Raw genomic sequence first — 57671 nt, forward strand, 5'->3', positions numbered from 1 at the left:
AAATCATCGATGCTACCTGTCCTGTGGTGCTCCAGTTGCAGCGCCGCATCAAGAAGCAGTATGTCAACAATCCGGAGGCACAGATTGTGATTTTCGGCAAGAACGGCCATGCTGAGGTGCTCGGACTGGTGGGGCAGACGGAGAGTCATGCCATCGTGGTAGAGAAGTTTGAGGATGTGAAGCAGCTGAAGGAAAGCGGTCAGTTGGATTTCTCTAAAGATATCTATCTTTACTCCCAGACAACCAAGAGTCTCGATGAGTTCCACCGCATCATCGAATACTGCCAGGAGCATATTGTTGAGGGCGCTGTCTTCAAGAGTTTCGATACTATCTGCCGTCAGGTGGCTAACCGCATGCCTAACATCGCTGCCTTTGCCAGCAAGCATGATGTCATCCTCTTTGTGAGTGGCAGAAAGAGCTCGAACGGTAAGGTGCTTTTCAAGGAATGCAAGAGCGTGAATGCCAACAGCTACCAGATAGAAAGTGCCGACGAGATAGATATGAACTGGTTCAAGGATGTGGAAACGGTAGGTATCTGTGGTGCTACCAGTACGCCGAAGTGGCTGATGGAAGAGTGCAAGGATAAGATTATCAACGATAGTTCGGTTCTCTTATAGTGAGAGTTAAGATGTTGACTATCAGTCACTTGATACCCTTGTTACGGCGTTTCGCCGTATCAAGGTTAGAGGATAGTTTTATTGTTGATTGAAAAACTTAATATGTTGGTTATTAATTAGTTAACCCATTTGACGCTGTGTTTTACAGCGTCAAATGGGTTTATCTTTTATAAACTGTCTGAAAATAAAACAGGTGATAAATCTTCTCCCGAAGACCTATCACCTTCAAAAAACAGTAATTAACTCAAAATTTATAATCTATATCATTACTACCTTGTTAATATGATTGCAAAGATACTAAATTGAAGTTTTTTTTCCAAATCTTTTTCATCGAATAAAATAAATTTATCGGTAAAAGTAGTATATTTAACGTATTTTCGCATAAATAACCCGGCAGTCTCTTTTCTGTAGCTTATTCTGCTATTGCCTTTTGATATTGTTCCATCAGCCATGCCTTCTGTTCAGGAATGGTCATGTTGCTGTTGTCGAGCGTGATGGCATCATCAGCCTTTCTGAGTGGGGAAGTCTCGCGGTGGGTATCGATATAGTCGCGCTCCTCTACATTCTTCAGAATCGCATCGAAGTCGGCTGGCATTCCTTTTTCCTTCAGTTCATCGAAACGGCGCTGTGCTCTCACCTGTGAGCTGGCTGTAACGAAAATCTTCAGTTCGGCATTAGGGAACACGGTGGTACCTATATCGCGACCATCCATCACGATACCCTTGTCTTCGCCCATCTTCTGCTGCTGTTCTACCAGCGCCTCTCTGACGAAAGGAACGGCGGCAATCGGACTAACGTGGTTGGAAACCTCTAACGAACGGATTTCCTTTTCTACCAGTTCGCCGTTCAGATAGCAGTCTGGGCGACCGATTGTTTCATTAAACTTGAATGAGATGCAGATGTTCTTCATCTCCTTCTGCAGTTCTTCAGTCTTTACGGCTCCATCTGCTTCGAAGAGCTGATGACGCAGCGCATAGAGAGTTACCGAGCGGTACATGGCGCCCGTATCTACATAAACATAACCTATTTCCTTGGCAAGATCCTTTGCCATCGTACTCTTACCGCAAGAAGAGTATCCGTCTATTGCTATTGTTATTTTCTTCATAATTTCGAACTAACTTTAATGTATAATTTATAATGTACAATTTATAATCTGTAACTTACGTTCAGCATGAGACTGCTGCTACTGACGTGATATTTGCCGTAGGCAACGTTCAGATGGAAGCGCTCCAGGTTGATACCGCCACCCACAGAAAAACCGGCTCCATGACTGCTTTCCTCATCTTCTGAGGTGCTGATTTTCATCTCGCTGGCTCTCCGGAAGTTGTAGCCGGCACCTATCCACAGGCTTTCTGAAAGCAGAATGTCGGCACCTACTACGGCATGATCACGAAGACTGCTGTCCCAATGGTTCAGGTTGACCAGTGTGGCTGATACCCTGAACGGTGCGTTGGCGAAGCGTTTCGTCACACCCAACTGCAGGTCGATCGGCATCTTCTCGTATTCATTATCGTAGGCTTTCAGCTGTCCACCCAGGTTCTTTGCCACGCAAGAAACCGACCATTCCGTTTCCGGGTCGTAATAGTTGATACCCAGATCCACTCCCACAGCGATAGAATTGTAATCGCCAATATACGAAGTGATGAATTTGGCGGCAATACCACCCGCAAACTTTTCACCGAGCATATAAGAGAAGTAACCCGCAACGGCAATATCCTTTGCCGAGAACTCACCCATTTGGATGTTGTTCTCATCCGTCTCTTTCATCTTGCCGTAGTCAACAAGCTGAGCCGAAACAGCCCACGAAGCCTTGTCGTTGACAGTACGGTTGAAACTAGCCGAGGCAGTGTTCACCCCCGACATATAGTTCATATAATTGAGATTGACCATCTTGTCGTTTACTGATGACAGAAGAGCCGGATTATGGAATATGAGTGCCTCATCATCTTCTATCAAGGTGATGTTGTCGCCACCCAGAGCAGCTGCATGAGCACTCACCGGCAAGCGAAGGAAATTATACCCCGTTTGGCTCTCTTGAGCATCAATAATTGTCGCAAAAAGCGTCAATATTGCGGAAATTACATATTTTTTCATTTAAATTTTCTAATTCTTTGGCAAAGATACTGCTTTTTTCAATAATAAGAAGTAATTTTGCAATGTTTTCGTAGGAAATAACGATTTTAAACGGTTTTTATTGTGGAAATTAAGAAATCAAATAGCGCACAACTGGAAGATAAGCGGGTTACATTTTTCCTGCTAGGTTTGCTGCTGGCTTTTACTTTCATCTTCGTAGGACTCCAATATCAGAGAGGTCCGCAGGGAGATGATGACTTGTCGGAATCGATGGAAGATCTCTCACAGGATCTGGAAATGTCGGCTCGTCCCGACCTGAAAGATATGGTGAGTGCAGAGGCTGTTTCGGCTCCTGCTTCTAAGTCAATTACCCAGGAAGTGAAGGCTGCCGAGCAACAGACTCAGAAGGCACCGCAGAAAATCAGTTCTACAACCAGCGAACTGGTTATCGGCGACGGATCGGGTGTAGTGGATGGAGCTGAGGTGAAGGAAGCGGTTCCTGAAACTCCCATTGAGAATCCGGGAGCTGAGGCTCCTATCAAACTGACCGTCGTGCAGAAGATACCGCAGTTTCCTGGTGGCTGGTCTGCCTTCATGCAGTGGCTTACCAAGAACCTGAAGTACCCTGTAGCTGCCCAGAAGAGTAGGATTCAGGGAACCGTAGTGGTATCCTTTATCGTAAACAAGGATGGAAGTGTTGCCAATATCAAGGTAAGCACTTCGGTAGATCCATTGCTCGACAACGAGGCTTTGAGGGTGATGAAGATGATGCCGAAGTGGAAACCGGGCATCGATAAAGGCAAGGTCTGTCGCACGATGATTGCCATCCCGGTAGTGTTCCAGCTATAAATAGTTCATTGTAAATAATACATTATAAATTATACATTATTATGAAGACAGCAGATGAAATTTTAAGCATGGTAAATGAGTTTCTGGCTAATTTGCCTTACGAAAGAAAGCCAAAGTCTCTTTATGAGCCTATCAGATACGTACTTTCTATGGGGGGCAAGCGTATTCGTCCTACGCTCATGCTTCTGGGCTACAATCTTTTCAAGGACAATCCTGAGAAGATTCTGATGAATGCCGTTGCCCTGGAAACTTATCATAACTATACTTTGCTGCATGATGACCTGATGGACAATGCTGATTTGCGTCGCGGTCATGAAACGGTTCATAAGAAATGGGATGCCAATACGGCAATCCTTTCGGGCGACAGCATGCTCGTTCTGGCTTATGAACGTATGGCTCAATGTGATGAAAAGCATCTTGCCAAGGTGTTGAAACTCTTTACGACCACTGCCCTGGAAATTGGTGAAGGTCAGCAGTTTGATATGGAGTTTGAAAACCGTAACGATGTGAAGGAGGAGGAATATATCGAGATGATCCGCCTCAAGACCAGCGTTCTCCTGGCTTGTGCCCTGAAGATGGGTGCTATCCTTGCCGATGCTTCTAATGAGGATGCAGAGAACCTGTATAAGTTTGGCGAGCAGATTGGATTGGCGTTCCAGTTGCAGGATGATTACCTCGATGTTTACGGCGATACCAAGGTGTTCGGTAAGGAGATTGGTGGCGATATCACATCCAACAAGAAGACTTACATGCTCATCAATGCCTTCAACCATGCCAACGACGCTCAGCGTGCAGAACTGCAGAAGTGGGTGGATGCCGAGGAGTTCGACCGCAAGGAGAAGGTGGCTGCCGTTACCCGTCTTTACAACGAGATAGGTATCGACAAACTGGCGCAGGATAAGATTGCTTATTATTTCGAGCAGAGCAAGAAGTATCTGGATGCCGTGAATGTGCCTGCTGAGCGTAAGGAGGAATTGGCAAAGTATGCTCAGAAAATGATGAAGCGACAGTACTAATCATAAAGTTCAAAGTTCAATGTTCAAAGTCATAGATACACATACGCATTTCGATGCGGAAGAGTTTGATGAGGATAGGGCGGAGGCTTTCGCCCGTGCCAAGGAAGCGGGGGTAGGCAAGGTGTTCTTGCCTGCCATCGATGTGAAGACCACACACGCGGTCCTGGCATTGAGCAAGGAATATCCGGGCTATGCTTATCCGATGATTGGTCTGCATCCTGAAGAGGTGAAGGCTGACTGGAAGGAACAGCTGGCTGAACTCCGGAAGATACTGGATGAGCATCGCATGACCGGTAATGCCTGTCAGGAGGGTGGTTCTCCTCAGTTTTCTGACTTGATCGCCATCGGAGAGGTAGGACTTGATTATTACTGGAGCCGTGAGTTCGAAAACGAGCAGCTCGAGGTTTTCGAGGAACAGGTAAAATGGTCGGTAGAAACCCAGCTCCCGCTGATGATTCATTGCCGCAAGGCTCAGAACGAGATGGTGCATCTGCTCAGAAAGTATGAGAAAGAACTGCCGGGTGGCGTCTTCCATTGCTTTACGGGCAACCAGAAGGAGGCAGAAGAACTGCTCTCCTTCGATAAGTTTGTATTGGGCGTCGGTGGCGTATCTACTTTCAAGAGCAGCCATCTCAGAGAAGACCTCCCTGCTGTAGTTCCTCTGGATCGCATCGTTCTGGAGACCGACAGTCCGTATATGGCTCCCGTTCCATACCGCGGAAAACGCAACGAAAGCGCTTTTGTGGTAGAAGTGATGAAGACGCTCGCCAAGGCTTATGGCATAAGCGAAGAGGAGTTTGCCCGACAGACCAACCTCAATGCAGAGCGGGTTTTTCCGCTATCCGTATCGCAAGTATAGGACGCAAGCGTTCAAAACTCCTTAAATAAACATAAAAAAACAATGAAAGTTATGGTATTTCGGAGGAAAAGCAATAATTTTGCACTTCGAAATTGTTGCAGCAGCATGTTGCGGCGATTAAGAAGAGTTCTTCGGAATATGGAAAGGTGCTCGAGTGGCTGAAGAGGCACGCCTGGAAAGCGTGTAACCGGCAAAACCGGTTCGGGGGTTCGAATCCCCCTCTTTCCGCTTTTATATATATAATAAGGTATATGAAGAAAAATACAGCTATTGCACGTTTTGCAATATTGGTTTTCACATGGATGTGTTCTCTGCCTATGATGGCTCAAGAAGAGAGCATGGGATTTCATCAAGCTCTTAAGACAAAGTTTATAGAGGGTAATGCGGGATTTATGTCTCTCGTTGCCATCGCCCTCATCGTGGGTATGGCTTTCTGTATCGAGCGCATCATCTATCTGAGTCTTTCTGAAATCAACGCCAAGAAGTTGATGCAGGATATCGACCAGAAGGTGTCGGCGGGAGATGTGGAAGGGGCTAAGACGCTCTGCCGGAATACTCGCGGACCGGTGGCTTCTATATGCTACCAGGGTTTGATGCATATCAGCGAGAGTCTTGATGACATCGAGCGCTCGGTAAGCGGATATGGTACCGTTCAGGCGGCTAACCTGGAGAAAGGCTGCTCTTGGATCAAACTCTTTATCGCTATGGCGCCATCGCTCGGATTCCTCGGAACCGTGATCGGTATGGTCATGTCGTTCGACCAGATTCAGCAGGCGGGCGATATCAGTCCTACTATCGTTGCTTCGGGTATGAAAGTGGCGCTCATCACTACCATCTTCGGTATCATCGTAGCCCTCATCCTTCAGGTTTTCTATAACTACATCCTTTCTAAGGTGGAGCACCTGACAAGCCAGATGGAGGAGTCGGCGGTTACTTTAATGGATATTATTGCCAAGAATAAATAAACGAAGAGAGAAATGGTTAAATTTCAATTTTCAAAGCAGAAGACGAAGTCGGCCGAAAAGATATCGCAGCAGGTGTTCTATATCATGATAGGACTGGCGGTGCTGGTTTTCGGTCTGTTCTTTTTGGTAGGCTACGATTTGCCTTTCGAAGAGAACCCCGACTTTAATGCGCCTCTCTTTACCGATGTGCTCATCCTGCTGATGTGGCTCTTCCTGATAGGAGGTACAGGTCTGGCAGTCTTTTCGATGATCAGAGATTATCACAGCAGCAAGTCGGAGGCTGTAGTGAATGGCATTCCCGTGCGTCGCATCTTCCGCATCACATGGATCGGAACTTTGGCAGTTTTGCTGCTTACCTTCTTTTTGGGCGGTTCTGCTCCGATGCTCATCAATGGCGAGAATTATGCCGACTGGCTCTGGCTCAAGCTTTCAGATATGTTTGTCATCACATCGCTCCTGATGCTGGTGGCAGGAATCGGTGCCGTCTGTTTCGGTGCCACACGTTATATTCGGAAGAAAAACTAAAGAGAGTGCTTTAGGCTCTCTATTCTATAAATAAGGATTAAATATGCTGATTAGAAGGAAGCAACACGAAACCCCGGGACTGAATACCACATCTACAGCCGACATCTCGTTCATGCTGTTGATATTCTTCCTTGTCACCACATCAATGGATGTGGATAAGGGACTGTTGCGCCAACTCCCTTCACCTGAACCGCAGAAGAAGGAACAGCAGCAGTCGGTGGTAGACAAGGCTAATCTGATGGCGCTGCGCCTGACAGCTGGCGATACGCTTTTGGTCAACGGTAAGCCGATGCAGGTGAGCCAGCTCAAGGAAGAAACCATCCGCTTTGTACACCGCCTGGGCAAGAAACATCTCATCTCTATCGAGAGTGACCGCGATGCCGACTATAATCTCTATTTCCAGATGCAGAATCAGCTGATGGAAGCATATAGCCAGCTACGCAACGAAACAGCCCAGAAGAAATATCACAGGGATTATGCCCTCTTGAACAATGACCAGAAAGAACAGGTGCGCACCATCTGTCCGCAGCGCATCACAGAGTCGTATGCCAACGCAATGACTCATGCCGACCAGCGTGTTGATGCCAATGCTGAAGAAAAGCAAGGGGAAGAAAATTCTATAGAAACAGCTACAGAACAGCAGAAAGGAGGTAAACAATGATGAATTTTCATAAGAAATCGCATGAAGTGCCAGGGTTGAATACATCTTCTCTGCCAGACCTCATTTTCTCCGTACTGTTCTTCTTTATGATTGTTACCCACATGCGCCAGGTTACCTTGAAGGTAGACTGCCGTTTGCCACAAGGCAAGGAACTCACCCGCCTGACCAAAAAATCGGCGGTGAGCCATATTTATATAGGTAAGCCAACCAAAGAGATGCAGGCAAAGTATGGTACCGGTACCCAGATTCAGTTGAATGATAAGTTTGCTTCGGCTCCCGAAGTGATGGATTACATTTCGGCAGAAAAGAAGCGTATGTCGCCGGAAGACCAGAAGCTGATGACCGTATCAATCAAAGCAGATCAGGAAACCAAGATGGGTGTGATAACCGACGTAAAGCAGGCTTTGCGCCAGGCAAAAGCACTAAAAATCAGTTATTCTGCCACAGAAAATGGAAAATAATATTAATTTATCATGTTTTTCTCTTAAAAAATTGCTTTTATTAATTTTTTGTATTATCTTTGCACGCAAATTATTAGTATTATGGCAAAACAAATTTTAGATTCATTAGATAGGCAGATTCTGAAGCTGATTTCTCAGGATGCCCGTATTCCATTTTTGGAAGTGGCACGCGCTTGCAATGTGAGCGGTGCTGCCATTCATCAGCGTGTTGCTAAACTTACAAATCTTGGTATCATCAAGGGTTCACAATTCATCATTGACCCAGAAAAGATAGGTTACGAAACTTGTGCTTATATGGGACTCTATCTGAAGGAGCCTGAGAAGTTTGACCAGGTTGTAGAGGAGTTGAAGAAGATTCCTGAGGTTGTGGAGTGTCACTATACTACAGGCGGTTTTGATATGTTTATCAAGATTTACGCGCTGAACAACCACCATCTCCTGGAAATCATCCACGACAAGTTGCAGCCACTGGGATTGTCTCGCAGCGAGACCATCATCTCTTTCAATGCATCTATCAATCGTCAGCTTTCTATGCAGGACCTCAAGACTTTCAACGATGATGAAGAGGAAACTGATGAGGAGGCTGCAGCAGAGAAATAAGATATAAAAAGAAAAAAAAGCAGTAGCTCCCTGCGGGATTACTGCTTTCTATAAAGGGTGAGGAATGTGAACGGTAAGCCGTTTTCATTCCTCATTTCTTTTTCTGTCACTTCCCATTCTGCCGGATTGATTTCCGGAAAGAAGGTATCGGCATGTTCAGGTTCCTTTTCTACGATTGTGAGATAAAGCTTGTCTGCAAAAGGCAAAGCCTGTTCATATATGCTGGCTCCTCCGATGATGAAACATTCATCTGAAGCTTCTTTGCTTCCAATCGCTTCTTTGCTTCCAACAGATTCTTTCCTTGCTACCAGCGCTTCTTCCAGAGAGGTGTATACTTCGCACCCTGTTATCTGCTCTCTTGTCTTCGAGACAACAATATTGCGGCGGTTGGGCAAGGCTCCGTTCGGCAGCGACTCAAATGTATTCCTGCCCATGATGATCGTATGTCCAGTTGTGAGCATACGAAATCGGGTCATGTCCGATGGGATGGCATAGAGCAACCGGTTCTTGTACCCGATAGCTCTATGCACTTTTGATATACAGGCGATGATGCTAAGCATTTTTTATTTTAATGTTGAATGTTGAGTGTTGAATGTTGAATTATTCATTCTTGCTATAAACTATTAACTATAAACAGCTCTCCCGTCCCATGGCTGCTCTTGATTTTCCACTCCTGCGGATAGAGGTTGTTGGCACGGTTGCCGATGTTCTTTTCCCAGCCTATCGGAACCTGTCTGTAGGTTACCAGTACATAACCCTTAGGCGTATCGGCAGGTAGATTCACAGCCTCCTTGCGAAGGTAGCGGATGGCATCTTCGTAGGATAACTCCACCTGTGGGAAGTGATCTTTGTTGAGCATCGTAGAGAGAGCGAGAGCCTGGTCGGGAATGAGACCCTTTCCCTTGTCAGTTCCCAGTTTCACACCTGCATGCAGCACCTTCAGGTTCTTTTCAGCCTGGTCGTAGATGTCTTTCCATCTGCCCGGAATGGCGTAAACCGTCTCGTTGCTTTCTGCAGGCATCCATTCCGTATCAGCCTTCAGCCAGCCGTCCGGAATCTCCGGTCCCTTTCCTTTAGCCACCTTCTTGTCTTTCTTCTTCTTATCCTTCCTGTTCTCCTTGGCTGGTGAGCCGGCTTCCCATTCGCCCTCTTTCTTCAGAATCGCCATAAACAGACCTTCGCCTCGCGAAACGCCAGGAATAAATCGGTAAACAGGGAAGTCGGTGCCCGTGAGGTTGCGGGTGATGTTCCATGCATTTTCTACACCCTCCAGTGCCATCACTTCTGCGCCAAGTTCTTCGCATATCCAGTCCACGTTCTCCTCATCTTCGTGTGCATTGAAGGTGCAGGTAGAATAAATCAGGATACCGCCTGGCTTCAGACAGTTCCAGATATCCGATACGATTTCGCGCTGCAGCTGCCAGCAGTTGTTCACATTCTGGGTACTCCATTCGTCGATAGCCCCTTCATCTTTGCGGAACATTCCTTCGCCGGAGCAGGGAACATCGGTAAGGATCACATCAAACTGCAATTTCGATTTCTTGTAATCGCGGGGATAGTTGTTGGTAACAATCATATCCGGATGACCGAACTTCTGTACGTTTTCGGCAAGAATCTGCGAGCGGGTGCGCATCGGTTCGTTGCTGAAGAGCAGACTCCCTTCCGGCAAGGCAGCCCTTACGGCAGTCGACTTTCCGCCAGGGGCAGCACAGAGATCCAGCATCATCACCGGTTCTTTTACGTACTGTCGGATAGCCATATCAACAAACATGGATGAGGCTTCCTGTACATAATATAAGCCGGCATGCAGCAGCGGATCGAAGGTGAATCCGGGACGCGTAGAGAGATAACGGCCGGTTTCCGGACACCAGGGAACCGGTTCGCCATCAGCATCCTTGCATTTAAAAGGATTGATGCGGATACTGGTTGGTGCCTCCTCTTCGAGGATAGCATGCTCCAGACGCTGATACAGCTTTTCGCCCATCAGCGCCTGCGTATATGTTCTGAAATCTTCAGGTAATGTCTTCATTCTGTCTCTTTTTCTTTAATTTGTTTGCAAAAATAAGAAATTTTTCGTTTCTTTGCAACTAAATCGCGAAGAGATGCGTCTAAGAAGCAGAAATTTTTCAAAATAACAAGGTAAAACAATAAAAAATAATGATATGAAGAAAGCAATATTGGCATTAGCGCTCGTTATGAGCATCGGAGCCACCCAAGTGTCTTTGGCGTCTTCTGCTCCAAAACATCGTTATCATCCAACTACCCAACAGGTAGATTCAAAGGCTGCTCCTGCATCTGCCGCACAGCCATCTGCTTCGAAGGATAAAGACGACGAGGCGTTGGAGGCTTATTCTGATACAACCAGTACAGATTCGGCTAACTATGATGATTATGATGAGAATGATAATAGATCTGTTCATTCTAGATACAGTTTAGACAACTATGATGATCCGTTCGATTTCATCGGTTCGGTATTTGGTGGCGGAGCGCTGGCTGTTATGATCATTTTCTGTATCATCTTCGGTCTGCTGTTTGTCTTTGCTCCGCTGATCATCGTATTTCTGGTTATCAGATATCTGATTCGCCGCCACAACGACCGGATGAAACTGGCGGAGATGGCGATGGAGAAGGGCATCAATGTTCCGGAAAGCGACCGGCCGATAGACAAGCAGAGCGATGAGTATCTCGTGAAACGGGGATTGAGAAATGCCTTCCTGGGAGCCGGCTTGTGCGCCATGTTTGCCTGGTGGGATGTTGATTTCCTGGCTGGCATCGGAGCCCTGGTCTTCTTCTATGGCATCGGTCAGACCGTTATCGGCTCGCTTCCTGCCATTAAGGACTGGTGGAAGAACCGTCATGGCGACCAGGGCACGGGATATAATGGTACTCCGGTCTAGCAGCCGACATTCAATATATCATGGCTTCTCAATAGGAGGGGAAGTCACAAGGAAAAGAACAACAATTATTAGTTAATATATATAAGGTGGAAAAGTTATCCGATATCTCTCTCGTCACGAAGGTGGTGATGCTTCATGACCGCAAGTCGTTCGACCTGCTGGTCAGGAAGTATCAGTCACCTATTCGTGGGTTCTTCCTGCGGCAGACGCTGGGGGATGCGCAGCTGAGTGACGACTTGGCTCAGGATACCTTTGTCAAGGCATATACCCATCTGTCCGGTTTCAGGGGTACAGCCTCTTTCTCCACCTGGCTCTACCGCATCGCCTATAATGTATGGTATGATTATACCCGCAGCCATAAGGAGACGCAGGACATCGATACGCCTGCCGTTTCCAGTAAGAATGCACAGGGCGCCCATGCCGGATTAAAGATGGATTTGCTCAAGGCATTACAGATATTGAATGAAAATGAACGTACATGCATCACGCTGCAGCTGATGGATGGACTCTCTATAGATAAGATTGCAGAGGTGACGGGAATGGTGCAAGGCACCATCAAGTCGCATCTCTCTCGTGGAAAACAGAAACTTGCAAGTTACTTAAAACAGAATGGTTATGACCGATAAGATAAATGATAAGAAGTTGGAGAGCATGAAAGGGGAACCGTTGAGTCCTCAGGATGAAGAACTCTTGCAGATGTTCTTTTCCGATTGCCAGATGTCTGAGATTCCTGATGACGGATTCTCCGATAGGGTGATGCAGGCATTGCCGGCTTTACCCGAAACTGATACTGCGATGTCGCTGGTTAAGCGCCAGCGTCTGGAACATTTATGGACGGCAGCCTGTGTGGCAGCAGGCATCATCATAGCGGTAGTCTGTCAGGGATGGGAACAGATTCAGGGATGGCTTTTCTCTATGAAGATAGATTTCCTCCTCTCCGGCTCCCGTGCCCTTACGCATGTGGCTGATTCCATCGCCCACTCTCAGAATCTCCTGATGGTGCTGGCTGGCATCGTTGTCCTCATCATGGTTTGGGGATATAATGAACTGGCTGATGCACGTCAGTAGGCTTCTTCCCTGATATCAATTGTATGAATGATCAACTCTTTCTATTAGCAGAATAGTTTTTAGTGCTAATAGAAAGAGTTTTTTATTACTATAAATATCATCTTTATGCTCTTGAAATCTCTGTTCAAAGCTTTTGAATGTCCGTTCAGTGTCTTTGAACGGACATTCAATGACTTTGAACGGACATTCAATGTCTTTGAACGAAGATTTAATATTGCTGAATATAGAAAAACAAATAGGTGCTGCTACTTTTTCAGTAGAGCACCTATGCTTATGATATCGGTTTCTAAAACAATTTATAGGTAGTGCGTAGCACTTTGAACTCGGTTCGGCGGTTCAGCTGGTTGCAGATTTCCTGATGCTCCTTGCTCTGCTTCAGGATAAATTCTTCGTTGAGCACATCGCCTTCCTTGAGCCAAGGATACTTCTCGGTAAGTTTCTTGCGCACATTCTTCGGCTTCTCCTTACCGTAGCCCACAGGGGTGAGGCGCTCTTTCTCTATGCCGTGTTTTATCAGATAGTCTACTACCGATTGGGCGCGGCGCTGAGACAGATGCTTGTTATATTCGCTGTTTCCCTTGTAGTCGCAATGGGCGCTGAGTTCGATGGTAACGTGCGGGTTCTCTTTCAGCAGCGTTACCAGCTGGTCGAGGGCTGTTGTACTGGCTTCGGTAAGGGTTGCCTTGTCGAAATCGTAGAAGATGTTGTCGATGAGTACAGGGGCTGTGATGGAAGCCAGCGGGAACTGGAGCACGTATTCCTTACTCTCTTTAGCCGAATCAACCCGAAGTTCTTCCTTGTGGTTGAGGTAGCCTTTGCAGGATGCCATCACCAGGTAGTCGACATGCGGATTGATAGGGAGGACAAACGAACCGTCGCCCTTGACGGATAGTTTCCTGTTCGTTCCGTCGTTGCCTACGATTCTCACCTCTGCGGCAGGCAGTTCATAACCGTCTTTCTCGTAGACCCATCCCTTCATCGTGGTAACAATCTCCGGATTCTCGAAGGAGTAGATATGATCGTAGCCTCTTCCGTCTTTTCTGTTAGAGCAGAAGAAACCCTGGTTGTGGAGACCCTCGAAAGTCATTCCGAAGTCATCGGCTTCTGTATTCAGCGGATAGCCGGGGTGGGTGAGTTCATATTTCCGGGTGATGGAATTTACTTTGGCGATATAGATGTCGAGTCCGCCCATTCCCACATGACCGTTGCTGCTGAAGTAGAAGTCGCCGTTAGGACGGAAGGTAGGGAACATCTCATCGCCTGGGGTGTTGATTGGTTCGCCCAGGTTCTCTACACCGCCCAGTCCGGCAGGAGTGATGCGCACTCGCCAGATGTCGAGACCGCCCTTTCCGCCCGGCATGTCTGATACGAAATAGAGCCATTCGCCATCAGGGGAGATGGCTGGATGGGCAAAACAACTGAGTGTATCTTTGCTGATTTCCAGATTTGTAGGCTTGCTCCAGGCTGCATCTGAGCGGTTGGAGGTTACTATCTGGGCTAAGCGGGGCGAAGTGGGATCGGTGGCACACTGGGTGAGGTACATCTGTTTGCCGTCTGGGGTAAAGCAGCATGCGCCCTCTTCGTAGTCGGTGTTGAGACCGGTTCCGATGGCTTCCGGCTTGCTCCATTTGCCTTTGTCGTTCTTTTCAGAGAAGAAGATGTCGGCAGATTTCGTTCCCGTCACTCCGTTCATATCGCTGCCCTGGGCTTCGTTGCGGGTTGAGGTGAAATAGAGCTGACTGTTGTCATCGCTGAGGAACATTGGCGAATAGTCGTCTCTTCGGGAGTTGAAAACATCCATCCGCTTTACCTTGTACCGGCTTCCTTCCTTCTTCCAGACTGGGGCTTTTCGCGCCGATTCGAGTCCGTTCTTTACCAGCATGTTGTCGGGCATGGAATCGAGCAGGAATTCGAATTCCTTGGCAGCCTGTCTGTAACTTCCGTTCTTCAGGAGAAGCCGGGCGTAAGCCAGGCGGTCGTTGAGGTCTGCCTGCTTGTATCGGATGGCATTGCTGTAGGCAGCCAGTGCCTTCGGCGTACTGTTGATTTTATCATAGCAGCGTGCCATCTTTAGAGCCACCTTGCCCCGGGCAGCCCGCTCTTTGGTAGGTGTCTTGGTGTACACCTTTTTATATTGGGTTGCCGCATCGTAGTATTCGCCTAAAGAAAGATGCTTGTCTGCTTTCTTCAGGTTCTGGTCAATGCCGCAACTTATCAGAAAGAGGCAGCTGATTGCTGTTATGATTTGATAAAATCTTATTTGTTTCATATTGATTTACATCTGCGAGAATGGCTGACGATATTGGCAACCTGCCTTCCAGTTGCTGCAGCCATAGGCGGTCTTGCCCTTGATGATGACGCCCTTGCCGCAAAGCGGGCATGGCTTGCCAACCATTGGGTCGGCAGCTGGAGCCGGCTGAGCAGGGGCATTCTGAGAATCAGTATTCTGTGCAGCAGCCTTATCGGCTTTCTTGGCAGGAGCCTTTCGGACTGCCGTTTTCTTGGCAGCCGGTTTCTTCTTGAGGTCTTCCTCTGTCATGATGGTCACTCTCCGGTTGCTGTTGTCTGACAACACATCGATGACAATCTTGTTGATCTGTTCTTTCAGTCCGTTGATGAAGTCGGCAGGATCGTAGGTCTTGTGCTCGATGTCGCGGAGTTTCTTCTCCCAGATACCGGTCAGCTCGCAACTCTTCAGCAGTTCCTCATGGATGGTGTCAATGAGTTCGATGCCTGTCGGGGTTGCCATCAGATTCTTGCGCTGGCGACGGATATAGTGGCGCTTGAAGAGGGTCTCGATGATGCCGGCACGGGAGGATGGTCGGCCGATTCCGTTCTCCTTCAATGCAGCACGAAGTTCTTCGTCTTCTACGAATTTGCCGGCTGTCTCCATCGCACGGAGCAGGGTTGCCTCGGTATAATACTTAGGTGGCGTGGTCCATTTCTCCGTCAGGGTAGGCTGATGTTCTCCCGATTCGCCTTTTGTGAAGGATGGGAGGGTTCTTTCTTCTACTACTTCCTTCTTGGCACCGTTTCCTGAGTCTGCATTTCCGTTGGCGTTATCTGAAGCATCATCGTCATCTGCATTCTTTACATCCTTGGCATAGACTACTCGCCAGCCTGGTTCGAGAATCTCCTTACCGCTTACCTTGAACTCTATCTTTTCCGGTTTTGGACCGTCTTCGTTGATTACCTCGCCCAATACGGTTGTGGTAGAGAATTTACAGTCCGGATAGAACACGCTGATAAAGCGCTTGGCGATGAGATCATACACGTTTGCCTCCATATCGGTGAGTCCGGTTGGCGGAACACCGGTTGGGATAATGGCGTGGTGGTCGGTTACCTTACTGTTGTCGAAAACCTTCTTGCTCTTCGGCAATTTCTTGCTGATTGTTGCGAGCTGCTGGATGAGCGGGAGGTATTTCTGCTGACTCATGATCTTTGCCTGACTCACTCCGTTCAGAATCTGCGGACATTTCGGATAGATATCGTCGGTCAGGAACTGGGTATCTACACGAGGATAAGTGGTATACTTCTTCTCGTAGAGACTCTGGATGAGCTTCAGCGTAATATCGGCTGAATAGGCAAACTTCTTGTTGCAATCCACCTGTAGCGAGGTGAGGTCGTAGAGATGAGGTGGCGCCTCGTTTCCCTTCTTCTTGCTTACATCGGTAACGGTGAAGGGCTTGCCGGCGATGGTACTGAAAGCCTTCTCGCCTTCCTCCTTGCTGGTAAACTTGCCGCTGGTAGCGGTAAACTGGGTGTCGCGGTAGATGGTGGCGAGTACCCAGTAAGGTTCGGAAACGAAGTTGTCGATTTCCTTCTGGCGGTTTACGATGAGGGCAAGGGTAGGGGTCTGCACCCGGCCGATGCTGAGCACCTGCCGGTTCTGACCGTATTTCAATGTGTAAAGTCGGGTGGCGTTCATACCGAGAATCCAGTCGCCGATGGCACGGGAAAGTCCGGCAAGATAGAGTGACTGATATTCCCCCTGGTCTTTCAGTTCCTGGAATCCCTGCTTGATGGCTTCATCGGTCATGGATGAAATCCACAGTCTCTTGACGGGGCATTTTGCCTGTGCCTTCTGCATCACCCATCTCTGGATGAGCTCTCCTTCCTGTCCGGCGTCACCGCAGTTGATGATGCTGTCGGCAGCCTGCATCAGTTTCTCGATGGTAGCAAACTGCTTCTTGATGCCTTCATCGTTGATGAGCTTGATACCGAAACGCTGTGGAATCATCGGCAACGCCGAAAGGCTCCAATGTTTCCACATCGGAGTATAATCATCTGGTTCCTTCAGCTCACAAAGGTGGCCGAAGGTCCATGTTACTTGGTAACCATTACCTTCCATATAACCGTCGCGTGCCGTGGTAGCCCCGATGATTCGTGCGATATCCTTAGCCACGCTCGGTTTCTCTGCTATACAAACTATCATTCTTTATTCTAATTTCTGTTTGCAAAGGTACAATAAAATAATGAGAAAGCCATCATTTCAGCTTCTTTTCTCATGGCAGGGAATAAAATATTCCACAAAAAAGGTCGCCCTGAAAGAGCAAAAGCTTCTTGCATTCAAAGCTTTTGCCCTTTCAGGGCGACCTTGCTGATTGTTATCTAACCCAGGGTGTTGCCCTGGGCTAGGAGCTTCTGCCCTTTCAGGGCGTGTTCGTATAAATCCGCGTGCGATTACTCGTACTCCTGCCAGCTCTTAATCTGAAGCTGGTCCTGGCTCAATGTGCAGAATGCCTCGATGAAGGCGGAAGCCAGACGGGCATTGGTGATCAGAGGAATGTTGTGGTCGATGGCGCCACGACGGATTCTGTAACCATTTGTCAACTCACGCTTGGTATGATTCTTAGGGATGTTGACGATGAGGTCGAACTTGTGGTCGGCAATCATCTGCATCACGTTAGGAAGATCCTTGTGGTCCTCATCAGGCCATCCTACGGCTGTAGCCTTCACGTTGTTCTCGTTCAGGAACTTCGCTGTTCCGGCTGTAGCATAGATGGTGTAACCATTCTTCACCAGCGCCTGGGCAGCATCGAGCAGAGAAGCCTTCTCCTTCGCACCACCGCTTGAAAGCATGATGCCCTTGTCCTTAGAAGGAATCTTGTAGCCGGTAGCAATCAAAGAGTTGAGCAATGCCTCCTCGAAAGTATCACCCATACAACCTACCTCACCGGTAGAACTCATATCTACACCCAAAACTGGGTCGGCGTTCTGCAAGCGGGCGAATGAGAACTGGGATGCCTTCACACCCATGCGGTCGATATCGAAAGCAGACTTATCCGGTTTCTGATATGGAGCATCGAGCATGATGCGTGTAGCAGTCTCGATGAAGTTGCGCTTCAATACCTTGCTCACGAATGGGAATGAGCGGGATGCACGGAGGTTACACTCGATCACCTTTACATCACGACCCTTAGCCAGGTACTGGATATTGAAAGGACCCGAGATGTTGAGCTCCTTGGCGATGGCACGTGAAATTTTCTTGATCTGACGGGCTGTAGCGAAGGAAATCTGCTGGGCAGGGAAGGTCATGGTTGCGTCACCAGAGTGAACACCTGCATACTCTACGTGCTCTGAAATACCATACTCTACAATCTCACCGTTCTGGGCAACACCATCGAACTCAATCTCGTTGGTCTCTGTCATGAACTGGGAGATAACCACTGGGTACTCCTTAGAAACCTCAGAAGCTGCCTCCAGGAAGCGACGCAACTCATCATCATCGTGGCAAACGTTCATGGCTGCACCGGAAAGAACGTAAGATGGACGAACGAGAACAGGATAGCCTACCTCGTCGATGAACTTCTGAACATCCTCCATTGATGTGAGGGCGCTCCATTTAGGCTGGTCGATACCCAACTTATCGAGCATGGCAGAGAACTTACCGCGGTTCTCGGCACGGTCGATGTTCACAGGAGATGTACCCAGAATTGGCACAGACTGGCGATGGAGTTTCATAGCCAGGTTGTTTGGAATCTGACCACCTACGGAAACAATCACGCCACGTGGTGACTCCAGGTCGATGACATCGAGTACACGCTCGAATGAAAGCTCATCGAAGTAGAGACGGTCGCACATATCGTAGTCGGTAGATACGGTCTCCGGGTTGTAGTTGATCATGATTGACTTGTAACCCAACTTGCGGGTTGTATTGATGGCGTTTACTGAACACCAGTCGAACTCTACAGAAGAACCGATGCGGTAAGCACCCGAACCGAGAACGATGACTGACTTCTCGTTCTTGTAGTAGTTGATGTCGTAACCCTCTACGTCGTAAGTCATGTAGAGATAGTTGGTGAGGTCAGGATGCTCGCTTGCCACAGTAGGGATGCGCTTCACGGCTGGCAGAATGTTCAGCTTCTTACGCTGGGCACGAACAGCCAGCACCTCCTTCTCCATGTTGGTGTTCTGAGTCTTCAATACGAAGCGGCCAATCTGGAAGTCAGAGAAGCCCAATACCTTAGCCTCGCGCAATACCTCGGCAGGAATCTCCTCCAGAGTATTATATTCAGAAAGCTTGTGCTTGTAATCTACGATATTCTTCATGCGCTCGATGAACCAAGGATCAATCTTGGTCAACTCCTCGATGCGCTCGATGGTGTAACCTTCCTCCAAAGCCTGAGCGATGGCGAAGATACGGAGGTCGGTAGGGTTAGAAAGCTCCTCATCCAGGTTATCAAACTTGGTGTGGTCGTTGCCAACGAAACCGTGCATTCCCTGACCAATCATACGGAGACCCTTCTGGAGCATCTCCTCGAAAGAACGGCCGATAGACATGATTTCGCCTACAGACTTCATGGAAGAACCAATCTTGCGGCTTACACCGGCAAACTTGGTAAGGTCCCAACGAGGAATCTTACAGATCATATAGTCGAGTGATGGAGCTACATAAGCTGAGTTAGAAGTACCCATCTCACCAATCTGGTCGAGCGTATAACCGAGGGCAATCTTGGCAGCAACGAAAGCGAGCGGATAACCGGTAGCCTTAGATGCGAGGGCAGAAGAACGGCTCAAGCGAGCATTGATCTCGATGATACGGTAGTCGTTGGTCTCAGCGTTGAAAGCATACTGGATGTTGCACTCACCCACGATGTTGAGGTGACGGACGCACTTCACGGCGATGTCCTGCAACATCTTCACCTGCTCATCGGTAAGAGAACAGGTTGGAGCCACAACGATAGATTCACCTGTATGGATTCCGAGTGGGTCGAAGTTTTCCATAGAGGCAACGGTGAAGCAACGGTCGTTAGCATCACGGATGCACTCAAACTCAATCTCCTTCCATCCCTTCAGGCTCTCCTCAACAAGCACCTGAGGTGCGAAAGTGAAGGCAGATTCAGCAATCTCCTTAAACTCCTCTTCGGTTTTGCAGACACCAGAACCGAGACCTCCCAGCGCATAGGCAGAACGGATCATGATAGGGTAGCCGATGTTGCGTGCCGCAGCCACAGCCTCCTCCATGTTCTCGCAAGCGTGGCTTACAGGAACCTTGAGGTCAACCTTGTTAAGCTCCTTTACGAAGAGGTCGCGGTCTTCTGTGTTCATGATAGCCTCTACCGAAGTACCCAACACATCTACACCGTACTCCTTGAGCACACCGTTGAGGTAAAGTTCTGTACCGACGTTCAAACCCGTCTGTCCACCCCAAGCCAGCATGATGCCGTCTGGGCGCTCCTTCTTGATAATTTCAGTTACAAAAAAAGGTGTCACCGGCAAGAAATAAACCTTGTCAGCAATACCTTCACTTGTCTGAATTGTAGCAACGTTTGGATTAATGAGGACGGAACTAATACCCTCCTCGCGCAAAGCCTTGAGAGCCTGCGAACCGGAATAGTCAAACTCACCTGCCTGGCCGATCTTCAAAGCACCGGAACCCAGAACGAGGACTTTCTTAAGCTGTTTCTTCATCATTAAATATAACTATAAGTTTGTTCTTTATATGTCTTGTTATTTATGTTTTTAGCAACTAAACTGTATTTGTGTTAGTTCACAAATGGTAGACACACTATTTCTAGATGCAAAGTTACGCTATTTATTTGATTATTCCAAATTTTCTGCAAATCTTTACAGTTAAATAACATCAATTATTATTATTTCTTCTCTAGAATGTCGTATTTTTGCAATTATTTTGTTACTTTTGCAGCGGCTTTTAGTCATGTAGAAAAAGAATAAAAAATAGCAAACAAGATAAATATAACAACAATGAAAGTCGGATTATTCGTCCCTTGTTATGTGGATGCCCTTTACCCTGAAGCGGGTGTGGCTACATACAAGTTGCTTAAGCATTACGGACTAGACGTGGGTTATCCCGAAAAACAGACTTGCTGCGGCCAGCCAATGGCTAATGCCGGTTTTCAGTACAAGTCGGAGAAGGTCATAGAGACATTTGATGAACTGTTCAAGGATTACGATTATATCGTAGCTCCTTCTGCCTCATGTGCCGCTTACGTAAAGGTGTATTATCCTAAAATCCTTGAGGGTAAGCACGAGTGTATTTCCTCAAAGAAAATCATGGATGTTGTGGAGTTCCTTCACGATGTGCTGAAGGTGGATCATGTGCCGGGCAAGTTCCCGCATGTGGTGAGTGTACACAACAGTTGTCACGGTGTGCGCGAACTGGGATTGTCATCTCCTTCTGAGCGCCACATCAAGCCTTTCAACAAGATTATCGACCTTTTAAATATGGTGGAAGGCATTACCATCCACGAACCGGAGCGCAAGGATGAGTGTTGCGGATTTGGCGGTATGTTCTCTATTGAGGAACCTGCCGTTTCTACCCGTATGGGCGAGGACAAGATCAAGCGCCACATGGCTACAGGCGCTGAGTTTGTTACCGGACCGGATTCTTCCTGTCTGATGCACATGGCTGGAATCGCCAAGAAAGAGAATATGCCGATCAAGTTTATTCATGTTGTTCAAATATTAGCTGCAGGACTATGAGTACAGAACATTCCAAGAGAGCTGCGAAGTTTACGCAGAACGTAGAGAAGACCACCTGGCACGACGCTACCTTCTGGTCTGTTCGTCAGAAGAGAGATAAAATGGCGCAGGAACTTCCTGAGTGGGAAGATCTCCGCGAGCATGCGTCTGAAATCAAGATGCATACGATTACCCATCTCGCCGATTACCTCGATATGTTTTCCAAGAATCTGGAGAGCCGTGGGGTGAAGGTTCACTGGGCAAAGGATGCACAGGAGTTTAATGAGATTGTGCTCGGTATCCTGAAGGATCATAACGTGAAGAAGATGGTGAAGTCGAAGTCGATGCTCACCGAGGAGTGCGAGATGAATCCTTATCTGGAGCAGCACGGCATTGACGTGGTGGAGACCGACCTGGGTGAGCGCATCATCCAGCTCTTGCATCAGAAGCCTAGCCATATCGTGATGCCTGCCATCCACCTGAAGCGTGAGGAGGTAGGTAAGATGTTCGAGGAGAAGGGTATCTCCAAGGAAATCGGCAACTATGATCCTACTTACCTGACCCGCTGTGCCCGTCATCATCTCCGCGACCAGTTTATGGAAGCCGGAGCAGGTATGACCGGATGTAACTTCGGTGTGGCTGCTACCGGCGATTGCGTGGTTTGCACCAACGAGGGTAATGCGGATATGACTACTTCCATGCCTAAGCTCCATATCGTAGCGATGGGTATTGAGAAACTGGTTCCTGATTATAAGTCATTGGCTGTGTTCCAGCGCCTGCTTTGCCGCTGCGGAACCGGTCAGCCTACCACCGCCTTCACTTCTCATTTCCGCCAGGCTCGTCCGGGTGCCGAGATGCATGTGGTATTAGTGGATAACGGCAGAAGCGACATCCTTGCTGATAAGGACCACTGGCAGACGTTGAAGTGTATGCGCTGCGGTGCCTGCATGAATACCTGTCCGGTTTATCGTCGTTCAGGCGGTTACAGCTACACCTATTTCATTCCGGGTCCTGTAGGTGTGAACCTGGGTATGCTGAAGAATCCTCAGAAGTACAGCGATAATGTTTCGGCATGTACTTTGTGCTTGTCATGCGATAATGTCTGTCCTTCCAAGGTAGGACCGGGTTCTCAGATTTATGTCTGGCGCCAGAGTCTGGAGAAGTTGGGTAAGGCTGATCCTGTCAAGAAGGCGATGTCGAATGGTATGAAGTATCTCTTCGACCGTCCTGTGCTCTACACCACAGCCCTGAAGTTTGCGCCACTCGCCAACCTGATTCCTGAATGCTGTACGCACTTCAGCAATTGGAATGCCTGGGGCATCGGCCACGCCATGCCTGAGTTTGCAAAGAAGAGTTTCCACCAGCTTTGGAAAGAAGGAAAGGTGAAGTAGTGGCTAATCATAAAGTTCAAAGTTCAAATTTCAAAGTTCAATGAAGAAAGAAGATTTCCTGAACAAGTTGCGTAAGAATACGCACGTTCAATTCGATATGCCTGCCGTAGATGTGAAAGGTATCCAGTATGAGGATACGCTGAAACAGTTTATTGAGATGACGGAATCGGTAGGTGGCCACGTGATAGAGGCGAAGGAGGGTGAGAGTCTGGATGAGCTGGTGAAGAAGGCTTATCCGGAAGCCAAGGTCTTTGCCTCTCATCTGCCAGAAATCACGATTGCCCAGAAGAATCCTGATACCGTGGCTGAGGCTAATGACCTGAATGGTACTGATGTGGGTATTGTTCGTGGTGAAGTAGGTGTTGCCGAGAATGGCTGCATCTGGATTCCTCAGACCATGAAGGAGAAAGCGGTGCTTTTCATCTCGGAATACCTTGTGATATTCCTCGAAAAAGAGAAGATTGTGAACAATATGCATGAGGCTTATGCCCGTATTGAGATGGATCCGAAGTACAATTTCGGTACTTTCATCAGTGGTCCTTCCAAGACTGCCGATATCGAGCAGGCTCTGGTTATGGGTGCGCAAGCTGCTCGTGGTGTGACAGTTATACTCTTGTAAAAGGCAGAAATCCCGAAGCTCACTATCGTGTGAACTTCGGGATTTCTCTTTATACTGTCCATTCATAGGTGTCGTAAACCACGCCTCTTCCTCCATAACCTTCCTTGTGGGCGATGAGGCCTTCGTTGATCCAGGCTCCCTGCTGTTCCGTAGAACTGCCGAAGTCCAGATAGGGATAATCGGGGTAATCATGATACATAATCTGTTCGTAGATAGCCTCCATGGCTCCGAATTCCTTTCCCTCATCGTTGGTAGAACTATATTGTCCGTGTACCACTTGCTGGGTAATATAAAAGGTGAGGCCTCCTATAATGTGCCCGTTGCGATAAGCATTGTATTGGATGATATTCTCGGGGAATCGGCTTTTCAGAAGTTCCATTTCCTGAAGCGTGTGTACCGGTTTGGCACCAAATCGCTTTTCCAGGTTCTCATTCAATACCTCCCAGAATTCCGACAGGCTTGCATCTCTCACTACGGTCACTCCATTCTGATGAGCCTTCTTCAGGCGGCGCAGGTGGTCTTTGCGCCAGCGCAATTTCTGCTGCATGAAGATGGTTGTGCCGATATTACGGAGCGAAAGATGAGCCTTGCATTTCCAGAAGATGGCATAGAGATCTTCTTCTGAAGGATGGAGATGATAGATCCAGGGAATAGGACGATACTGTACCTTCTCGAAACCCTGAAGGCGCAGATAGACATTCAATTCCTCAAAGAGTTGGCAGACATCTGAAATCGTGACGTGGATGTTCATGATCAGTCCGCCATAGGTGAGTCCGAAATGTGAGCAGAGGGTCTTGCCTACCTGATGGGCTGGCAGGATGGAATGAAGCTTTCCCTTCTTGAAGAATAGGAGAGAATAGTCCTTGAACCTATCGGAATGGTAATCCATATAGTTGCGGTAAAAGAGAAACGTAGCGTTTCGGGCTTTTGCCACATACTCATCCCATTGCTGGCGATATTCGGGGGTGTATTTGATGATTTCAAACATGATGTCTTGCATATCTGAGGTATTCGTCATATTCGCGTATGTAGTCTTCTTCCTTAAACTTTTGGGAAGCCAGAACCAGACACAATGAGCCGGAAGAGAAATCATCCAGTGTTCGCCAGATATTGACATCTACGAACAGTCCCTCCCAAGGGTGGTTGAGATGATAGGTCTTCTTCTGTTCTCCATTATCCAGTGTTACCGAAAAGGAACCGCTGGCTGCTATGATGAATTCCTGGCATTCCTTGTGAGCATGGCCACCGCGACTTTCTCCGCCCGGAACATCATAGGTCCAGTAGGTACGGGCAATGGCAAAGGGAATATGCGTCTCTCCCTCTGCCACTGTCAGGTTGCCTCTTGGGTCGAATATCTTGGGTAATGTGATAATTCTTCCTAATTCTTTCATGTCTATTTCTTCATGTATGGGTCGGTTCCCAATACAGTCTTTGCCAGACGCTTTGCCTTGTCGCGAAGCTGGTTGAGGTCATCGCCCTTCTCGCCGTAGCAGAGTACGACGCCCATGCGGCGGCCTACGTGAGCCTCTGGCTTGCCGAAGATACGGATGCGGGTATGGTCTTCCTTCAGCGCATCGAGCATATTGTAGTTTAATGGCTCGGTGCTTTCCTCTGGCGAGAGGATGACGGCAGAACAGCCGATGTGCTCCAGATGGATTCCGGCGATAGGCAAGCCCATCACGGCACGGAAGTGGAGCTCAAACTCGCTCAGGTTGGTGGTGTGACCGAGGGTTACCATACCTGTATCGTGTGGACGAGGACTCAATTCTGAGAAGATAACCTCGCCCTGCTTGCTCAGGAAGAACTCTACGCCCCAGAGACCGGCACCTGTCAATGCCTTGGTTACTTCGCCGGCAATGTGCTCAGCCTTCTTCAAAGCCTCCTCTGGAATCTGGAATGGCTGCCAGCTCTCGCGGTAGTCGCCGCCCTTCTGTACGTGGCCGATAGGTGGACAGAAGAGGGTAGGACCGTCTTTCTGGGTGACGGTGAGCAGGGTGAACTCAGAATCGAAGTCGATAAATTCCTCGATAATCACTTCCTTCACGTCGCCACGACCTTCTTCCATTGCTTCCTTGTAAGCCTCCTTCAGTTCATCATCGTTGTGAACATAGCTCTGACCATGTCCGCTTGAACTCATCAGAGGTTTCACTACGCATGGGAAACCGATTTCATCGGCAGCGTTCTTAAACTCCTCGAAGGTCTTGGCATAGAAATACTTGGCGGTGCGCAGACCCAGTTCCTTGGCGGCAAGATCGCGGATGGCACGGCGGTTCATGGTGTAGTTTACGGCACGTGCAGAAGGCACAATCTGGATGCCCTCCTTCTCGAAGTCGAAGAGTCGCTCGGTGCGGATAGCTTCAATCTCAGGCACGATGATGTCTGGGTGATGTTTCTCTACCACTGCGGTCAATGCGTCGCCATCGAGCATCGAGAACACTTCTCGCTCGTCGGCTACCTGCATGGCTGGTGCATTGTCATACTTGTCGCAAGCGATGACGTACTGTCCTGCTCGCTTTGCGGCGATGGTAAATTCTTTGCCCAGTTCGCCTGAGCCCAAAAGCATAATCTTCTTCATTTATATGATGTTTAATATTTTATGTCCCTAAAATTAATCCCTACTAATTAATCACTAAGTCCGAACTTCTTTCTGATAAATTCTGCGATAAACTTCTCTGTTTCTTCGATTCCCAGATGGCTGCTGTTGATGCAGAGGTCGTAGCTCTCGCTGTGTCCCCACTTCTTGCCTGTATAGTAATCGTAGTAAGAGGCGCGCTGTTCCTCGTGGCTTTCGATGAACTTGCGGGCGCTGGCTCTGTCGATGTTCTTTCGCTTGCATACTGCCTTGATGCGGTCGTCGATGTTGGCGGTGATGAAGATGTTGATCACGTTCTTGTAATCACGCAGCACATAGTCGGCGGTTCTGCCCACAAACACGCAGTTGCCCTCATCGGCAGCCTTTCTGATGGCATCGCTCTGGAACTTGTACAGACCTTCCTGCGAGAAGTCGTTGTGATAGAAATTATTATCGCTCAGGAAGGGCAGATGGGTATGGAAGAGAGACTTGAAGAATCCCTTCTGCTCATCGTTCTGCTCGAAGAATTTCTCAGAGAATCCACTCTCCTTGGCGGCAAGGTTCAGCAGCTCACGGTCGTAACATTTGCAACCGAAATCCTCCGCCAGCTTCTCGGCGATGATATGGCCGCCGCTACCTATCTGGCGACCCACGTTTATGATAATCTTTTCCATTTACTTTGAACTTTGAGATTTGAACATTGAACTTTATGAATAGTAAAACCGTTAATCATTAATCACTAATCACTAACTTTCATGTTTTCTTTATGTTGTCTTTTCAACTTGTTCATGTACCATGACATTACGATGGCAGCAATGACTGCTGCCGAGAAGTCGGAGATAGGCATACTGTACCATACTCCATCAATGTCCCATATCATCGGCAGGAAAGCCAGGAGCGGCAGAAGGATGAGCAACTGTCTCGACAAGGAGAGGAAGATACTGATCTTCACCTTTCCGATGCACTGGAAAAAGTTGGTAATGACCATCTGGAATCCGATGACCGGGAAGCAGAACATCACCACTCTGATCGCCTTAATACCCAAGTCTATCAGTTGCTTATCGGTTGTAAACAGTCGTGCGCAGTAGTAAGGCAGGAACATCGCTATCAGCCAGCCCGTTACCATGATGGCGGTGGCGGCAATGATGCTCAGATTCAGTACGCGCATCAGACGGTCCAGTTTCTGGGCTCCGTAATTGTAGCCGGCGATAGGCTGCATTCCCTGGTTTACGCCGAATACGAACATGATGAACACCATCGCAATACCGTTGGCTATTCCGTAGGCACCCACGGAGAGGTCGCCTCCGAAACGCACCAGCTGGTTGTTGATGAAGATGACGATGATGCAGGCGCACACGTTCATCAGAAAAGGCGAAATGCCGATGGCAAGGATATTATCCACGAGTTTCTTCTTCAGTCTGTAGATGCCTTTCTTGAAGTGGAGCAGCTCGCTCTTGTTGCTGAAGAGCTTAAACTGCCACATCAGCGCCATCAGCTGCGATAGGATGGTGGCGATGGCGGCACCCTGTATTCCCCATTTGAAAACGAGGATGAAGAGGGCATCCAGTATCACGTTCATCACCACCGTGAAGATGGTGGCGTACATCGCCTGTTTGGGTTTGCTCGCGGCTCGGAGCAGGGCATTCATACCGAAATACATGTGGCTCACCACATTGCCCAACAGGATGATGACCATATACTCATGGGCATAGATGAGCGTCTGGTCGCTGGCTCCGAAGAATCTCAGGATAGGGTCGAGGAAGAGCAGACAGATGATGCTCAGTCCGATACCGATGATGAGATTCAGAGAAATCGTGTTACCCAGAATGTTTTGCGCTGTGGCATAGTCTTTTTGTCCCAACTTCACGCTGATGGCAGTAGACGCTCCTACGCCCACACCGGCTCCGAAGGCAGCGGTGAGGTTCATGAAGGGGAAGGTGATGGCGAGACCTGAGATGGCCATGGCTCCCACACCCTGACCGATGAATACTCGGTCAACGATGTTGTAGAGTGAGGCGGCGGTCATCGCAATCATAGCTGGCAAGGCATACTGAACGAGCAGCTTGCCCACCGGCTTGGTTCCTAATTCTAATGTCGCTTGTTTATTTTCCATTTATATCTGTTTTTGCCTCATAGCCGCTCGCCCAGCTTCTTTCAGAATGCAATTGCAGCGGCTACTTGTCTGCAAAAGTACAAAAAATATCTGATACCTTATTATATATATGAGAAAAACTTGCATTTCATGATAAAAACTTCCCTTTTCCTTTGGTGTTTTCGTACAATTTCTGTACTTTTGCACTTCAGAATAAACAATTCAACTCATTAACAAATGCAATACAGAAATATTGCAGCAACAACAATAACAAACCGGACTACCGATATAATGATGAAAAAATTTTTGATGCTTTATGCATTTTTAATGACCGCTCTTTCTTTGTTTGCTCGCGAAGACAGGGTTAGCAATTTTGAGCAACTGATGCGGTTGCCCCGCATCGCCGAAACCGATATGGTGTCGTATCCGGGAGGCAAGTGTATGATGTATCGTCTTTATCTCAGAGACAAAGACCTCAGTCACACTCCCTTTTCGGTAAGTCGCCCGGCAGATTTTCTCTCTCCCCGTTCCATAGAGCGCAGAAAGAGACAGAATCTGCCCATCGATGTTACCGATTTGCCTGTGGCTCCTGCTTATGAGCAGGCTGTAAGCGAGGCTGGCATCGAGATTGTGGGCAAGAGCAAGTGGAACAATACCCTGCTGGTCCGTATTCATAAGGAGAAGGAACTACGGAAACTGGATGATCTCGATTTCATCACCCGGAAAATGAAGGTCTTCTCTGCTCCCGATTCTGTCAGTCAGCGCGTCAGAAGTAGCGTTCGCAGGGGATTGAACGATTGGACTGGTGGAGTAGGCGAATATGGTGCTGCCGATGCGCAGATCCAGTCGCTCAACGGCAAGCGGCTTCATGCTGCCGGACATCTGGGCAAGGGAATGATGATTGCTGTCTTCGACGGCGGATTCATGAATGTGGATAAGATTCCGGCGCTGCATAATATCAGATTGGCGGGCGTTAGGGACTTTGTGGTTCCTCAATCCAAGAATGTTTTCGCCGAGATGGAGCATGGAACGATGGTGCTTTCTACGATGGCTGCCAACGAACCCGAAAGATTCGTGGGAGTGGCGCCTGAGGCTCAATATCTGCTGGTGCGCTGTGAAGATGAGCGCACAGAGAGTCTGGCAGAAGAGGATTACTGGGCTTTTGCGGCTGAATATGCTGACAGTTGTGGCGTGGATGTCATCAACTCTTCGTTAGGCTATCATGGCTTCGATGATGCGTCTACCAACCATCATTATTATGAGCAGGACGGCAATTCTACCCTCATCTCCCGCACCGCTTCGATGTGTGCTGACAAGGGAATCATCTGTGTCAATTCTGCAGGAAACGACGGAATGGGAAGTTGGAAGAAAATCAATTTCCCTGCCGATGCACGCAATATCCTTACCGTGGGCAGCGTAAACGAAATGGGCGAGAATGCGGCTTTCAGTGCCGTGGGACCTACTGCTGACGGCAGAATCAAGCCTGATGTGATGGCTTACGGAAGTCCTACCTGTGTGATTACGGGCCGTGGAAATATCATCAATGATAACGGAACGTCTTTCTCATCTCCGCTCATCGCCGGAATGGTAGCGTGTCTCTGGCAGGCTTTGCCTCAGAAGACGGCTAAGCAGATTATGAAACTCGTGAGATTGGCTGGTAATAATCAGCATCATCCCGATAATGTATTCGGATATGGTGTGCCTGATTTCTGGAAGGCTTATCAGACGGGGAAAGCGATTAAGTAGTTAATAGTTGATAGTTTATAGTTAATAGGGCAAACTTGCTCTGCTAGCTATAAACTTTCAACTATAAACTGTAATCTTTAAACAGTAAACAGCATGGAACGACTTCGATTATCACTTTTTGAATTAAACTCCATGGTCCGTGACGTCATTTCGATGTCCTTGCCCGACAGCTATTGGGTGGAAGCGGAACTCTCCGAAGCTCGCGAGGGCTACGGCGGGCACTGCTATCTGGAACTCATCGAGAAGGATGAGCGGTCTAATACGCCCATTGCCAAGGCGCATGCCTCCTGCTGGCGAAACCGATGGATGTCCATCAAACCGAATTTTGAGCGCATCACCGGACAGCGCATTCATGCCGGAATGAAAGTGCTGCTCAAGGTACACGCGCAGTTTCATGAGAACTATGGCTTCTCCTGGATAGTAGATGATATTGACCCTAACTATACGATGGGCGATATGGCGCGCAAGCGGCTGGAAATCATCAATACGCTGAAAGCAGAGGGCGTCTTTGAACTGCAGAAGGAGTTGGCGCTCCCGATGTTCTGCCAGCGCATCGCCGTCATTTCCAGTGCAACGGCAGCAGGTTATGGTGATTTCTGCAACCAGCTTGCCGATAACGATTATGGTCTGCAGTTTCAAACCCGCCTCTTTCCGGCTACGATGCAGGGCGAGGGGGTAGAGCAGAGCGTGATTGCTGCTCTCGACAGTATCAATGCCGAATGGGAACAGTTTGACTGTGTAGTCATCATTCGAGGCGGTGGCGCTACGAGCGATCTCTCGGGTTTCGACACCCTGGCGCTTGCTGAGAATGTGGCGAACTTCCCGCTGCCTATCATCACGGGAATAGGACATGAAAGGGACGAGAGTGTGCTGGATATGATTTCTTTCCAGCGTGTAAAGACACCGACAGCCGCTGCCGCCTTCCTTGTCAATCATCTTACCGAGGTTTATGCCCGTGTGGTGAATGCGCAGGAGGCTATCGTGCAGAATGTGAAGCACCGTCTGCAGGTGGAGAAGATGAGGCTCGACAGATTGAGCAACACGATTCCTGTTCAGTTTTCGCTGGTGAAGACGAAGCAGGGAGCCTATCTCGACCGCTTGATGAGCCGTTTAAGCACAAATGTCCAGTCGAAACTATCGGAAGCCCAGCGCCATTTCGAGATTCTTTCTCAGAATATTCAGCCGATATTGGAAAGGAAGATGCTCAACGAGAGTCATCGTCTGCAGCTTCTTTCCCAGCGCATCCAGGCACAAGACCCCGAATTGTTGCTGAAACGTGGCTACAGCATCACGCTGAAAGATGGAAAAAGCATCCGCTCTGCCTCGCAACTGAAGTCTGGCGACATCATCGAAACGAGGTTGGCTGAGGGCAGCGTGAAGGCAAAAGTTGAATAATAGTTTATAATTTATAGTTAATAGTTTATAGCAATCTAGCTCCAGACGCCCTAACGTTGAGCTTCACACGCCCTGAAGGGGCAGAAGCTCCTAGCCCAGGGCATCGCCCTGGGTAATAAAGGACGCAATCTTGTCGCCCTGTAAGGGCAAAAGCTTTAAAATATCCACTGTTAACTCCAAAACAAAAATAAAAAATGGAAAAAGAAGAAATGAAATACGAACAAGCCGTAAGAGAGCTTGAAGAAATCGTAGAAAGAATGGAGAATGATGAACTCGATATTGATCAGCTCTCCGAGCAGTTGAAACGTGCCAAAACCTTGGTGAAACTCTGTAAAGACAAACTCACCAAGACCGATGAGGAAATCAAGAAACTCCTCAGCGAGGATTGATTTACGATAAGCAGAAACTTGAATTTTCGCACACGGATCTCACGGATCTTTTTTGTTGCAAGCAACGGGTATTCTTATTTTTGAGAACGAAAAAATCCCAACCTGTATTGCTACAAGCTGGGATGATTTTGAACACGAATAACTCGAATAGCACGAATCTCTGGAATCTGTTTGGGCTTTCTAGAGATGGAAGTCGATTTCCTTCAGCCATTCCTTGACATTGAAGCAAGGACAGCTCTTTCGAACCCAGGGGAGGTCGCGATGACCTAGGATCTCGGCATCGGGATAGTCGAGGACGAGACTGTAGAGGAGGTCTTCCAGAGATGCTTTTTGGGCTGGAGTGCGAGTGTCGGCAGGCTTGCCTTTCTCGTCGAGACCACCCTCGTAGCAGATACCGATGCTATGGGCGTTGTAGTGGCGGGCGTGAGCGCCCTCCTCGCTTTCTGGACGGCAGGGATAGACCACGCCATCCTTCGTAATGTAATAGTGGTAACCGATGGAATGGAAACCACGGGCCTTGTGGCAGGCTTCTAAGGCTTCTACTGGGAAGTCCTGGTTAATACGTGTGGCACTGCAATGTACCACGATCAAATCGATTTTTCTTTGATTCTTCATTGGATTCTATGGATTTTAAAGGTTAATAATTGTCTCCCACAGATTACACAGATTTTCACAGATTTTTGACTCCTTCGGAGTTTTTCCATTGAGGTTTGGTGATAACTGTTGCTTGCAACAAGATTATCTGTGTATATCCGTGAGATCTGTGGGAGAACTAAAATATCACTTGCAGCTCTGCACACAGAAGGAGCTGAGGACGGCAGTGAGGACGGTGATGACGAAGTTGATGACTTTCTGGATTGTTTCTTTTTTCATTGTTGTTAGTGATTAGTGATTAATGTTTAATTTTCCCACAGATTACACAGATTTTCACAGATTATAGACTCCTTCGGAGTTTTTTGCAGTGAGACCTGATGAGTATAAGACTGTTGCTTGCAACGAAGAATTATCTGTGTAAATCTGTGAGATCTGTGGGAGACTAAGAAGGAAGCGGGCAGGATGAGCAAGTATCCGTTCAGGGCGATGAATTGACAATGTTGAATGGTGAGTGATGAACTCATTCCTGATGGGGCCCTCGGATTACTCCGGACTGCATCCTGCCGATGCGCTTTCTCTTGTTTCAGATGCGAGGTGGATAGGGCTACTCTAAGCCGTCGCCTCCTCCTTCTCCAGTGGTTCCGCTACCGCCCTGGTCGGTGTTGTCACCACCAGGGGTATCCTTTCCGGTATCCTTTCCGGTATCCTTCCCAGGATCCGGGGTGGTATCCGGGGTGGTGCCATCACCTAACAGAGCAGAGGCCTTCTTCAGCGTAGCTTCGAGGTTGATGGTCTTGGCGCTAAACTCACCGGTGCCACGAGCACGGAGACGGAAACCGTCGATGTTCTTGGCGATGGTGAACTCCTTCTCTGAGGCGGCTCCCTCCTTGTTGCGGATGCCGATGGAGAAGATGGCGAGGTCGTCAATCTTCACAGCGAAACCCTGCAAGGTGAGTTCCTTGATGCACGATACCATATCGGTAATCATGCCCTTGATGGCTCCCTTAGAGAAAGGAGTGTTGTGGCTAGCCATGTGTTCGGCCAGGCCGTCGATGTCTACCGTCTGAGTGATGACTGGATAGGCGTAATACTTGCCGTATGCCTCTGGCATCTTGGCGTTCTGATTTAGTTTTAGTACGTAAAGCAACATAAGTTTTAAAGTTTTAAGTGTTGAATGTTGAATGTTGAATGGGCGCTGCGCAGTGCCTGATTCTTGAACACGAATCTCACGAATCGAACGAATCTTTGACTCCTCGCGGAGGTTTTGTTTTCCCACAGATTACACAGATTTTCACAGATTTTTGACTCCTCGCGGAGTCTTTGCTGTGAGCCTTAGTGAGTACCGTTGCTTGCAACGAAGAAAATCTGTGCAAATCTGTGAGATCTGTGGGAGACTCTTTCTGAATCACAATGCAAAGATACAACATTTCATTTTCCCAACTCACCGATGCTCATTGTTGCTCACCGATACTCACCGATTATCACTGATAAATATCAGGGTTCTCCCAAATGGAAGAAAATATAGGATACTTGCAGAGGATTGAACTCCTTGCAGCTCTTGTTGTATCCACTCTTCTGCAACTGCTCGTAGAGCTGGGTGCATCTTACTATCCATCTCATCAGATGGGCTCTTGCCACGTCCGGGTCGGAATCCGGAAAATAGAGCAGGGCTAACTCCTGCTTGGTGTAACTTCGTAAATCCATTTTCTATAATGTTGAATGTTGAGTGTTGAATGTTGAATTTTGAACACGAATCTCTCGAATCTCACGAATCTTTCGTTCTGAAGCAACTTATTCGTTTAATTCGTTTAATTCGTGTTCAGAAAAAACAATAAGAAATTCGTGTTCAGTAAACCCAATAAGTAATTCGTGTTCCGAAAAAACAATAAGAAATTCATGTTCAGTAAAAACAGTACGTAATTCGCGTGCAGAGAAATATCTATTAGGGTTATGCTTCGTAACTATGATACTTAGCTATCGTAACCATGATACTTAGTGGTCGTAACCATGATACTTAGTGGTCGTAACCAAGATACTTAATCCTCCACGGTATCGTTAGGATCGATGAAGGCATCGTTGTTGATTTCGCTACCTTCCTTCTCTATCACAGCCCAGCCGTTGCCGTTCTTCTTGTGAATCTTCTTGAATCCAAGACGCTTCATCACGTTACCGATGTTCTGGTTGTTCAGGTTCTGGCGAAGGGCAGGGTTCACACCTATCCTCTCCAGTATCTCAGCACTGTAGCGGAACTTGATAAACTGTAGCGGCGTATCTGGCTCCGGCACCCGGTAGTAACGGAGTATCTGCTCCTCGGCATAGTTGGCTACCATGAAGAGGCGGTTGTGACTGCGCATCAGCTCGATGTCATCCCTCGTCAACCAGTATGTCCACTCCAGGGGCTCGCCCTTAGGATGGCTCATCACCTCCTGGCCCAGTGCTACTGCCTCGGCAAACACGTGGTCGTAGTCTATCGGGTGCTCTATCGGACTCTCGATGCTCTTTACCAGCCACGGACAGTAGCGGCGGTTCTCCTCGTCGGTGATGAACTGCTGGCTGTTGGTGGTGCCGCAGAGCGATCCGCGGTGGGGCATCTCCGAACGGTACTTGTCGTAAGGTCGGCGTATGGAGAATGTCACCTTGGTCATGTTGCTCTTGAAGGCGCTCAGGTTCTTGCCGAATACCATCTCAAACTCGTCGAGACAGAGCAGAGCCTTGCTGCTGAAAGCCTCCATGAAGTCCTTGTCGGTATAGGCACCCGTCGAGTCGTTGAGGAAGTACTGGCGCAACTGTGGGGGCAACAGCATGTGGAAGAACGTGGTCTTGAAGATGCCGCCCTTGCCCACGAAGATGAGTATCATCTGGTTCACCACCTTCAGCGTTACCCACGCCACCACCATCGCTACCAGCCACTTCTTGAAGAAATAGCGGAAGAGGCTCTGCGTATGCTCGTTGTCGGGCAGGTTCTCCACCTCGATGCGGTCGGCGAGCTGGTCGATGTAGTCGGGATCCTCTCCCTTCTTCCATTTCGGCAGACTGCGCAGGTAATCGTCCAAGGGGTCGAACGGCTCGCTGAAGTCGCTGTTGATGATGTTGTGCAAGGTCTTCTCCGAGAGATGCAGTCCCGACTCGTCCATCTCGCTCCAGATGGAGTTCTCGATATTGTCGTCGATGCGTACCCAGTCAGGATACTTGCCGTCTAAAACGAAGCGGCTCTCCACCTCGTAAAATCCCGTCAGCACGTTTCGGCGGAACAGATAGTGGGTGAGCAGCCACTGCTTGATGCCCCTTACCGATGGCTTGGCGCTGCGCCCCTCGCCATGGCGATAGAAATGCCAGATACCAAACTTGTTCAGATGCTTGTAGCGAGACTTGATGACAGAAGCCGTATCTTCGTAGCTGGTGCCAAACTCACGGTCGGCGTAGGTCAGAACTTCTTCCTGCGGGATGCCATAGTAGATGCAGATGTCGGCAAAGTGCCATACGTACTCGTTGTGATGCTCAGGCTCGAACCGATAGCCCCACAGGTCGAGCAGTTCCTTGATATGGGAAGCTGCCTCCTCGATGGTAGGCGCACCCTTGTCGCTTGACTTCGCCTCCTCTTTCACCTTGCTGCTTCGCTTACCTCCCTTGGCGTTTCGCCTGGCAGAATACTTCGCCTGCAATGCCTTCTTCGTGTAGAGGGGGTTCAGATCCTTCGGTCCCAAGACAAAAGGCTCGGCATCCCAACGGAAATAGGCATCCGGGTCGTAGGAAAGACCGGCGCATCGGGTGATGTCTACACACTGCTTGTCGGGAGCGATACCCAGGAGCTGGGTGTAGTAAGCCATCGCCTTCTGCAGCACGGCATCGAAGAGTTCGAGCACGCTGATGTCGTCGTCATCTACAGGATGGTAGGCGCAGAATACTCTGAATCCCCTGCCGCTCACGGTGATATACTCTACCATCGTATGATTGTCGCCTCTCACCAGTTGGATAAGCTGCTCCATATCTTCCTTCTTCACATGGTCGAAGTCGAGCTGGAACATGTAGGTAGGTTTGAGGAAGTCGGCAAGTTGTCTGCCGTAGCCGTTCATGAGTGCCGAAACCGTGATGGCAGGCATCTCAGGCTTGTACTGGTCGGCAAACTGCTTGCTGATGGCGAGACGCTTGCGGTAAGTCTCGGTCATCATTCGCAGCTCAGGGCTAGAGGTAATCATGCTCTTGAGATACAACCAGTCGGCGAGTGGATGGCTCTCCGAAGATTTGATACAAGGGAAGTACGATGGCATCGTAGCTGTCCCATTCATACAGTTGGTGTTTGATTCTTTTTCCATTTCGTTTTAAAATTGTTGTTGTTATATACTATTCAGTCGTTTCCAACGTTCTCTAAGTAAGAGTGTGGGTGAACACTTGGCGATGAAGTCGGTGAAGGGTGAACCCCGATGCCAACCTTTAGCGTTAATAATGTGTTAAAAACACTATATAACCCATTATAATATAGACTCTTATATTTCTAGCATGCGCTGTATATACAAAGTTCTTTTTATTAGGGTTCACCCCTGAGCCGAAAAGGTGAATGCTTGGGGCAAGTGTTCACCCCGCTGTTCACCATTCGGTAACTGTCAGCAAAGATACGACAAAAGGGCGATAGAGGAAATCGAAAATTACCACATTGTGGTAAAAACAAATAATTTAAGTATTAATTTAATTTAAAAGATTTAGGAATGGAAAAAAGAAATTCCTTCTTTTTGCCGATGAGAAGTTGAAGCTCGCGGCTGAGATTTCGTCGAAGACTGCTGAGCAGCGTTTCGACAAGTTGTCAAACCGGTTAGTGAAGTCTGCCAAGCACATTTATTCAGAGAAGGCGATTTATCATGAGTTGACCGAAGGCATGCGTGCCTGGGTGTTGAAGAAGAGTGACATCAAGAAAGCGTTTCACCTGACTCGCAGTTTCTTCACTCATTTGAACAAGGGCGAGCATATGTTGCTCTCCGAGTTTGTTCGTTTTACCAATTGGATTTTCACCCATTATGCTAGCGAGGAGGTTCGCCTGAAGGTATGGATGGGTATTGGCACGGTGTTGTTCTGTCACACGAAGGAGAACGCCGATTACGGTTGGCATCCTTTCTCCCGTCCACTAAACCAGATCTTAGAAGACATGATAGAGAAGGAAGTGAAGAAGCGAGTAGAGAAGGAGGAAAGAATCCGCGCTTTGAAGAAGGCACAGGATGAGATAGGAAAATACTGATTTCACTTTTTTAGATTGATTTAGAACCATTAAGGCGCCGCCTTCCTGGTAAGAAGGTCAAACTCGCACTTCTCGAACAGATCCTCATCACTACAACCGGAGCCCTCCTTCAAGGCAGACATAGCTACGAGAATACGAATGGAGGCATTTGGGCGGCCGCACTTCTTGCCTTCTGGGAACAAAGGCTTGAATATCTCCTCGTTAATCTTGGTTGTCACGAGGCTATAGAACTGGTTATGCCATGCGTTGGGGTCAGAATACTTCTTTGAAGCACGACTTCCTAACTGCATTGAGGGAGCCGTGAATATATCTAACTGAGGATTCGGATCTGTCTTTTTAAACATAGTCATTCTGTTTGATTGATGGTGTAAAGATACGAAAAATATTCCAGATAACAGCATAAATCAGAGATTATTTTCGTGAAATATAAATATTTAAAACAAGCCTTACTTTTTAAAGTGGGCTCAGTAATGAAAAACAGCATTTGTTTATACAAAATTTCTGAGATATTAAAGCGATTCGGCTTAAATAGTCTTAAATTTACAACGTCGTATTTATATTTTCTGCCATTTCTTGTCTTTTCTCAATAAATTTTCGTATTTTTGCAGTCGGATTGTATAGCCAGACCGCAGTTGTCGCTGTAAGACGAGTTCTTTCATGATAACCGAGTCGGGTAGCCTACGCCGTGCTGAGTGTAGTAAAGTCAACCATGACATATCTATACGAAAGCGGGCATTGGGTGGGAAGGCAATCCAGACATTTTGGAAGGCGTTTTATCGACGCTGTGTTTAATACTCTATGTAAATTTAGCAAGTTCACCGTAATTTTGGTCTTGAACGTAGCCAATGGTAGATGTCCCGGGTGTGATTATGTCAATCTCGTGGAGACCTGTAAGTATGGATAGTACCCTTTTGGGTGTAGTCTAATGTATTATATGGTCTTTTTGCGGTAATGATTTTCATATCGGCGTGGGCTCTGACGTTGTCTGCTCAACCCAAATAGGCAATTGCTAGAGCCTCAGAGAGTTGAATAGACAACAGGACGATTCCACGTCTTTTTTTTGTCGCTCTTTAACGGATTTCTGTCTAGAAAAAAGTTAGCACCGATATGAAAATCGATGAATGGACATCAGAAGATGTACACACCTCAGGAGGTGGGGAATTCCCTCCTTGCGCTGGACTTACCTTCAACGTCCTCCCCGAAGCTCAAAGCACTGTTTCTGCTGAGAGTTCACAAACAGGGGTGTCCACTAGAAATGCACATATAGCAAGTAAGCCTAAAGTACAAAAAGAGGAAGAAATACTTCATTGGTATGCCTTACGTACTACTTATGGTAGAGAGAGAAAGGCATACGACTATATGACAGCCAAAGGCATCACGGCTTTCTATCCTACCATCAAAACGGTAAAACTAATAAAAGGTAAGCGCAAAGTTGTTACCGAGTCACGTTTACCCAATATATTCTTCGCCTATGGTACAGAAGAACAACTCAAAACTTTTGTTTACGACAACGTAAACCTCCCTTTCCTTCGTTTTTATTATCGTCACGTCCACGTTGGTCGCAGAATTGACAAAAGACCTTTGATAGTTCCTAATTACCAAATGGAAAGTCTAAAAATTATCTGTGCTGCCAATACGGATAATACTATCGTATCAATAGAAAAAGTACAGAAGTTCGAGAAAGGTCAGTTAGTAAAGATTGTTGATGGCGCGTTTAAGGGAGTGGTTGGTAAAGTTGCAAGGTGGCAAGGGCAACAGAGAGTTGGGGTTGTTGTAGATGACTTGGTAACTGTTGTGACGGCATATGTGCCAAGTGCGTTTTTAGAAAAAATTATATAATTGGGGCAACATTGGTTACTTTTATATGATTAACAATGCAAATTAAATATCAATCAAAAATAATAAAATGAAAAAGTTACACTTACTCGTAGGAGTTTTCATTTTTATCGGGTGTCTTCAAGTCCATGCTGAGAAAAGCAGGGTCGCTATGGAAAAATGGCAAACAGGTAATGTGGTTGGTAGTACAACGATATGCCGTTCTCCTTTGAGAAATTCTATTGATGTATATTATGATGACGAACTACGTCAAATAGAGATTTCCAGTGACGTGGGAGTTGAAGTTCAATTATTCCTATGTGATATAAATGGAAATACGTTGGACTATTCGCATTGCATAAATACAGTGTTGGATATACCATACCGATATAGTGGCATAATCATTCTACGCATTTAAAGTGAGTAATGGATTGCCACTGGTAAAATTACTATTTGATATTTTCCCAAGTAAACAAACATAACAACACTCTTCGAGTGTAGTTAACATTTAATAATAGTAGCAAAAATATGAAAAAAACATTATGCACAGAAATCCTATTGGACACTGGGAGCGTGTTGCAACGACGACTTTACGCTGGAAGGTAATCTTGATACTTTTCATCAGTACATTTGCTTTTGCCAAAAATGCCCATGCATATGATGATTTACGGAATAGTTTTCTTTCTTTTTTGTATTTTTGCCTCATTTTAACAATATGTAACCACAGTGTATAAGTATGATGAAGACAGTTTTGAATACAGCTATATTTTCAGTATTATTCCTTTCTGGAGGAAACATGTCAGCGCAGGTTTCACCTATCCGGTTAGGTGTCCGTTTAGGTTGTGGAATGTCTGTCAACACAGGAATGGATAAAATCCTTGTTCCTGAAGACTATTATTCCAATTACAATTTCAAAGACAAGTGGCAGTTTACTCCAACAGTTAGTGTATTTGCCCAGTATCATGTTGATGGTTCCATCATTGGTGTTGAAGGTGGATTTAGCTATTGGCAGAAGGCATCACAGCTTGTCTATAATGATGATAAGGAGTTAAACTATAAGGTTACACCTCGTTATAATTACATTGGTGTATCTGCTCTGCTGAAGATTTATCCTTGGCGCAAAGGCTTTAATATCTCAATTGGAGGGCGTGCGGGAGCCAATCTTAATGGCAAGGGCATATCTTACGAGAGTAATCAAGAAGACAATAAGTTTGCAAACTATCATTTTGCTACTGTAGCTGAGACGGAACGTTTGATGAAGGAGAAACTGACGGGGCAGCCAGATATTGCCGTTGGTGGTGGCTTTGGTTATGAAATTGGCAACCACTGGGCTTTAGATTTACGTTACTTTCACGGATTGAACACTACCATCAAGACAGAGCGTAATGACTATAACTGGGCAGAACATTCAACCCATGGACAGAACATAGAGCTTAGTATCAGCTATCTTTTTAAACTTTAACCCTTATGAGTTTATCTATGAAGGACAAGAGCAACAGAAAAAAACGTTATATTCTGGCAGGAATCTTTCTTGGCATAGCTGCTCTTTTGGGTATAGAACGCTGTGTTAATGACGAGCCAGAGTCTGAGCAGAGTATAGAACAAAAGACAGCAGACAAGGCTCCATCACTGTCTACTACACCACCTGTCTCTTCTTCTTTTGACAAGACAAATGTGCAGAAGGATTCGGGACGTTCAGATTGTGTATATAATAAGCTGGGGAATTCATCTGTAAACGATAAAACAGCCAGTATGAAACACGAGAAGAAAGAACCTGACAATGAACCTACTAATCAGAAAACAGGTGAATATGTTCTTGACAACTCTATGAATAGTCAGCCCTCTATCGTACAGGAGAATCCGAAAGAAACTCCATCTATGAGGACTTACTCTTTTCCTCACCATCATCTTTTTCGGATTGGACTTAGGGTAGGAGTTGGTTATTCCAGCATTTCAGGATTAAGCAGTATTATTGAGAACTATGATATACGTCCTACTTTCACAATGAATGAACGTGGTGGTGTAAATCCTCGTATTGGAGTCTTTGGCACATGGCAATATCGCAGGTTAGGTGCAGAGTTGAGCATTGATTATACTCGTCTCTCCAGCAAGCTGACGGAGTACAAAAAAACTGAATATATAACCGAGACTACACGGTTTCATTATAATTTCATTACTCCACAAATCTTGCTTCGTTTCTATGCTTTCCCAAAGTTCTATATGGGAGCAGGAATCAGTGCTGCTATTCCGTTTGGCAGCCGTAATATCGACTTCACCAATGACCGCATTGGGGAGGTATACCGACAGCAGGCTGAACGTACTCAGGATCATCTGAGAGAATCTGTCAAAGCACGAGTGACATTTATTCCTACCATAAAGATTGGCTATGTTGATATAAAGAACGGTTTTGAGGCAGGACTGGAATACGGTTTCGGATTTAATGATGTGCTTCGCACCAGTGCCAATGACTATGGATATCAGGAGCGTATGAACAATCTGCAGACAGTCAGTCTTACCATTGGCTACAGTCTTCCACTTGGCAAAGCTAAATAAGCCGCATTTTCGAATCATATTAAAACAGTCTCTATATGAAACATAAATATCTCATAGCAGTTTTCTTCTTTATATCCACTCTTTCTGCTACAGCTCAGACCCCTGGTGGCGTAGATAAGCCAATGGTCTGGTCACGTGATTCTGCCTCTGTCCGTGTCTCTGCTGGTGCTGGTCTTACCTATATCGGCGTAAGTAAGGTATATGGCGAAAAGGAACAGGCAATATGGTCTCTTGGAAGCGGAAGATCTATTACCCGTATGCAGACAACCGAGCGTGCTGCTAACCTTGGTGACGGTACTTTTATGAATTATGCCAAGGAATCTCTGCCTGAAATGCGACTTTACAGCTATACGACCTCTTCCAATATGAGCAACGGTCAGACTCTGCATATCGGTCGGAACGGGAACACTAAGCTGCCTGTAAAGAACCTTGATGGCAGAACAGTTGAGTATACAGTCTTCGATCGTCGCCTTTCTGATACAGAACGTTGCCGTGTGGAAAGCTACCTCGCATTGAAATACGGCGTGAGTCTTCGCAGTAGTTACCTTAATTCAAGAAGCGAGGTTATTTGGAATGGGTATACCAACAAGGACTATAGCCACCGTATAGCTGGTCTTATCTCAGACAAAGCCTCTGCCCTGCATAAGACAAGAGCCAAGAGCTGTGAGGAAGACGGTTTCCTTACAATCAATATGAGCAAACCTTTTGAAGATGGTGAGAGTCTTCTTTGGGGTGACAACAATGGTAAACTTTCTTTCCGTCAGAGCAAGGCTTACGGCAAGTGGCTCGGTAGAAGATGGATGGATACAGCAACACGGATTGACAAGCCCAATGTTGATGTTGTAGCTGATAGCAAGCAGCTACGCCAGATACAGCCTCTTGCAGAAGGTGAGAGCTACTATCTTGCCGTTGATCCTACAGGAACAGGTAGCTTTCCTGTCAAAACTCTAAGTTATCATAAGGCAAATACGACAGTTGGTGATAGTATTGTCTTTAAGAATATACCGTTAGGTAGACATGATGTCTTCACGCTACGAGCTGCCAAAGATATGTTTACAACAATAGAAGTAGAGCAGCCAACGGAGAAGAGCGGCAGCACAGGAACACTTTCTGTCAGAGTAACAGGTGGTATTGCCCCTTACAAGATGACTCTACAGAGAGAACACATGTCTGTTTTCAATCGTACTACAAGCGACAGCATACAGTCTGCTGATGGACTCATAGAAGGAAAATACCTTCTTACGACGACAGACCATGTGGGCAATAAGTCTGAGAATGAGTTTCAGATATCTAAGACGGGTATCACAGAAATTCCTTCCATGAATCCTTCCGATGGAAATAGTGACTTCTTTGCGAATGTAAGTGTAAGTCCTAATCCAACGGCGAATGGATATTTCGGTGTCCAGGTGGAACTGAGCGAAGCTGCTCCATTGGACATGGCACTCTATACGGCGGGTGGAGCTCTTGTCAGTCGTCAGACGAATATGCCAGATACATATTTCTCCACTAAAGTCTATCTTCCACAGACAGGTGTTTACTTATTGACACTGCAAAGTGGTAGCAAAGAAAAGACATTTAAACTGGTGAGAAAGTAATTCTCTTTTTATCCTTTATAAATTTACCAACGCAAGTATATATACTGAGGACCTTTAGGTCTGAAACAAAATAGCAAGAATAATGAAGTATTCTACACATTCATTCCTCCTTCCGTTCCTGTTGCTTGCAGGAATCATACTAAACTCCTGTAATGGTGGAAGTAATCGTTCTGCTAAAGAAACTGTAATCAGTGATTCTACATGTACTAATACAGTCTCTTCTGTACAAAAAGATAGCATTCCCCGAAAGGCTACTTCCTTACGAAAACAAGTTAAGGACAGTGTACAGAACTCACCTGTGAAGAGAATCTCCGAAGAAATCGCAAGAAATCAAAAGGGGAATCGTGTAGATACTCACAAGCTGAACAGGAAATCTGCAAGAGTTTTTGCAGACTTAGGCAAACGTACCGTCAGCAAGTTCTTTACCAACTCCGACAGCGATACGCTCAATGTTGGGCGTGCCCAGCTTGCCGTACCATGTGAGGCTATGGAAAAGGGTAAAGTTCTTAGTATTACACCACTTAGAAAAGGTGAACTATCAACCTTGCCTACGGGTATGGTGAACGTTACAGGTAGTTGTGATACATTGATGGCAAGAACAGATACGGTGTCTGGTTATCGCTTCTTACCTCATGGTAATCACTTCGTCCATCATCTGGCAAGTATCGCAGTACCTTACGACAGCACGTTGATACCGAAAGGCTATACTGTAGATGATATCCACACCTATTACTATGATGAACTGCACCAACGCTGGACAATGCTCCAGTCGAAAGGTATTGATACTAAACGTGAGGTGGCAATGGCAGAGACTTCACACTTTACGGATGTCATCAACGGTATCATTAAGGTTCCAGAGAGTCCCGAAACACAGAACTATGTCCCTACAGGAATCAGTGAGCTGAAGGCTGCTGACCCAGCAGCGGGTATTCAGCAGATTGAAGCCCCATCAGCTAATCAGAATGGTACGGCGTCACTGTCCTATCCTTTCGAAGTTCCTGCAGGGCGTAATGATATTGGTGTAAGTGCCGGCTTACAGTATAGCAGCGAGGGCGGTAGTAGCTTTGTTGGCTATGGATGGAGTCTTCCTGTACAGAGCATTGACATAGAGACCCGATGGGGTGTACCACGTTTTGATGATAATTCAGAAAGTGAGAGCTATCTTCTCATGGGACAGCAGCTCAGTGACCGACTCTATCGTAGGACAGATTCTCTGGCAAGACAAGCTGACAAGCAGTTCTATCCAATGACAGAAGGCGGTTTCAGTAGGATTATCCGAAAGGGTAACAGCCCGAAGAACTATTATTGGGAAGTGACTGGCAAGGATGGTACAGTCTACAGTTATGGTGGTCATGGTGGTCATGTCAGTGATGCAACTTCTCTTACCGACACCAAGGGTAACCGTATCAAATGGGCACTTGACCGTGTTACCGATGTTCACGGAAACTTTGCTGCTTTCCATTACATGAAGTCTGGCAATAACCTTTATCCTGAACGCTATACATGGACAGGATTCGGGGAGACGGAAGGACTGTATAGCATTGAATTCAATATTGACTCTATAGCCACAGACCGAAAAGATGTAACGAGTAGTGGAAGGCTGGGCATAATGCAAAAGGACAAAGGGCTACTCCGTAAGGTCACTGTGAAGAATAATGGTCAGCAGCTCCGCAGCTATACCTTAAACTATGAAGACGGGCCGTTTGGCAAAATGCTGCTAAAGAGCATTGATCAGAACGATAGTAGGGATGGTAAGGTTGTTACACAATCCTTTGACTATTACAATGACCTCAAAAATGGTCTTTTCTCTTCTAAGGCAGAGATATGGAAGGCCGAAGGAGAAGATTACGAAGCATTCCTCAGCCATTCGGTTCGTGGGTGTGATGACAATCTTAGTATTCTTGGTGGTGGAGCATCAAAAAGCCACACTACAGGTGGGGGAACAATGATAGGTGTAGGTTTCACTGGTGGAACAGTAAACGTCGGTCCATCTTTCTCTAATAGCAAAAGTTCAAATACAGGTAAAGTTGCTTTCGTAGATATTGATGGTGATGGACTGCCTGATAAGCTTTTCAAACAAGGTAACGAACTTTTCTATCGTAAAAACATGAGTGCAGATGGAAAGAATTTACTCTTTGGTAAAGCGTTACGGATACGAGGAGTAAACTCTTTCTCTGAAGGTAATAGTATCAGTCGTTCTCTTAATGCAGATGCTGCTGTTGAAGTTGGTATTACAAAAAAACTTGGTGCTTCTGTTGGAATTTCTTATACACATTCAAAAGATCAGGACAAGACTACCACCTATCTTTATGATTTCAACAGTGATGGACTTACAGACATAGCTGTCAATGGTCAGGTCTACTTCAATCATATTGTAGACGGTAAACCTGTATTTAGTCCTGCAAGTAATGTGACTGCCAATCCTATTATTGGTGAAGGATCACCTATTGATAAGCATTTTATTCCAGACTATAAGGTTATCCGTGACTCTTTGGAAAAGGAATATCCACTGAATGATGCCGTCCGGATGTGGTGCGCACCTTTTGCTGGCAAGGTCAACATACAAAGTACTATAAAAAAACTTAGCAATCAAGGTGATGGCATCATCTACAGCATTCAACATGAGAGCAATGGTTTCATGGTCCGCGACTCTTTATTACAAGCTGGTAGCAAAACCAACAATCTTAATTGTGATGTAAAAGTAGGAGACAGAATTTTCTTCCGTCTTCAGTCTCGATATGATGGTGAGGACGACAGAGTTCTTTGGAATCCTATAATTACTTATATATCTTTGCCTGTTGGCAAGGATAGGTATCTGTCAGAAGACTTAAAAACATATAATAGCAAGACTGATTATATAGAAGGTGAAAACAATGTTGCTATATTTAATCGTACTGGTAAGGTTACGCTTCACGCTCCTTATATGAAGGGGAAGACTTCTGATGATGTTACACTTATCGTCACACGCTTGGATCAACATGGTGAAACGATTGTAAAACGGCTTAAACTTCCAGCTGATAGTGTAGTCAATGGCTCCTACGATTATACTGATAACATAAATGAGAAAGATTCTATTTCATTCTTCTTTGAAATCACAACCACATCCCCAGTTGATTGGACAAAAGTACAATGGGCGGGTAGCTATAATTATGAAGATGACCAAGAAAGTGTACGTTTTGTTGCATCTCGTAGGATGTTCAACAAGCCTGTTAGTATAGCAGGGAGCAAAGTGTTGAAACAGGGTGTTACCGTATTGAATAGACAATACCGTCCTAAACTTTTTATTGTTCCAACACTATCCGTTGTGCGTGAAGATAAAAAGAATGACACAGATACTGCTACAGTTTACCTCACTTTACATGATCAAAACGGACTTCCCGTATTGCACCACACCTGTCGTCTGAATACTTCCAATACGCTCAAGGTAGACACTATCATAGTTACAGACACAACACTTATCAAAAGATTAAATACAGGTAAGGTGACTGCTACTTTTGCAGTAAGTAACGAATTATCTAAATCTACTCTTGCCAAAGTTAGTCTTTTACGCGATAGTCTTTCTTACCAAAGTGCCACATCTACAGTTGTTACTGCTGAACAGCGTGTTCTTGTGGATACGTTAGAGGCTTGTGTTTTCTCTGGGTATAACTCTGTTGATTATGGAAGGCTCTATCGAGGATGGGGACAATTTGCCTATAATGGCAATAAAGCCTATGCTACCCAACCAATAGAAGTATCAGCACTGACCATTGACAGGGATAAATATAAGGATACAGCCGAGCATTATAAATCTACACACGATGGCAATCAACTTGCAAAGAGTCTTACTCCTGTCAACGAACAGCGTTTCTTTGTTATGGGATATGATGCAAACAAGAGGATGTATGTTGGTGGATCTGAGCATGTCTTTATCTCATTAGATACAATCTGTAGTTCTCGTATCGGCGAGGATGCTATCATAATAGACAGTGTCCATTATACTAAGAATGCAGGTGAATTGTCTGCCCCTGTGCTCATGAGTGAGTCAAAGAGTAATGGCTATGGTGTAAGCGGTGGAATCTCCTATGCAGGACTCAGTGGCAGTAAGAGTACACAGACTTCTTATAGCAAGGTAGCTCTAATGGATATCAATGGTAATGGTTATCCTGATTGGTTAGAGGAAGTGGATGGCAGTATTGTTACTCAATACACAAAAGCAACGGGTACACTTGGTGAAGATCGCATGAAATTAAATGTCAGTCGACCAAGATTCAAAGCAAGCTCTTCTACTGTCGGAGCAAATGGAAGTCTATCAAAACAAGCTTCGGCAAAGAACGCTTTAGCTATCAGTATCAATCCTAAACCTCAAGACGATGAAACACCTGGCGGTAGTGATACGAAGAATTCATCCAATGGTAATGCCATCTCCAGTGTGTCAGTGAGCGCCAGCGGGAACTTTACTTCTGGTACCTCTCATACAGAGAGTGACTGGTTAGACATCAATGGCGACGGATTACCTGATATGCTCTTGGGCGACAAGGTGAAGTTTGGTCTTGGATATAACTTTACAAATGAGGAGAGTAGTGGTGTAACTTCGTTGGAGTCTTCAGAAAATAGCACATGGGGTGCAGGACTTGGTACATCCATTGGGGTACTTGGTAATGCTGATATTTCTTTCGGTGTCAACGGAACAAAGACGACAACAAAATATAATGTATCTTTTATAGATATTAATGGCGATGGCTTACCTGATATGGTAACTCGTAGTGGTGGAAAGTTCACTATAATGTTGAATACGGGTTCTGGTTTTATTCCTTATTCCGAAGAACAACAAGGTCGTTTCAATGAGTCATTGGCAACGTCCGTTTCTCAATATGGTAATTTTGCTGTTTCCATTCCAATACATATTCTGTTTTTAAAACTAAGGTTTACAACTAAGGTTACCAAATCTTGGTCAAGTGGTGTTAGTTTCACAAGTGCAGCCTTGAGAGATATTGATGGTGACGGACGTCCCGACCTTATCATATCTGACGGGGCAAAGCAGCTTATCGTCTACCGTAACCTTACGGGCAGAACGAACATGCTGCGCTCTGTGACTCTTCCTTTTGGTGGACATATCCATATCGGGTATGAGCAGACAACTCCAAGTTACGACTTGCCGGGACGTCGCTGGGTGATGTCATCTGTTGAGACGACAGGTGGATACAAGGAGAACGGAGCAGTACGAAGCAGAAATACCTTTGAATATAGCGGTGGCTATCGTGACCGTCGTGAACGTGACTTCTATGGTTTCAAGCAGGTACGTACTAATCAGATAGATACAGAGAACGGTGACAGACTCTATCGTTACTCCGTACAGACCTATGGTAAGAACAGGGATTACTATGCTCATGGGCTTGTTACGAGTGAATATCTCTATACCGCTGATGGAAAGAAACTGCAGGGATCTCTATATGACTACGACCTGAAGACACTCGTCGTTGGTAATAATACGACAGATGCTGTTGTCTTCCCTGCCCTAAAGACTCTTGTTCAGAGTAACTTTGATGTAAATAGTGGGGACAGTCTGGCGGTTGCTGTCAGCAATACTTACGATGACTATGGTAACCTGCAGGGATATAAGGAAACGACAACAGCCTATAGCTTAGAGGCAAACATTAACTATCATAAGATAGCCGACAAGTATATTGTCAGTGTTCCGAGCCATATCGCTGTCAGCAGTGGTGGTAAGACTTATCGTGAACGCTCAACGAAAGTGGACGGCAACGGTGAGATAACGGAGATCATGCTCCATAACGGTGACAAGCCTTCTGTCTATAACATGACTTACGATGGCTATGGCAACATCACACGCATGACGAAGCCGGAAAATTATAACCATCAGCGTATGTTCTATGCCTATACCTATGATGACCTCTATCATAGTCTTGTGACAAGTGTCAAGGATGCATACGGCTATAGCTCCAGCACGGCTTATGATGGTCTTTGGAATGCTCCGTCTGTAACGACTGACCTCAACGGGCAGAAGATGGAATACACTTACGATGCACTGGGCAGACAGATGACTATCCGTGCTCCGTATGAGATAGAGAGCAATCAGCCGTTTACTATCCGCTTTGAGTACTTCCCTGCAGAACGTAAGGCACATACCATCCATTATTCTAAGGACGGAAACATTGACACTTATACATTCGCCGACTCGCTGATGCGTGCTGTCCAGACGAAGCAGACGGGTGTGGTGTGGTCTGGTGGAAGCAATCAGACAGTCTCCATCGTCAGTGGAAGGGCTGTCATCGATGCCTTCGGACGTAACATTACAGCTTATTACCCAATGACGGAAAGCTATGGTAACATCGGCACTTACAACCATGCTACGGGTGACCTGCAGGCAAAAACAGAGTATGATGCACACGACCGTACCACGAGTATTACGCTTGCTGACGGAAGTGTGACACGTACGGCTTACTCTATCGGCAGTCATGACGGTGAACCGATGCTCCAGACAACAGTCACGGATGCACTGGGACGACATGCGGAGAGCTATACGGATGCCAAGGGACGCAACCGGGAGACGGTGCAGCATGCCCGTGGTGAGGATATCACGGTGAAGTACAGCTATGACCCTGTCGGACAGGTGATGACGGTTCAGCATCCTAACGGCAAGGAGACGAAGTATGCCTATGACCTACTTGGTCGCAAACTGATGGTGAATCATCCTGATGCAGGTGAAACGGATATGACCTATGATGCGGCGGGTAACCTCCTGACGAAGCTCACAGCAGAGCTTAGGAAATCGATATCTGACAATGGTTACATCTCTTACACCTACGACTTCGAGCGACTCCATGAGGTACTTTATCCAGAAAACCTCTTTAATCGTGTTACTTATACCTATGGCAAGGCTGGCGATAAGTATAACCGTGCCGGTCGTCTTGCCCTCGTTGAGGATGCGAGTGGCGGTGAAGCCTATTACTATGGCAGACAGGGTGAGGTGACGAAGACTGTCCGTACAGTCATGGCGAGCGTGGCGGATATCAGGACTTATGTCTATGGTGCTACGTATGACAGCTGGAACCGTGTGCAGACGATGACTTATCCTGACGGTGAAGTGGTAACTTATCACTACAATGCAGCAGGACAGGTAGAGAGCATGACGAGCAATAAACAGGGACGTCAGAGCGTTATAGTTGACAGGATAGGTTACGACAAGGAGGGTCATACGGTCTATACAAAGCTCGGTAACGGCACGGAGACTACCTATACCTACGACAAGCAGCGTGAACGTCTGCAGGTGATGAACCTTACAGCGGACGGTCAGACTGTCATGGAGAACAGGTATCAGTATGATGCTGTGGATAATATCCTTGGTATTACGAATGCCGCCAACCCGACATCGCTTACAAAACTCAATAGGGCGAAGCTGGGCGGAAAGAGTTCGCATACGTATGAATATGACGAGCTGAACCGCCTTGTTCATGCCAGTGGTAAGGCAAAAAGTGCAAGTTACGATATGGTGATGTCGTTCGGACGGATGAGTGAACCGCTGACCAAGGTGCAGAAGGTGGACTCAACGACAACTGCCAAGTCTTATAACTTTGCTTATAAGTATGAGGACAGTAACCACCCGACGGCTCCAACGCAGATTGGTCATGACCATTACACCTATGATGCCAACGGTAATCCAACGCTGGTAACAAATGACTCTACGAATACTACCCGCGAGATGTATTGGGATGAGGATAACCGCCTGATGGTTTTAAGCGATAATGGCAAGACCTCACGTTACACCTACAACGCTGCCGGTGAACGTATTATGAAGAGTTACGGAACGATGGAGGGTGTGTATATCAATGGTGCGCCACAGGGTATCACCTTCCATGAAACAGATAACTTTACGCTCTACCCTGCTTCGATAATCAGCATCAACAAGAATCGCTTCACAAAGCATTACTTCATTGGTGACAAACGTATCGCCAGCCGTATCGGTACAGGCCTGTTTAACAACGTTTACGGACGCAACGGCTCATACGTAACAGCTGGTCAGCAGGACTATGCTGAACGTATGAATCAGATTCAGAAGCAGAAAGAGGCGTATTACAAGCAGCAGGGCATTGCACCTGGCGTACCTACAATGAAGGGTGCGTACGGTGATCCAGAGAACACGGGTGTTGGATATAATGCCGTCCTCACAGAACTCGGCAACCATAATGTGCCACAGGGTTGGATTCAGACTCCACGCCCTAACACTACACCGAATACTAATCCCGGTCCACCTGTAAGCTGGAATGACCCAAGTAACCCTGATGACCCGCAGGCTGGTTATGGCTATATTCCTAATGATACCACACGTGAAGAGACCTTCTTCTATCACAGTGACCACCTTGGTAGTACGTCTTACATCACCGATGATAAAGCCAATATCACCCAGTATGATGCTTACCTACCATACGGTGAACTGTTAGTTGACGAGCATAGTAGCAGTGAAGACCTACCGTATAAGTTCAACGGCAAACAGTTCGATGAAGAGACAGGCTTGTACTATTATGGTGCAAGATACATGAACCCTATGGCAAGTATTTGGTATGGGGTGGATGCACTAACAGAAAAGTATCCTACAATGGCTGGAATGATTTACTGTATGAATAACCCTGTACGATTGGTTGATTTAGACGGGAATGATTCTTATTATACAAAGAATGGAGATTATATCGGCTCTAATAACAAAAAAAGTGATTTAATCTATATTGTTTCCAGCTATAAGCTTATAAGAAAGTTTAGAAATGGGAAAAAATTCTATAGCTTTGGAGGAAGGAAGACATTAGAGGAGTCAGACCTTTCTGCAAAAGCTTACTCTAAAATTTTCACAAATGTATTAAAAAGGAAAGGAATAGATACACAGAGATTATATAATGGACAAATTTCTGTAAATTCTGAGCGTAATTCTTGGGACAAAAAAATGAGAAAATGGGATAAATATTATGAACAATATAATGTGTATGACCCACAGAACAATTTTCTTAGTTATGACCCTACTAAAGGACAAACAGGTCCTGCTATTTCTGTTACACGACGCGTAAATGATAAAATTGAGATAGTGATAAATGTATATTCAGTTGGGAATGAAGAAAAAAATTATATCTCTACGGAATCAAATATCTATAATATGATAGGAATACATGAGTTTAATTATCATGGGCTCAAAGGAAAAGGAAATAATCAACATAACGAGATTCTTAAAGCTCAACGCAATGACCCTTCTTGGAAAATGACAACTCCACAATTTAAAAGTTTATATAAAAAATTAGAAAGAAACAATGCAGAATATCAGTCACACTAAAATATTAATAATAAGCTTTATAGTTGTAATCTTGTTTGGTTGTTCGAAAACAAAAAGTAATCAGGTTGATGCATGGCTCTTCGAAGTCATTGATAATTATCCTTTCCCAACATTCAATAATAGTTTTTTTGCTGAAAATTATCCTCGGGTAATACAATTTAAATACATGATTAAGAATAATACATCTGACACTTTATTTGTACCGATTAATGTGGTTAATGGTTATAATACATTTCATTCTAGAATTAAGATGGGGATAGGTACTCATTATTTTAATAATCTTCTAGATCAAAAACTTACTATGGGTAAGAACGATGTAATTTTAGCTCCAAATGGGCAGACAAGTGTAACGATAACTTTATACTCTCAAGACATAGAAAGCCTCCATCTAAAGAAAATGGTTTCTTTGGAAAATATTTTAAGAAAGGTATCTTTCCGCTATTTTTATAGTAATTCAGATGTATCTCATTATTCCCCCATTGAGCTAATTTTTCATAATTCAAATGAAACGGACTGGATAGATATAAAAGATATTAAAGAAGAGAGGGAGAAGCAATGGAATGTACATTATGATTCTCTTCGGAATATACTATTAGTCTATTATATTCCTATGACTAGAATTCGAGAGGTTGAAGGGGCAACTTTTTGGTAGTTACAACGACACAGCCAAGGGTAATAACTTTGCTTATAAGTATGAGGACAGTAACCATCCGACGGCTCCAACGCAGATTGGTCACGATCATTACACATACGATGCCAACGGTAATCCTACGTTGGTAACGAACGACTCTACGAACACTACTCGAGAGATGTACTGGGACGAAGACAACCGCCTGATGGTACTCTCTGATAATGGCAAAACGAGTCGTTATACTTACAACGCTGCTGGCGAATGCATCATGAAGAGTTACGGTACGATGGAGGGTGTGTATATCAATGGTGCGCCACAAGGCATCACCTTCCACGAGACGGACAACTTCACACTTTATCCTGCAAGTATCCTCTCTGTAAACAAGAATCGCTTTACAAAGCATTACTTCATTGGTGACAAACGAATCGCTTCAAGGATAGGTACAGGCCTGTTTTACAACGTTTACGGACGCAACGGCTCATACGTAACAGCTGGTCAGCAGGACTATGCTGAACGTATGAACCAAATCCAACGTCAGAAGGAGGCGTATTACAAGCAGCAGGGCATTGCACCTGGCGTACCTACAATGAAGGGTGCGTACGGTGATCCAGAGAACACGGGTGTTGGATATAATGCCGTCCTCACAGAACTCGGCAACCATGATGTGCCACAGGGTTGGATTCAGACTCCACGCCCTAACACCACACCGAATACTAACCCTGGTCCACCTGTAAGCTGGAATGACCCAAGCAACCCTGATGACCCTCAGGCTGGTTACGGCTATATCCCAAACGATACTACGAAAGAGGAAACCTTCTTCTATCACAGTGACCACCTCGGCAGCACCTCTTATATTACAGATGCTAAGGCCAATATCACCCAGTTCGATGCCTACCTGCCATATGGAGAATTGCTCGTAGATGAGCACACATCCTCAGAAGAGATGCCGTATAAGTTTAATGGCAAGCAGTTTGATGAGGAAACAGGCTTGTACTATTACGGTGCAAGGTACTTGAATCCTATGGCTAGTATTTGGTATGGAGTGGATCCGTTGGCGGAGAAGTATCCGACAGCAGGAGGTTTCGTCTATTGTATAGATAATCCTGTGAAATTAGTGGATCCAAATGGGAAGAAAATACTACCGACATTGTATAATAAAGTAAATAGAGGACATAATAAAGCTGAAGGTTCAGATTATCGTAGTAACAAAACGTATATGTCTGCTATGAAAAGATTTGCCTCTACTACATATGGGAACGGATTCATTGGTGATTTTTTAGAGAAAGGAAGTAGTCAATATGGTGCTAATGGTACTGGTAGATTCGCAGATTGCATTCTATGGATTCAGGAATTTGATTTGGGGAATGTTGACAATACTGTCCAAAGAGACTATATGGGTGATAATTTTGGTTCGTTTAACATCTTCGTCAGTGATAGTAACTACTCAGCACCCATAGAAGTACCCCTATGGGCATGAGTAGTTACGATGCCAACCTTTAGCGTTAATAATCTGTTAAAAACACTATATAACCCATTATAATAGAGACTCTTATATTTCTAGCATGCGCTGTATATACAAAGTTCTTTTTACTAGGGTTCACCCCTGAGCCGAAAAGGTGAATGCTTGGGGCAAGTGTTCACCTCGCTGTTCACCATTCGGTAACTGTCAGCAAAGATACGACAAAAGGGCGATATAGATAATCGAAAATTACCACATTGTGGTAAAAACGAATAATTTAAATATTAATTTTTTAAAACTTTTAAGGATGGAAAAAAGAAATTCCTACTTTCTGCCGCTGAGAAGTTGAAGCTCGCGGCTGAGATTTCGTCGAAGACTGCTGAGCAGCGTTTCGACAAGTTGTCAAACCAGTTAGTAAAGTCTGCCAAGCACATTTATTCAGAGAAGGCGACTTTTCATGAGTTGACCGAAGGCATGCGTGCCTGGGTGTTGAAGAAGAGTGACATCAAGAAAGCGTTTCACCTGACCCGCAGTTTCTTCACTCATTTGAACAAGGGCGAGCATATGTTGCTCTCCGAGTTTGTTCGTTTTACCAATTGGATTTTCACCCATTATGCTAGCGAGGAGGTTCGCCTGAAGGTATGGATGGGTATTGGCACGGTGTTGTTCTGTCACACGAAGGAGAACGCCGATTACGGTTGGCATCCTTTCTCCCGTCCTCTCGACCAGATTTTAGAGGACATGATAGAGAAGGAAGTGAAGAAGCGAGTAGAGAAGGAGTTAAGAATCCGCGCTTTGAAGAAAGCCCAGGATGAGATAGGAAAATACTGATTTTACTTTTTTAGATTGATTTAGAACCATTAAGGCGCCGCCTTCCTGCTGGTGAAAGCTGGCTGGAAGGGGGTGCTGTAAAACCAAAAGCTGTAGAGTCTGGAAGTAGTTAGAATCCGTGAAATCCGTGTGGGGCAAAACTTCCGAAAATTCAGTAAAGAATTTATATCTATAATGATGCAAAAAGACGAATAATTCGCTGAAAATCAAAGGAAACTATGATTTTTTTGTTGATTTGCCTGAAAATATTTGGTATTTTGAAAACTTCTGTGTATTTTTGCAGGAAATAAGTGATATTTGGAATTAAAAAAACAAATTTTTATAAAAGGAGTAGTATGACAACATTAAATATACAAGCAGCACAGAATGATATTATTCGTCAGGTGCTTAATACACAAGATATCCATCTTTTGGATAGGATAAGAAACCTCTTTGCAAATAAAGAGGCAAATGAGGCGTGTATGGTTCAAGAAGAGCCTTGTATGACTAAAGAAGAAATACTCTCAGGTTTCGACAATGCCCTCCATGAGCTGAAGTCCTATCGTGAAGGAAAGCTAGAGCTTAAACCATTGGAGGACGTGCTGAATGAGTTGTAAGATATTTACTTTCCCTTCTTTTGAAAAGGAAGCTAAACGATTGAATAAGCGCTATAAGTCGTTTAAATCTGATTTGAAGGAATTGATGAATGAGTTAAGTTCTTCCCCCTCTTTGGGTGCAGATTTAGGTGGCGGCTTGCGTAAGGTTCGTATGGCTATTAAATCGAAAGGAACTGGTAAAAGTGGCGGTGCTCGTATTATAACAGTTGTGTTAGCCGATATAGAGGATGGTCTCGGCTTGCTTTATATCTATGATAAATCGGAGCGGAGTACTATAAAGGGGAAAGAACTGACAGATTTGTTGAAGAAGAATGGCTTAGTTTGATATGCTATTGAAGAAAGGAGTAAAAATTGAACAATACAACGAAATTCCCTGTTGCCGATGCTTGCCAAGTAGTATCAGCAACAGGGATTCTTCGTTTTACTTCTCGTCCTTGTTCAGCTATCGCCCATACGATACTTAATGTCGTAGTTGATGATGAAGTCGAGCTCCCTTCTTCAGTAAAGCCGTAATGCTTGGCGAGAAGCAAGATTATTTGTATATTTTGTCTATTTCTTTTCTTTAGAAAGATAGATAGTTTGTGCCAAAACATACAATATGTTTGAATAGTGGATGATGGCGTTGAAGTCTAGCTCTGTGCCTTTTCTGTCTTATTTAGATAAGGTTCTCGAATCTGGTGCTGTGCTCGTCATCAATGATGCTTTTCTCTTATTCTTCTGCCAGTTCTTTCATCGCATCGTTTAATGTGTTGAAAAGAACGTTGATGTTTTCTTCTTCATTCTTGCATGCCTCCTTGAAGAGGGCAACAGGATCTTCGGTGCTGCTCTTGAGCGGAGTCTCGTTGAGCAGGATGTTGACATTGTTCAGCAACATGCCGTGAAGGGTAGGCATGTGGAGCTGGTGCTGTTCGCCCTCCTTGCTGCCACACTTCAAGCCTGCGGCGTATGCCTTCACGATGATGCGGACCAGGAGATGGATAGCCATCGGCTCGTCGGCGAGACTGATGAGAATGCCGTGGGTATAATCGCGTACATGCTCTTCAAGAGTGGTAAACTTGCCTTGAAGAAGCCAGGTGAAGTTACGCTTGTATTCTGACTCCATCGCCTTGTAAAGCTGGTTCGATTTGCAGGCTATGCGCAAGTAGTCGAGCATGGTTGGCTCAAAGGTCGGGTCAGCCTGTTTCATGCTGTCGAAGTTCTTCTTCATGCGCTCGTTGGCTTCCTCGGCAGTCTTGTAGTTGAGGCGTACGAGGGTAGAGAACATGATGTCGAAGAAGTATTGGTTTACCTCGCCATAGTGCTCCAGCATTATCTGCTTGATCTGTTTCGGGTCG

General features: G+C 46.1%; 48 protein-coding genes and 1 tRNA gene (2 of these 49 cut by a window edge). 30 read left to right on the forward strand and 19 right to left on the reverse strand.

All coding sequences use genetic code 11. The features are described from left to right. Window positions 1-617, forward strand: the 3' portion of a protein-coding gene (locus tag ONT18_RS00170) for a 4-hydroxy-3-methylbut-2-enyl diphosphate reductase (RefSeq protein ID WP_264906750.1). It extends 271 nt beyond the left edge of the window; 617 of the gene's 888 nt are visible here — the last part of the coding sequence; its start codon lies beyond the left edge, outside the window; it ends in the stop codon at window positions 615-617. A gap of 412 nt (window positions 618-1029) precedes the next feature. Here the strand turns inward: ONT18_RS00170 and cmk are convergent, their stop codons facing one another. After that, entirely contained in the window at window positions 1030-1722 is a 693-nt protein-coding gene (gene cmk / locus ONT18_RS00175) for a (d)CMP kinase (RefSeq protein ID WP_264903522.1), read from the reverse strand. 41 nt (window positions 1723-1763) lie between these two features. Beyond that, complete coding sequence (porQ, locus tag ONT18_RS00180; protein ID WP_264903523.1) at window positions 1764-2711, reverse strand: type IX secretion system protein PorQ; 948 nt, start codon at window positions 2709-2711, stop codon at window positions 1764-1766. Window positions 2712-2813: 102 nt separating this feature from the next. Between porQ and ONT18_RS00185 the strand changes: the two genes are divergently transcribed. From ONT18_RS00185 to ONT18_RS00225, 9 genes are all read left to right on the forward strand, one after another. Beyond that, window positions 2814-3539: an energy transducer TonB gene (locus ONT18_RS00185; RefSeq protein ID WP_022121382.1), complete on the forward strand. Its 726-nt coding sequence runs from the start codon at window positions 2814-2816 to the stop codon at window positions 3537-3539. Window positions 3540-3580: 41 nt separating this feature from the next. Then, entirely contained in the window at window positions 3581-4555 is a 975-nt protein-coding gene (locus ONT18_RS00190; RefSeq protein ID WP_264903524.1) for a polyprenyl synthetase family protein, read from the forward strand. A gap of 19 nt (window positions 4556-4574) precedes the next feature. Continuing rightward, window positions 4575-5414, forward strand: coding sequence for a TatD family hydrolase (locus ONT18_RS00195; RefSeq protein WP_264903525.1), 840 nt, complete (start codon window positions 4575-4577; stop codon window positions 5412-5414). A gap of 140 nt (window positions 5415-5554) precedes the next feature. Continuing rightward, window positions 5555-5642, forward strand: a tRNA-Ser gene (locus tag ONT18_RS00200). Between the two features lie 74 nt (window positions 5643-5716). Continuing rightward, complete coding sequence (locus ONT18_RS00205; protein ID WP_118081725.1) at window positions 5717-6379, forward strand: MotA/TolQ/ExbB proton channel family protein; 663 nt, start codon at window positions 5717-5719, stop codon at window positions 6377-6379. 12 nt (window positions 6380-6391) lie between these two features. Then, entirely contained in the window at window positions 6392-6904 is a 513-nt protein-coding gene (locus tag ONT18_RS00210; protein WP_264903526.1) for a hypothetical protein, read from the forward strand. Window positions 6905-6947: 43 nt separating this feature from the next. Then, on the forward strand, window positions 6948-7565 hold the full coding sequence (locus ONT18_RS00215; RefSeq protein WP_264903527.1) for an ExbD/TolR family protein: 618 nt from the start codon (window positions 6948-6950) through the stop codon (window positions 7563-7565). Beyond that, the gene (locus ONT18_RS00220; protein WP_117694272.1) at window positions 7562-8026 is read left to right on the forward strand and encodes an ExbD/TolR family protein; all 465 of its coding nucleotides are present in this window, start codon (window positions 7562-7564) and stop codon (window positions 8024-8026) included. The genes ONT18_RS00215 and ONT18_RS00220 overlap by 4 nt, the downstream gene beginning before the upstream one ends. Window positions 8027-8107: 81 nt before the next feature. Further along, window positions 8108-8626: an Lrp/AsnC family transcriptional regulator gene (locus ONT18_RS00225; protein ID WP_119229165.1), complete on the forward strand. Its 519-nt coding sequence runs from the start codon at window positions 8108-8110 to the stop codon at window positions 8624-8626. A gap of 38 nt (window positions 8627-8664) precedes the next feature. Here ONT18_RS00225 and ONT18_RS00230 read toward each other — a convergent pair whose 3' ends face one another. Both ONT18_RS00230 and ONT18_RS00235 read right to left on the reverse strand, forming a co-directional pair. After that, window positions 8665-9186: a dihydrofolate reductase gene (locus tag ONT18_RS00230; RefSeq protein WP_264903528.1), complete on the reverse strand. Its 522-nt coding sequence runs from the start codon at window positions 9184-9186 to the stop codon at window positions 8665-8667. Window positions 9187-9239: 53 nt separating this feature from the next. Then, window positions 9240-10655: an RsmB/NOP family class I SAM-dependent RNA methyltransferase gene (locus tag ONT18_RS00235; protein WP_264903529.1), complete on the reverse strand. Its 1416-nt coding sequence runs from the start codon at window positions 10653-10655 to the stop codon at window positions 9240-9242. 133 nt (window positions 10656-10788) lie between these two features. Between ONT18_RS00235 and ONT18_RS00240 the strand changes: the two genes are divergently transcribed. From ONT18_RS00240 to ONT18_RS00250, 3 genes are all read left to right on the forward strand, one after another. Next, the gene (locus ONT18_RS00240; protein WP_264903530.1) at window positions 10789-11523 is read left to right on the forward strand and encodes a DUF6249 domain-containing protein; all 735 of its coding nucleotides are present in this window, start codon (window positions 10789-10791) and stop codon (window positions 11521-11523) included. Between the two features lie 86 nt (window positions 11524-11609). Beyond that, on the forward strand, window positions 11610-12149 hold the full coding sequence (locus tag ONT18_RS00245) for an RNA polymerase sigma factor (protein ID WP_118190047.1): 540 nt from the start codon (window positions 11610-11612) through the stop codon (window positions 12147-12149). Continuing rightward, entirely contained in the window at window positions 12139-12591 is a 453-nt protein-coding gene (locus ONT18_RS00250; RefSeq protein WP_264903531.1) for a DUF5056 domain-containing protein, read from the forward strand. Before ONT18_RS00245 ends, ONT18_RS00250 begins: the two co-directional genes overlap by 11 nt. A 286-nt stretch (window positions 12592-12877) precedes the next feature. On the opposite strand, the gene ONT18_RS00255 is transcribed toward ONT18_RS00250, so the two are convergent. The 3 genes from ONT18_RS00255 to carB form a co-directional block, all read right to left on the reverse strand. After that, window positions 12878-14860, reverse strand: a complete 1983-nt coding sequence (locus tag ONT18_RS00255) for an OmpA family protein (RefSeq protein WP_264903532.1) — start codon at window positions 14858-14860, stop codon at window positions 12878-12880. Window positions 14861-14866: 6 nt separating this feature from the next. Further along, window positions 14867-17026: a DNA topoisomerase 3 gene (locus tag ONT18_RS00260; protein ID WP_264903533.1), complete on the reverse strand. Its 2160-nt coding sequence runs from the start codon at window positions 17024-17026 to the stop codon at window positions 14867-14869. 248 nt (window positions 17027-17274) lie between these two features. Then, window positions 17275-20505 carry a carbamoyl-phosphate synthase (glutamine-hydrolyzing) large subunit gene (carB, locus tag ONT18_RS00265; protein WP_264906754.1) on the reverse strand — a complete coding sequence of 1077 codons (3231 nt, stop codon included), beginning with the start codon at window positions 20503-20505 and terminating at the stop codon, window positions 17275-17277. A gap of 294 nt (window positions 20506-20799) precedes the next feature. Here carB and ONT18_RS00270 point away from each other — a divergent pair, with 294 nt between their 5' ends. Genes ONT18_RS00270 through ONT18_RS00280 form a run of 3 tightly spaced genes read left to right on the forward strand, consistent with a single transcriptional unit; the run spans window position 20800 to window position 23526 of the window. Further along, on the forward strand, window positions 20800-21537 hold the full coding sequence (locus tag ONT18_RS00270; RefSeq protein WP_118153616.1) for a (Fe-S)-binding protein: 738 nt from the start codon (window positions 20800-20802) through the stop codon (window positions 21535-21537). Then, a complete protein-coding gene (locus ONT18_RS00275; RefSeq protein WP_218458599.1) occupies window positions 21534-22907 on the forward strand; it encodes a lactate utilization protein B in 1374 nt (457 codons plus the stop codon). The genes ONT18_RS00270 and ONT18_RS00275 overlap by 4 nt, the downstream gene beginning before the upstream one ends. A 40-nt stretch (window positions 22908-22947) precedes the next feature. Then, window positions 22948-23526, forward strand: coding sequence for a LutC/YkgG family protein (locus tag ONT18_RS00280; protein WP_254971562.1), 579 nt, complete (start codon window positions 22948-22950; stop codon window positions 23524-23526). Window positions 23527-23575: 49 nt separating this feature from the next. On the opposite strand, the gene ONT18_RS00285 is transcribed toward ONT18_RS00280, so the two are convergent. From ONT18_RS00285 to ONT18_RS00305, 5 genes are all read right to left on the reverse strand, one after another. After that, window positions 23576-24544, reverse strand: a complete 969-nt coding sequence (locus ONT18_RS00285; protein ID WP_264903534.1) for a GNAT family N-acetyltransferase — start codon at window positions 24542-24544, stop codon at window positions 23576-23578. Next, window positions 24507-24917, reverse strand: a complete 411-nt coding sequence (locus tag ONT18_RS00290; protein ID WP_118190040.1) for a sugar 3,4-ketoisomerase — start codon at window positions 24915-24917, stop codon at window positions 24507-24509. The genes ONT18_RS00285 and ONT18_RS00290 overlap by 38 nt, the downstream gene beginning before the upstream one ends. A gap of 2 nt (window positions 24918-24919) precedes the next feature. Then, a complete protein-coding gene (purT, locus tag ONT18_RS00295; protein WP_117694418.1) occupies window positions 24920-26101 on the reverse strand; it encodes a formate-dependent phosphoribosylglycinamide formyltransferase in 1182 nt (393 codons plus the stop codon). A gap of 47 nt (window positions 26102-26148) precedes the next feature. Next, window positions 26149-26772: an AAA family ATPase gene (locus ONT18_RS00300; RefSeq protein WP_118190039.1), complete on the reverse strand. Its 624-nt coding sequence runs from the start codon at window positions 26770-26772 to the stop codon at window positions 26149-26151. A gap of 65 nt (window positions 26773-26837) precedes the next feature. Then, window positions 26838-28211 carry an MATE family efflux transporter gene (locus tag ONT18_RS00305; RefSeq protein ID WP_264903535.1) on the reverse strand — a complete coding sequence of 458 codons (1374 nt, stop codon included), beginning with the start codon at window positions 28209-28211 and terminating at the stop codon, window positions 26838-26840. Between the two features lie 273 nt (window positions 28212-28484). Between ONT18_RS00305 and ONT18_RS00310 the strand changes: the two genes are divergently transcribed. The 3 genes from ONT18_RS00310 to xseB all read left to right on the forward strand — a co-directional run bounded on the left by ONT18_RS00310 (window position 28485) and on the right by xseB (window position 31720). Continuing rightward, complete coding sequence (locus ONT18_RS00310) at window positions 28485-29936, forward strand: S8 family peptidase (RefSeq protein WP_437183696.1); 1452 nt, start codon at window positions 28485-28487, stop codon at window positions 29934-29936. 93 nt (window positions 29937-30029) lie between these two features. After that, window positions 30030-31331: an exodeoxyribonuclease VII large subunit gene (xseA, locus tag ONT18_RS00315; protein ID WP_264903536.1), complete on the forward strand. Its 1302-nt coding sequence runs from the start codon at window positions 30030-30032 to the stop codon at window positions 31329-31331. 194 nt (window positions 31332-31525) lie between these two features. After that, window positions 31526-31720 (forward strand): exodeoxyribonuclease VII small subunit, encoded by a 195-nt coding sequence (gene xseB / locus ONT18_RS00320; protein ID WP_006847759.1) that lies wholly within the window; start codon window positions 31526-31528, stop codon window positions 31718-31720. A gap of 180 nt (window positions 31721-31900) precedes the next feature. Here the strand turns inward: xseB and ONT18_RS00325 are convergent, their stop codons facing one another. The 5 genes from ONT18_RS00325 to ONT18_RS00345 form a co-directional block, all read right to left on the reverse strand. Next, entirely contained in the window at window positions 31901-32335 is a 435-nt protein-coding gene (locus tag ONT18_RS00325) for an N-acetylmuramoyl-L-alanine amidase (RefSeq protein WP_264903537.1), read from the reverse strand. A 165-nt stretch (window positions 32336-32500) separates the two neighbouring features. After that, window positions 32501-32593, reverse strand: a complete 93-nt coding sequence (locus ONT18_RS00330) for a smalltalk protein (protein WP_153073602.1) — start codon at window positions 32591-32593, stop codon at window positions 32501-32503. Window positions 32594-32918: 325 nt separating this feature from the next. Next, window positions 32919-33464, reverse strand: coding sequence for a DNA-binding protein (locus ONT18_RS00335; protein WP_264903538.1), 546 nt, complete (start codon window positions 33462-33464; stop codon window positions 32919-32921). 344 nt (window positions 33465-33808) lie between these two features. Beyond that, window positions 33809-34018: a DUF4248 domain-containing protein gene (locus tag ONT18_RS00340; RefSeq protein WP_117727236.1), complete on the reverse strand. Its 210-nt coding sequence runs from the start codon at window positions 34016-34018 to the stop codon at window positions 33809-33811. A 332-nt stretch (window positions 34019-34350) separates the two neighbouring features. Next, window positions 34351-36627 (reverse strand): BT4734/BF3469 family protein, encoded by a 2277-nt coding sequence (locus tag ONT18_RS00345; RefSeq protein ID WP_264903539.1) that lies wholly within the window; start codon window positions 36625-36627, stop codon window positions 34351-34353. Between the two features lie 428 nt (window positions 36628-37055). Here ONT18_RS00345 and ONT18_RS00350 point away from each other — a divergent pair, with 428 nt between their 5' ends. Then, window positions 37056-37541: a hypothetical protein gene (locus ONT18_RS00350; protein WP_264903540.1), complete on the forward strand. Its 486-nt coding sequence runs from the start codon at window positions 37056-37058 to the stop codon at window positions 37539-37541. 29 nt (window positions 37542-37570) lie between these two features. On the opposite strand, the gene ONT18_RS00355 is transcribed toward ONT18_RS00350, so the two are convergent. Beyond that, entirely contained in the window at window positions 37571-37885 is a 315-nt protein-coding gene (locus ONT18_RS00355) for a hypothetical protein (RefSeq protein WP_264903541.1), read from the reverse strand. A 763-nt stretch (window positions 37886-38648) separates the two neighbouring features. Between ONT18_RS00355 and ONT18_RS00360 the strand changes: the two genes are divergently transcribed. The 10 genes from ONT18_RS00360 (at window position 38649) to ONT18_RS00400 (ending at window position 56662) form a co-directional block, all read left to right on the forward strand. Continuing rightward, complete coding sequence (locus ONT18_RS00360; protein ID WP_264903542.1) at window positions 38649-39380, forward strand: UpxY family transcription antiterminator; 732 nt, start codon at window positions 38649-38651, stop codon at window positions 39378-39380. Window positions 39381-40152: 772 nt separating this feature from the next. Beyond that, window positions 40153-40818: a PorT family protein gene (locus tag ONT18_RS00365; protein WP_264903543.1), complete on the forward strand. Its 666-nt coding sequence runs from the start codon at window positions 40153-40155 to the stop codon at window positions 40816-40818. 17 nt (window positions 40819-40835) lie between these two features. Further along, entirely contained in the window at window positions 40836-41909 is a 1074-nt protein-coding gene (locus ONT18_RS00370; protein ID WP_367398938.1) for a PorT family protein, read from the forward strand. Between the two features lie 35 nt (window positions 41910-41944). Beyond that, entirely contained in the window at window positions 41945-43504 is a 1560-nt protein-coding gene (locus tag ONT18_RS00375; RefSeq protein ID WP_264903545.1) for a T9SS type A sorting domain-containing protein, read from the forward strand. Window positions 43505-43586: 82 nt separating this feature from the next. After that, the gene (locus ONT18_RS00380; protein ID WP_264903546.1) at window positions 43587-52820 is read left to right on the forward strand and encodes a SpvB/TcaC N-terminal domain-containing protein; all 9234 of its coding nucleotides are present in this window, start codon (window positions 43587-43589) and stop codon (window positions 52818-52820) included. Beyond that, on the forward strand, window positions 52798-53472 hold the full coding sequence (locus ONT18_RS17370) for a hypothetical protein (protein WP_437183697.1): 675 nt from the start codon (window positions 52798-52800) through the stop codon (window positions 53470-53472). The genes ONT18_RS00380 and ONT18_RS17370 overlap by 23 nt, the downstream gene beginning before the upstream one ends. A 157-nt stretch (window positions 53473-53629) precedes the next feature. Further along, a complete protein-coding gene (locus ONT18_RS00385; protein ID WP_437183734.1) occupies window positions 53630-54928 on the forward strand; it encodes an RHS repeat-associated core domain-containing protein in 1299 nt (432 codons plus the stop codon). 327 nt (window positions 54929-55255) lie between these two features. Next, window positions 55256-55741, forward strand: coding sequence for a hypothetical protein (locus ONT18_RS00390; protein WP_264903547.1), 486 nt, complete (start codon window positions 55256-55258; stop codon window positions 55739-55741). Window positions 55742-56076: 335 nt separating this feature from the next. Then, window positions 56077-56337: a hypothetical protein gene (locus ONT18_RS00395; RefSeq protein ID WP_117588075.1), complete on the forward strand. Its 261-nt coding sequence runs from the start codon at window positions 56077-56079 to the stop codon at window positions 56335-56337. Then, the gene (locus ONT18_RS00400) at window positions 56327-56662 is read left to right on the forward strand and encodes a type II toxin-antitoxin system RelE/ParE family toxin (protein ID WP_117728261.1); all 336 of its coding nucleotides are present in this window, start codon (window positions 56327-56329) and stop codon (window positions 56660-56662) included. The genes ONT18_RS00395 and ONT18_RS00400 overlap by 11 nt, the downstream gene beginning before the upstream one ends. A gap of 384 nt (window positions 56663-57046) precedes the next feature. Here the strand turns inward: ONT18_RS00400 and ONT18_RS00405 are convergent, their stop codons facing one another. Next, window positions 57047-57671: the 3' portion of a hypothetical protein gene (locus ONT18_RS00405; protein ID WP_264903548.1), read on the reverse strand. Its footprint extends 119 nt past the window's final position; only the last 625 of its 744 coding nucleotides appear in the window; its start codon lies beyond the right edge, outside the window; the stop codon is at window positions 57047-57049.

This window comes from Segatella copri (genome assembly GCF_026015295.1).
Lineage (GTDB): Bacteria > Bacteroidota > Bacteroidia > Bacteroidales > Bacteroidaceae > Prevotella > Prevotella copri_C.

What these genes read in the sequence shown, in the direction of transcription:
- cmk (WP_264903522.1), bottom strand. Translation starts at nt 1,722, where the DNA reads ATGAAGAAAATAACAATAGCAATAGACGGATACTCTTCTTGCGGTAAG.
- porQ (WP_264903523.1), bottom strand. Translation starts at nt 2,711, where the DNA reads ATGAAAAAATATGTAATTTCCGCAATATTGACGCTTTTTGCGACAATT.
- ONT18_RS00190 (WP_264903524.1), top strand. Translation starts at nt 3,581, where the DNA reads ATGAAGACAGCAGATGAAATTTTAAGCATGGTAAATGAGTTTCTGGCT.
- ONT18_RS00195 (WP_264903525.1), top strand. Translation starts at nt 4,575, where the DNA reads ATGTTCAAAGTCATAGATACACATACGCATTTCGATGCGGAAGAGTTT.
- ONT18_RS00205 (WP_118081725.1), top strand. Translation starts at nt 5,717, where the DNA reads ATGTGTTCTCTGCCTATGATGGCTCAAGAAGAGAGCATGGGATTTCAT.
- ONT18_RS00210 (WP_264903526.1), top strand. Translation starts at nt 6,392, where the DNA reads ATGGTTAAATTTCAATTTTCAAAGCAGAAGACGAAGTCGGCCGAAAAG.
- ONT18_RS00215 (WP_264903527.1), top strand. Translation starts at nt 6,948, where the DNA reads ATGCTGATTAGAAGGAAGCAACACGAAACCCCGGGACTGAATACCACA.
- ONT18_RS00220 (WP_117694272.1), top strand. Translation starts at nt 7,562, where the DNA reads ATGATGAATTTTCATAAGAAATCGCATGAAGTGCCAGGGTTGAATACA.
- ONT18_RS00225 (WP_119229165.1), top strand. Translation starts at nt 8,108, where the DNA reads ATGGCAAAACAAATTTTAGATTCATTAGATAGGCAGATTCTGAAGCTG.
- ONT18_RS00230 (WP_264903528.1), bottom strand. Translation starts at nt 9,186, where the DNA reads ATGCTTAGCATCATCGCCTGTATATCAAAAGTGCATAGAGCTATCGGG.
- ONT18_RS00235 (WP_264903529.1), bottom strand. Translation starts at nt 10,655, where the DNA reads ATGAAGACATTACCTGAAGATTTCAGAACATATACGCAGGCGCTGATG.
- ONT18_RS00240 (WP_264903530.1), top strand. Translation starts at nt 10,789, where the DNA reads ATGAAGAAAGCAATATTGGCATTAGCGCTCGTTATGAGCATCGGAGCC.
- ONT18_RS00250 (WP_264903531.1), top strand. Translation starts at nt 12,139, where the DNA reads ATGACCGATAAGATAAATGATAAGAAGTTGGAGAGCATGAAAGGGGAA.
- ONT18_RS00255 (WP_264903532.1), bottom strand. Translation starts at nt 14,860, where the DNA reads ATGAAACAAATAAGATTTTATCAAATCATAACAGCAATCAGCTGCCTC.
- ONT18_RS00260 (WP_264903533.1), bottom strand. Translation starts at nt 17,026, where the DNA reads ATGATAGTTTGTATAGCAGAGAAACCGAGCGTGGCTAAGGATATCGCA.
- carB (WP_264906754.1), bottom strand. Translation starts at nt 20,505, where the DNA reads ATGAAGAAACAGCTTAAGAAAGTCCTCGTTCTGGGTTCCGGTGCTTTG.
- ONT18_RS00270 (WP_118153616.1), top strand. Translation starts at nt 20,800, where the DNA reads ATGAAAGTCGGATTATTCGTCCCTTGTTATGTGGATGCCCTTTACCCT.
- ONT18_RS00275 (WP_218458599.1), top strand. Translation starts at nt 21,534, where the DNA reads ATGAGTACAGAACATTCCAAGAGAGCTGCGAAGTTTACGCAGAACGTA.
- ONT18_RS00280 (WP_254971562.1), top strand. Translation starts at nt 22,948, where the DNA reads ATGAAGAAAGAAGATTTCCTGAACAAGTTGCGTAAGAATACGCACGTT.
- ONT18_RS00285 (WP_264903534.1), bottom strand. Translation starts at nt 24,544, where the DNA reads ATGACGAATACCTCAGATATGCAAGACATCATGTTTGAAATCATCAAA.
- ONT18_RS00290 (WP_118190040.1), bottom strand. Translation starts at nt 24,917, where the DNA reads ATGAAAGAATTAGGAAGAATTATCACATTACCCAAGATATTCGACCCA.
- purT (WP_117694418.1), bottom strand. Translation starts at nt 26,101, where the DNA reads ATGAAGAAGATTATGCTTTTGGGCTCAGGCGAACTGGGCAAAGAATTT.
- ONT18_RS00300 (WP_118190039.1), bottom strand. Translation starts at nt 26,772, where the DNA reads ATGGAAAAGATTATCATAAACGTGGGTCGCCAGATAGGTAGCGGCGGC.
- ONT18_RS00305 (WP_264903535.1), bottom strand. Translation starts at nt 28,211, where the DNA reads ATGGAAAATAAACAAGCGACATTAGAATTAGGAACCAAGCCGGTGGGC.
- ONT18_RS00310 (WP_437183696.1), top strand. Translation starts at nt 28,485, where the DNA reads ATGAAAAAATTTTTGATGCTTTATGCATTTTTAATGACCGCTCTTTCT.
- xseA (WP_264903536.1), top strand. Translation starts at nt 30,030, where the DNA reads ATGGAACGACTTCGATTATCACTTTTTGAATTAAACTCCATGGTCCGT.
- xseB (WP_006847759.1), top strand. Translation starts at nt 31,526, where the DNA reads ATGGAAAAAGAAGAAATGAAATACGAACAAGCCGTAAGAGAGCTTGAA.
- ONT18_RS00325 (WP_264903537.1), bottom strand. Translation starts at nt 32,335, where the DNA reads ATGAAGAATCAAAGAAAAATCGATTTGATCGTGGTACATTGCAGTGCC.
- ONT18_RS00330 (WP_153073602.1), bottom strand. Translation starts at nt 32,593, where the DNA reads ATGAAAAAAGAAACAATCCAGAAAGTCATCAACTTCGTCATCACCGTC.
- ONT18_RS00335 (WP_264903538.1), bottom strand. Translation starts at nt 33,464, where the DNA reads ATGTTGCTTTACGTACTAAAACTAAATCAGAACGCCAAGATGCCAGAG.
- ONT18_RS00340 (WP_117727236.1), bottom strand. Translation starts at nt 34,018, where the DNA reads ATGGATTTACGAAGTTACACCAAGCAGGAGTTAGCCCTGCTCTATTTT.
- ONT18_RS00345 (WP_264903539.1), bottom strand. Translation starts at nt 36,627, where the DNA reads ATGGAAAAAGAATCAAACACCAACTGTATGAATGGGACAGCTACGATG.
- ONT18_RS00355 (WP_264903541.1), bottom strand. Translation starts at nt 37,885, where the DNA reads ATGTTTAAAAAGACAGATCCGAATCCTCAGTTAGATATATTCACGGCT.
- ONT18_RS00360 (WP_264903542.1), top strand. Translation starts at nt 38,649, where the DNA reads ATGAAAATCGATGAATGGACATCAGAAGATGTACACACCTCAGGAGGT.
- ONT18_RS00365 (WP_264903543.1), top strand. Translation starts at nt 40,153, where the DNA reads ATGTCAGCGCAGGTTTCACCTATCCGGTTAGGTGTCCGTTTAGGTTGT.
- ONT18_RS00370 (WP_367398938.1), top strand. Translation starts at nt 40,836, where the DNA reads ATGAAGGACAAGAGCAACAGAAAAAAACGTTATATTCTGGCAGGAATC.
- ONT18_RS00375 (WP_264903545.1), top strand. Translation starts at nt 41,945, where the DNA reads ATGAAACATAAATATCTCATAGCAGTTTTCTTCTTTATATCCACTCTT.
- ONT18_RS00380 (WP_264903546.1), top strand. Translation starts at nt 43,587, where the DNA reads ATGAAGTATTCTACACATTCATTCCTCCTTCCGTTCCTGTTGCTTGCA.
- ONT18_RS17370 (WP_437183697.1), top strand. Translation starts at nt 52,798, where the DNA reads ATGCAGAATATCAGTCACACTAAAATATTAATAATAAGCTTTATAGTT.
- ONT18_RS00385 (WP_437183734.1), top strand. Translation starts at nt 53,630, where the DNA reads ATGTACTGGGACGAAGACAACCGCCTGATGGTACTCTCTGATAATGGC.
- ONT18_RS00395 (WP_117588075.1), top strand. Translation starts at nt 56,077, where the DNA reads ATGACAACATTAAATATACAAGCAGCACAGAATGATATTATTCGTCAG.
- ONT18_RS00400 (WP_117728261.1), top strand. Translation starts at nt 56,327, where the DNA reads ATGAGTTGTAAGATATTTACTTTCCCTTCTTTTGAAAAGGAAGCTAAA.